This is a genomic window from Phenylobacterium sp., from assembly GCF_030646615.1.
GTDB lineage: Bacteria > Pseudomonadota > Alphaproteobacteria > Caulobacterales > Caulobacteraceae > Phenylobacterium.
On the sequence record NZ_JAUSLG010000027.1, the window covers coordinates 1 to 44,571 of the forward strand.

The window sequence follows — 44,571 nt, forward strand, 5'->3', positions numbered from 1 at the left end:
CACCGCCGCTTCGATGCAGCGGATATTGTATTCCGGGGCCAGGAAGCCGCGGAACTTGCGCGCATTGGCCTTGCGGAAAATCACGAAGATCTCCGGCTTGCCCTTGGCGGCTTCCAGCTTATCGGTCTGGACGCGGATCTAGGCCCGCGGCCGCCCCTCGGCCACCACCTTGCGGGCGAATGCGATGGCCTGATCGCGCAGCTGGCCCTCCTCGACCAGCTCGTCCACCAGGCCGAGGCTCGCAGCCTCCTTGGCCGGCACATGGCGGCCCGAGGTCATCATGGCGAGCGCGTTCTCGACCCCGACCACCCGGGGCAGGCGCTGGGTGCCGCCGGCGCCGGGCAGCAGGCCGAGATTGACCTCCGGCAGGCCCAGGCGGGCCGAGGGCGTCGCCACGCGGTAGTGCGCGCACAGCGCCACCTCCAGGCCGCCGCCGAGGGCGGTGCCATGGATCGCGGCGATCACCGGCTTGGACGCGCCCTCGATGACGTTCTGCACGTCAGCCAGCTGGGGGTCGGCCATGGCCGAACCGAACTCGGTGATGTCGGCGCCGGCGATGAAGGTGCGCCCCTCGCAGACCAGGACGATGGCCTTGGCGGCCGCGTCAGCGTCGGCCTGCTTGAAGGCCTCGAACAGCCCCTGGCGCACGGCGGCCGACAGGGCGTTCACCGGCGGCGAGTTCAGGGTGATGACGGCGACATCGCCGTCGAGGGTCATTTCGGTGACCGGATTGATCTGGCTCATGCGCGTCCTCGAATTTCGTGGGGGCCGCTTCTCGGACGGGCGACCTGGCTGATTCAAACGCGTGTTATAGGCCTGACAGGATGGGGCTGAGTCAATCGGCCTCGCCCCCGATCACGGCTCGCCAGCCTCACGCTAGGGCAGGCGGGACAAGGGAAACGCATAGGCAAAGGAGGCGCTCATGGCGCTCGATCTCTTCACCCTCCAGGGGCGCACAGCCCTCGTCACCGGCGGCTCGCGCGGCATCGGCAAGATGATCGCCGCCGGCTTCCTGGCCCAGGGGGCCAAGGTCTATATCTCGTCGCGCAAGGCCGACGCCTGCGACGCCGCCGCCGAGGAGCTGTCGCAAGGGGGCGGGACCTGCATCTCCCTGCCGCAGGACGTGTCGTCGGCGGCTGGTTGCCAGGCCCTGGCCAAGGCCATCGAGGAGCGGGAAGACAAGCTCGACATCCTGGTGAACAACGCCGGCGCCGCCTGGGGCGCGCCCTTCGAGGAGTTTCCCGAGCACGGCTGGGACAAGGTCATGGACCTGAACCTCAAGTCCCCCTTCTTCCTGACCCAGGCCCTGCATGTGGCCCTGAAGAAGGCCGGGACCCATGACCAGCCGGCCAAGGTGATCAACATCGCCTCTATCGACGGCATCCGCCTGAACCCGCAGGACACCTATTCCTATCACGCCTCCAAGTCGGGCCTGATCTACCTGACCCGCCGGCTGGCCGCCCGGCTGATCACCGACAATATCGTGGTCAGCGCCATCGCGCCCGGCGCCTTCGCCTCGGAGATGAACCGCACCGCCCGCGACCACGGCGACGCCGTGGCCAAGGCGATCCCGGCCCGCCGCATCGGCCGTGACGAAGACATGGCCGGCGCCGCCATCTATCTGGCCAGCCGGGCCGGGAACTATGTGGTCGGCGAGACCATCGCCGTGGACGGCGGCGTGGCCCTGGCCACGGTCGGCGCCATCGGCTGAGGCGGGTCGTCCCAGAACCGGCGTGACCTTCGCTTTACCTTTGCGTCAAGGTGTAGATAGAGAGGGGGCTGCGCCGGTTCCTGGGTCTCCCCACGCAGGGCCGGCGAGGATTGGAGCCGTCATCCCCATGGGCGAACGGAACGTCGCGCGCGCGACGGATCGATATGAGCGCAAGCGTGAGGACATCCTCGACGCCGCGACGGTGATCCTCAACCAGCTGGGGGTCAAAGGCCTGACCCTGAGCGTGGCGGCCGCCGCGGTGGGCCTGTCGACCACGAGCGTCACCTATTATTTCAAGCGCAAGGACGACCTGGCCGCCGCCTGCCTGATGCGTGGGGTCGACTGGCTGGCCCATCTGGCCGAGAGCGCCCAGGCGATCAGCGACCCCGCCGAGCGGTTGGCCCTGGTGTTTGATCTTCACCTGGAACGGCTGCGCCTGACGGCCACAGGCCAGGCGCCGCCCTTGCCGGTGCTGTCGGATATCCGCGCCCTCAACCAGCCCCGTCGGGGCGAGGTGTTCGCCGCCTATATGAAGGCCTTCCGCCGGATGCGGCAGATCTTCGACGCCCCGGAGCTGGCCTGGCTGACCCGGGGTCGCCGCACGGCCCGCACCCACATGCTGCTGGAGCAGATCTTCTGGTCGGCCTCCTGGTTGCCCAAGTACGATCCGGAAGACTATCCGCGCATCCGCGAGCGCATGTGCGACATCCTGCTGAACGGCCTGGCCGTCCCGGGCGCCGAGTGGGCGCCGAAGCTGCCGCCCATGTCGGAACTGGCGCCGGGCGAGGGCCTGGAGATGAGCCGCGACGCCTTCCTGCGGGCCGCCACCCGGCTGATCAACACCCATGGCTACAAGGGCGCCTCGGTGGACCGGATTTCGGCCGAGCTCAATGTGACCAAGGGCTCATTCTACCACCACAACGAGGCCAAGGATGACCTGGTGGTCACCTGCTTCGAGCGCAGCTTCGAGGTCATGCGCCGGGTCCAGCGGCTGGCCATGGCCCGGGACGGCGACCAGTGGAGCAAGCTGTCCAGCGCCGCGGCCGCCCTGGCCGAATACCAGCTCTCGGACTATGGCCCCCTGCTGCGATCCTCGGCGCTCAGCGCCCTGCCCGAACCGATCCGCAAGGAGATGGGCCAGGACTTCAACCGGGTCTCGGACCGCTTCGCCTCGATGATCTCCGATGGAATCGCCGAGGGCTCGATCCGGCCGGTGGACCCGTTCATCGCCGCCCAGATGCTGGCCGCCACCCTCAACGCCGGCGCCGAGCTCGCCTTCTGGGTGCCCGGCGTACGGCAGAAGGCGGCCCCGGCGGTGTTCGTCCGGCCCATGCTGATGGGCGTCTTCAAGCCCTGAGCGTCTGAGGGGCGCGTGCGCCTATTGCGGCCCAGGCGTCTCGATCCCATCGGCGCCGGCCTCTGCGGCGAGCTGGCGCACTGAGGCTTCGTGCTTGTCGCGGGTGATGGCGTAGAAGGCCACGAAGGCGACGGCCGCGGCGTAGAGCAAGCCCAGCAGCGGCACATAGAGCATGCCCAGATTCCTGATCACTTCATCGGGCACCTGGCCCGGCTGGGCGTTCTGCGGGAAGGCGATGGCCAGCAGGATCATGCTCGAGGCGAAGATGCCGATGCCCGAGACCGCCTTGTTGACGAAGCTGGCGGCGGCGAAGAACAGGCCTTCCGAGCGCCGGCCGGTCTTCAGTTCGGAATCCTCCACCACGTCGGCGATCATCGAGGAGATGAGGATCGAGGCGGTGATCGACAGCCCCGTCGACAGCAGGGTCTGGACGAACAGGATCGGGATGATCACCGGATTGTCGTTGTCGGGGAACACCCCCAGCAGCCGCAGGGTGATGGGCGCCGCCCCTACGAGGAAGGACAGCACCTTGGCCAGCTGGGCGGCGTTCTTCTTGCCCATGCGCAGGGATAGCGGCGCGGCCAGGCCAAAGGCGAGCGCTGCGGAGATGAAGTTGGCCACCGCAAACAGCGAGATCTCGACCGCCGAGAGCTCCCAGAAATAGGTGTTGAAATAGAGGTTCAGCGACAGGACCAGCCCGCCCGCCATGGCGTTGAACAGACCGGCCATGATCAGGACCAGGAAGGAGCGGTTGGAGAGGGTGCCCGTCATCTCCTTGATCACCTGCGCCAAGGTCAGCTTGCGCTTGGGCGGGGTGATCAGTTCAGGGATGTGTCGGTGGGTGCCCATGGCTGAGACGAGGATGGCCACAAGCATCACAAGGGCCGCGGTGGTCCCATAGGCGACATAGCCGTCCGGGTTCAGCTGGCCCACCGGATGCTCGGCGCTGGGGCGCAGGAAGACCTGGAAGGCCAGCAGCGTCATGGTCAGTCCGCCCCACCAGGCGAAGAAGTACCGGTAGCTGAGCACCTTGGTGCGCTCGTCGTAGTCGGTGGTGAGCTCGGCGGCCAGGGCGGTGGACGGGATCTCATAGAGGGTGATGAAGGTGCGGATCATCACCGCCACCGCCAGCAGATAGAAGAACATGCCGGTCTGGGACAGCTCCGGCGGGTTCCACAGCAGGCCGTAGGTGATCGCCACCGGCAGGGCGGCGGCATACATGAACGGGTGGCGGCGGCCCCATTTCGAGCGCCAGTTGTCCGACACCTGCCCGATCAGCGGATCAGAGATGGCGTCGAAGACCATGGCGATCATGATCACCAGCCCGACCAGGTGCGCCGGGAGGCCGATCACCTGGTTGTAGAAGATCAGCAGGAGATAGGAAAAACCCTGGTCCTTGACCCCGAAGGCCACGGTGCCGAAGCCGTAGAACAGCTTGGTGGGCAGGCTGAGTTTCTGGCGTGGGGGGCGCACGGCGCTGACGGTCACGGTTGATCCTTGGCCGAAGGCGGCGCCTGGCCGGCGACGCGTACTGAAGGCGGCCTGCGAACAGGCCAGGGCATCTAAGTGGCGCTTCAGCTGTCAGACAAGGGCGCGGCCCGGGAATTCGCATCCCGGGCCGGCGGGCGCCCGCCGCTCAAGGCCTCAGGCTCCGGTCACCGGGGGCGAGGTCGGGCCGATCTCCCGGGCGGCCTCGGCCTTGAGAGCGGTCTCCTCCAGCTTGCGCAGGTTCTCCTCATGGGCGGCCTTGTCGATCTTGAACATGAACAGGCAGCCGATGGCGATGGCGTAGAAGAACAGCAGGGTCGGCAGATAGATCAGCGCCATGTTGCGCAGCACCTCGTCGTCGACCTGGCCCCGGACGGCGCTCTGCGGGAAGGCGACGAAGGCCAGGACGGCGCCCGAGACGAAGACCCCGACGCCGGAGACCACCTTCTTGAACAGGTTGTCGAAGGAGAACAGCAGGCCCTCGGATCGCCGGCCGGTCTTGACCTCGGAATCCTCGACCACGTCGGCGATCATCGAGGCCAGCATGACCCCGGTCATCATGGCCATGGCGCCGTTGGCGATCACGTCGACGAACAGGATCCAGAACAGGAGGTCCGTGCCATTGGCGGGCATCCAGCCCACCAGCCGCAGGGCGATGGGTCCGAGAAGGGCGACCACGGCGCCGGCGAACATGGTGATGGCGCCGTTCCGCTTGCCCATCTTGGCCGCCACCTTGGGGGCCAGCGACACGCCCATGACGCTGGCGATCACGCCGGCCACGGTCAGCAGGGCCAGCTGGTTCTGGGAGAGCTCCCAGAAGTACAGGAAGAAGTAGAGCTCGAGCCCGCCCTTCACCCCCAGCGACATGGACATGAAGACGCCCGAGATCGTCAGGACCACGAAGGAGCGGTTGTTGAGCGTGTGGGCCACCTCGCGGGCCATGCCCTTGAAGGTGATCTTGCGGGTCGGCGGCTTGCGCAGTTCGGGGATGTATTTGTGGGTGCCGGCGGTCGAGGCCAGGATGATGACGAAGATCAGGATCGCCGCGCAGAGCGCGTAGCTGAAATAGCCCTCCTGGGCCAGGACGCCGCCGGAGCCATCGGGGTTCTCCCGGAGGAAGACCTGATAGGCCAGAAGCGTCATCCCCAGGCCGCCCGCCACGCCGAAGAAGCCGCGCAGGGCGATGAGGCTCGTCCGGTCGTCATAGCTCTTGGCCAGTTCCGGGGCCAAGGCCGAGGAGGGCAGCTCGAAGAAGGTGTCGAACAGTCGGATCACCAGCAGGCAGGTCGGCATGTAGGCGAAGATCTGCGCATGTTCCCAACCGGCCGGCGGGTTCCAGATCAGGAAGAAGGCGATCGCTACGGGCAGGGCGGCGATATACATGAAGGGGTGGCGCCGCCCCCAGCGGGAGCGGAAATTGTCCGACACCTGGCCCACGATCGGATCGACGAAAGCGTCGAAGATCAGAGCGAACATGATGGCGGTCGAAACCATCTGCGGCGGCAGGCCAATAACCTGATTGTAGAACAGCAGCAGGAAGGTCGAGAGACCCCGCTGCTTGATCGCGCTGGCCGCGCCGCCTGCGCCATAGAGGATGCGCGTGGTGAGGCTGAGGCGTCGGTCAGCGGAGGCCGCAGCCGGAGCCGGGGTCGAAGTGGCCGTCATATGTTGATCCTCAGGCCTTGGAGCCGATGGGGGCGGGGCCGCCGGGCAGGGGCTGGGCGGTGGTGTCGGTCGCCTCGTGGGCGGCCGCCGTGGCCCTTGCGCCGGCCTCGTCGAGGATCCGGAGATTGTCCTCGTGCTTGGCCTTGTCGATGTTGAAGAGCGATAGGCAGACGATCCCCATGCCGTAGAGCAGGGTGACCAGGGGCAGATAGATCAGGCCCATATTCTGCAGGATTTCCGGGGAAACCTCCCCGCGCCGCGCCCCTTCGGGGAAGCTGACCATGCTGAGCACGGAGCCGGCGATGAAGATGCCGACGCCCGAAACGATCTTCTTGAAGAGGTTGTCGGCCGACATCAGCAGGCCTTCGGAGCGACGGCCCGTCTTGACCTCGGCGTCCTCGACCACGTCGGCGACCATGGAGAACAGCATCACCCCCGTCGCCACCGCCATGCCGGAATTGAAGAAGGTCTCCAGCAGCAGGATGACGAACAGCAGGTCGGTCCCATTGGGGGGCATCAGGCCCACCAGGCGCAGGGCGATGGGGGTGATGCCGACGGCGAGCGCGCTGGCGAACATCAGGATCGCCCCGTGCTTCTTGCCCATGGCTCGGGCGATGTGGGGGGCGACGACCACGCCGCACAGGCTGCCGGCCACGCTGACCGCAGTGAGGATGGCCAGCTGGCCCTGGGTCAGCTCCCAGAAATAGAGGGCGAAATAGATCTCCAGGCCGTTCTTCGAGCCGGCGGCCACGGCGATAAACATGCCGGTCAGGGTGGCGATGACGAAGGCGCGGTTATTCAGGGTGTGGGCCACTTCCCTGGCCATCGCCTTGAAGGTGATCTTCCGGGTCGGCGGCTGGACCAGATAGGGGATGCGGCTGTGGGTGCCGGCCGTGGACGCCAGGATGACGATGAAGATCAGCACGGCCGAGACCGCCGAATAGGCCAGATAGCCGTCCCGGGCCAGGATGCCGCCGGAGCCGTCCGGGTTCTCGGCCAGGAAGTACTGGTAGGCCGCCACCGTCATGCCGAGCCCACCGACGACGGTGAAGAAGGCGCGCATGGACACCAGGCTGGTGCGCTCGTTGTAGTCGCGGGTCAGCTCAGGGGCCAGCGCCGAGGACGGCAGCTCGAAGAAGGTGTCGAACAGGCGGACGGTGAGCAGGCAGACCACCAGCCAGGCGACAATCGCCTCGTCGCCCCAGCCTGCGGGCGGGTTCCACAGGAGAAAATAGGCCACCGCGACGGGCAGGGCGGCGAAGTACATGAACGGGTGCCGGCGCCCCAGCTTGGAGCGGAAATTGTCGGAAACCTGTCCCACCACGGGATCGACGAAGGCGTCGAACATGAGCGCCAGCATCAGGACGCCCGACACAGTGGCCGGGGGCAACCCCACCACCTGATTGTAGAACAGCATCAGGAAGGTCGCGAGGCCGCGCTGTTTCACGGCATTGGCGACGGAGCCGAGAGAATAGAGCAGCTTGGTATGCAGCTTCAGAGGGGGAATCTCTGAGGGGATCGCCGTCATCAAAATCTCCGGGCGGCAAGGCGGTCAAATGCGGGCGCAGGCGCACGCCCCGACGCTGGGCGCGCCGTCGAAAGGAAATTAAAACTCTCTGACCTGGATGGGACGGGCCCAAGCTTCCCAGGCTCAACCGCAAGAAAATTGCGGGTCACTGCGCGGTCCTCCCTGCCGCGCCTCTTTGCGGGCGCGGTCGTTCTTGTCTCGCGTCTGCGCCCCGGCGCATATGGCGTCGATGGGCAGACACGATCGTTGACAAGCGTGGGCGAGGCTTATCGCAGCGTCAACGCTTATGATCTTACAAGTCTGACACAAACTAACCGTTGACCTACAACGGGTTGTAGCCAAGCCGGCAGTCGCGCCCCTGATCCACCGCCAGGGTCGCAAGGCTCGCCACAGCCGCGGCGGCGGCGCGCTCCACCCTCGTCATTCTTGCCTTCGGTACAGAGCCGGATCGGAAACGCCGCCGTCCCCCCCAACCTAGAGGGTGAGCATAACCTTCCCCAGATGGCCGCCGGCCTCGAGATAGGCGTGGGCCTCGGCCGCCTGGGCCAGGGGGAAGGTCCTGTCGATCTGCGGCGCGAGCTTGCCCGCGGCGACCCAGGGCCAGACGGTGGCCTCGACGGCGGCGGCCAGGCGGGCCTTCTCGTCGGCGCTGCGGGGGCGCAGGGTCGAGCCGGTGATCACCCCGCGCTTCAGCATCAGGGCGCCGATGTTCAGCTCCACCTTGCCGCCGGCCTGGGCGGCGATGAAGACCAGCCGGCCGCCGGTGTTCAGGGCCGCCAGGTCCTTGGCGAAATAGTCGCCGCCGACCATGTCCAGGATCACGTCGCAGCCCCCGTTGGCCAGGGCGACCTCGGCGAAGTCCTGGGCGGTGGCGTCGATGGCGATGTCCGCGCCGAGCTCCAGGGCCTGGCGGGCCTTGTCCGCGCCCCGGGCCGTGGCGATCACCCGGGCGCCGGCGGCCTTGGCCATCTGGATCGCCGTTGTCCCGATGCCGGACGTGGCGCCGTGGACCATCAGGGTCTCGCCGGCCTTCAGCGCCCCATGCTCGAACACATTGGCGAAGACCGTGAAGACGGTCTCGGGCAGGCCGGCGGCCTCCAGGGGGCTGAGGCCCGCCGGGATCGCCAGGGCATGACGGGCGTCGCAGACGGCGTATTGCGCATAGCCGCCGCCGCCGAGCAGGGCGCAGACCTTGTCGCCCACCTTCCACCGCCCGGCGGCGACCATCACCTCGCCGGCCACTTCCAGCCCCATGGTCTCGGGCGCCCCGGGCGGGGGCGCATAGAAGCCCAGGCGCTGGGCGATGTCGGGACGATTGACCCCGGCGGCCTCCACGCGGATCAGGATCTGCCCAGGGCCAGGCTCCGGCGTCGGCAGGGTGACGGGATGCAGGGCCTCAGCGGCGCCCTTGCCGCCCTTGATGGCGATGGCGGTCATCTGGGGGGGAAGAGTCTCGGCCTGCGCCATCGTTGTCGCCTCCACGTGCTTGCGCCGGAGCGGCGCAGAGGGTTGGATAAACCGCTCTGGAGCCAGGGCAAAGGGAGGCGCGCACATGGAAGAGCCTGCAGAGATCCGCCTCGGGCGGGGACAGCGACTGGCCGAGGTCGCCCGCGAGGACCTGGAGCTCTACGCCGTCGAGGAGCTGGAGGCCCGCATTGCGGCGCTGGACGCCGAAAAGGCCCGCACCCAGACCTTTATCGACAAGAAGAAGGCCGGACGCGCCGCGGCCGATGCGCTTTTCCGGCAATAGGGTCGCAGGCCCACTCTGGGGCGTGACTCCGGCCAGGGCGGCCCGCTATGGCATGGGGGTTGCAGGTCGCCAGACCACGGACGAACAGATCGTGCAAATGGCTGGCAAGGGCTTGAGGAATTGATGAGCGAACTCACTGCACTGGCGAAACCCTGGCGCGCCGACGTCATCGCCGACTTCGCCCGCTCCGAGCTTTTCGAGCGGACCTTCCAGGAAGGCATGGAGCTGGTTGAAGAGACCGCTTCCTATCTGGACGGCGGCGGTCGCCAGGAATCCAAGCGCCTGGATCGCAACGCCGCCCTGGCCTATGCGGCCGAGAGCATGCGCCTGACCACCCGCCTGATGCAGGTGGCCTCATGGCTGCTGGTCCAGCGGGCCGTGCGCGAGGGCGACATGGCGGCTGAAGCCGCCTGCGAGGACCGCTACCGCCTGGGCGCCGAAGTGGCGCGGCGTCCCTCCGACGCCAGCGTCGGTCTGCTGCCCGGCGGTCTGGTCGAACTCATGGACCGCTCCGAGCGCCTGTTCGAGCGGGTCCGGCATCTGGACAAGCGGATGTATGTGGAATCGGCGGAGGCAAACGCGCCCAATCCCGTGCTGTCCCAGTTCGACCGTCTGCGGGACGCCTTCGGCGCCGCCTGACGCCGCGGGCGCCTCGTGCGCCTCGGAATTCCAGACACAAAGAAGACGCCGCGGGCCGAGGGGCTCGCGGCGTCTTCTTTTTCAAGGCCCATAGGGTCGAAGGCCCGCCACGCGGCGGGCCAGGACGCCCTACTTGCGGGTGAAGCCGCCGAACTTGGCGTTGAACCGCGAAACCCGGCCCGCGCGGTCCAGCAGGGTGTGGGCGCCGCCCGTCCATGCCGGGTGCGTCTTGGGATCGATATCCAGGTTCAGGGTCGCGCCCTCTTTCCCGTAGGTCGATCGGGTCTGATAGGACGTGCCATCCGTCATCACCACAGTGATGAAGTGATAATCGGGGTGCGTGTCTTGTTTCATCGCGAGGACAACCGACGTAAGAGCAAGCGGGTGATGCGCCTCCAACCCAAGGGCCGGGTGCGCAAACGAGCCGCGCGTATACAGAAACGGCGGCCCTGAAGCAAGGGCGCACGGATTTCATGAGCCAACCAGCCGCCAGTCCCGCCGCCTCGGATCCCAGGCCAGACGGCCGCCCGGGCCTGGGGGCCGAGCTCGTCCAGAACCTCGACGAAGCCGCCGCCCGAAGGCCCCGCAGCCGCAATGTCGGCGCCCTGCGCCGGCTGGTCCCCTTCGCCCGTCGCCGGGGCGGCGACGCCCTGTGGGCGCTGATTTTTCTTCTCACCGCCACGGCGGCGACGCTGGGTCTGTCAGGGGCCGTGCGCCTGCTGGTGGACGCCCTGACGCAGCCCGGCATGTCGTCCGCGCAGGTGGACCTGTGGTTCGCCCTGATCGGCGCCGTGGCCGTGGCGCTCGCCCTGTCCTCGGCCCTTCGCTACTTCTTCGTCACCAAGCTCGGCGAGCGGGTGGTGGCCGACCTGCGCAAGGCGGTCTACGGCCATATCCTGACCCTGGACCCCGGCTTCTTCCTGCGCACGCGGACGGGCGAGGTGCTGTCGCGCCTGACCACCGACATCCAGATCGTCGAGAGCCTTATGGCCACCTCGGTCTCGGTGGCCCTGCGCAACCTGCTGACCCTGGTCGGGGCGCTGATCCTGCTGGTCTGGGTCAGCCCTGGCCTGACGGGCCTCGTCCTGCTGATCTTCCCCTTCGTGCTGGCGCCCCTGTTCCTGTTCGGCCGCAGGGTGCGGCGCCTGACCATCTCCACCCAGGACCAGTTCGCCAGCGCGGTCGGCCAGGCCGGCGAAACCCTCGACGCCCTGGAGACCGTTCAGGCCTTCGGCGGCGAGGCGGCGGCGGCCGGCGGCTTCGGCGCTTCGGTGGAGCAGGCCTTCTCCACCTCTCTTAAGCGGATGACCGCCCGGGCGATCATGACCGCCCTGGTCATTGCGCTCGTCTTCGGCGGGGTGGTGGCGATCTTCTGGCTGGGGGTCCATGCGGGCCTGCGGGGCGAGATGAGCTGGGGCGCGCTCTTCCAGTTCGCCTTCCTGGCGGTGATGGCGGCCGGTTCGGTCGGCGCCCTGGGCGAGACCTGGGGGGACGTGCAGAAGGCCGCCGGGGCCATGGACCGGATCGCCGAGCTGCTCGACGCCCGGCCCGGCATCGCGCCGCCGGCCAAGCCCACGGCCCTGCCCAGCCCCGCCCGGGGCGAGATCGCCTTCGAGGGCGTGACCTTCGCCTATCCCGGTCGGCCCGACCTTCCGGCGCTCAGCGACTTTTCCCTGGCCATTGCGCCCGGCGAGCGGGTGGCCCTGGTGGGGCCGTCAGGGGCGGGCAAGAGCACGGTGCTGCGGCTGCTGCTGCGCTTCTATGATCCCACCGAGGGGGCCATTCGCCTGGACGGTGTGGACCTGCGCCAGGCCGATCCTCAGGCCGTGCGCGAACGCATGGCCCTGGTGGCCCAGGACTCGCCGCTGTTCTCCGGATCGGCGGCTCAGAACATCGCCTTTGGCCGGCCAGACGCACGCCCGGAGGACATCCTCGCCGCGGCCCGCGCCGCCCAGGCCGAGGCCTTCATCACCGCCCTGCCCGAGGGCTTCGACACCGCCCTCGGCGACCGGGCGCGCAGCCTGTCGGGCGGGCAGCGCCAGCGGCTGGCCATTGCGCGGGCCCTGGTGCGCCAGGCCCCGATCCTGCTGCTGGACGAGGCCACCAGCGCCCTGGACGCCGAGAACGAGCGGCTGGTGCAGGCCGCCCTGGACGAGGCCATGACCGGCCGCACCACCCTGGTCATCGCCCACAGGCTGGCCACGGTGCTCAAGGCCGACCGCATCGTGGTGATGGACCAGGGCCGTGTGGTCGAACAGGGGCGCCATGCCGAACTCGCGGCCCGGGGCGGTCTCTATGCGAAGCTGGCGGCCCTGCAGTTTGGCCAGGCGGCCTGACTGCCTCAGCCTGAGACCATCGCCTCGCGGACCTTCACGGCCGCTTCCGGGAAATCGGTGAAGACCCCATCGGCGCCGGCGGCGAACAGGGCGCGAAACAGGGTCTCGGCGTCGCCATGGGCGGCCGGATCCTCGCCCCGGCGCAGGGTGGCCGGCAGGAAGCTGTTTTCCAGCCGCACCGTCCAGGGATGAACCTTGAAGCCTGCGCCTTGCGCGCGGGCGATCAGGCCGGTGGGGGGCAGGCTGGGCTGGTCCAGGTGCAGGACCATCTTCAGCTCCGGCCCCAGCCCGTCAGCGAACTCGGCCAACTCCGCCAGCATCGTATCAGACAGGGTCCCGGCCCCGGCCAGCATGACGCTCGGCGCGGCGCTGATCTGCCGGAAGGCGCGCAGGGGCCTGGGCTCGAAGCACTGGACGAAGACCGGGGCGTCCCGGCGATCCAGGTCATTGTCCCGCAGCTCGGCGGCCAGCCGGGCGCCCATGGCCAGGCCGCGGGCCTCGAAATAGGTCGGGTGCTTCATCTCGGGATAGACCCCGATCGTCCGGCCGGTCCGCCGGCTCTGCGCCGTGGCCAGGTCCACCACCTCCTGGAAGGTGGGGATAGGCTCGGCGCCGTCGAAGGCGGCGCTGGCCGGCCGCAGGGCCGGCAGGCGCTCCTTGGCCCGCAGGGTCTTCAGCTCGGTCAGGGTGAAGTCCTCGGTGAACCAGCCGGCGGTCTTGACCCCATCGATGCTGCGCTCGGTTCGCCGGCTGGCGAAATCGGGCCGCTCGGCCACATCGGTGGTTCCGGAGATCTCGTTCTCGTGCCGGGCCACCAGCACGCCGTCGGCCGTCATCACCAGGTCGGGCTCGATGAAGTCACAGCCCTGGTCGATGGCCCGCTGATAGGCCGTCAGCGTGTGTTCAGGCCGCTCGCCGCTGGCGCCGCGATGGGCGATGACCAGGGGGCGGGCTCGGGCCTGCTGGGCGAGGCTTGGCTGGGCGAAGGCGGCCAGGACCAGGGGGGCGGACGCCGTGAAGGCGCGACGGGTGAGGGCGCTCATGCCCCTGATCTAGCCGCCCCTTGTGACGGTTGCGTCAAGCCGATGTCCCGGGCGGGCTCAGGCGGCGGCGCGCAGGCGCTCCAACAGCATGGGATGCAGCTCGAGGTTGGCCGCGCAGACCGAGCCTGAAGCCAGCACGTCCTCGCCGCCGTCGGCGTCGCTCACCTTGCCGCCCGCCTCGGTGATCAGCAGGATGCCCGCCGCCAGGTCCCAGCGATTGAGGTCGCGTTCCCAATAGCCATCGAACCGGCCCGCCGCCACATAGGCCATGTCGAGCGCCGCGGAGCCGAAGCGGCGGACGCCGGCCACCCGCTGGCTGATCTGGTGCAGCTCTTTCAGGAACCTGGCGTGCTGGCCGTGGCCCAGGAAGGGGATGCCGGTGGCGATCACCGACTCGTCGAACCGGGTGCGGGCGGCGACCCGAAGGCGATGGTCGTTCAGGAAGCAGCCCTTGCCCTTCTCGGCCCAGAACAGCTCGTTGCTCACCGGGTTGAAGGTCAGGGCCGCGACGATGGCGCCCTGGCGCTCCAGGGCGATGTTGATGGCGAAGTGCGGGATGGCGTGCAGGAAGTTGGTGGTGCCGTCCAGGGGGTCGACGATCCAGGTGTGGGTCTTGTCCGTGCCCTCGATCATGCCCCGCTCTTCCCCCAGGAAGCCATAGCCGGGGCGGGCCGCGGTCAGGGCCTCGAAGATGGTCTGCTCGGCCTTGATGTCGGCGGCCGAGACGAAGTCGGCGGCGCTCTTCTTGGAGACTTGCAGCTCGGCCAGTTCGCCGAAGTCGCGGTTGAGCCCTCGGGCGGCCTTGCGGGCGGCGTCGGACATGACTTTCAGAAGTGCGGTTTGCGTGGCCACGGTCTGTTCCAGTGCGCGCAAGGACGGGCGGCGGTGGTCGGCGCTCGGGCGGGAAATGGGCGGCGGAACCTAGTCGCCGCGCCGCCCTATGGCAAGGCGGGGTGTCGGGCGGACGTCTAGGCTTGTGTCTGGGCTCGGGCGGCGAGCCCGCGGGCGATGGCGGCGTTCAGGTCCCGGACCGCGGCGGCGGGACCCCCGGGATGGGCCCAGACCCCGGCCGAGACCGCCAGGAAGTCTGCGCCGGCGGCCACCAGCCCCTCGGCGTTCTCGGCCGTGATCCCGCCAATGGCCACGCAGGGAATCTCCATGGACTCCTGCCAGATGGTCAGCAGGTCCGGCTCGGCCCGGGTGGGCGCCTCCTTGGTGGTCGTCGGGAAGAAGGCCCCGAAGGCCACATAGTCGGCGCCGGCCTCGGCGGCCTCCATGGCCAGGTGGCGGCTGTCATGGCAGGTCACGCCGATCATGGCGTTCTTGCCCATGATCTTGCGGGCCTCGCGGCAGGGGGGATCGTCCTGCCCCACATGCACCCCGTCGCAAGCCAAGGCGGCGGCCAGGTCGGGGCGGTCGTTGAGGATCACGGCCACGTCGCGGCTGTGGGCGATGGGCGTCAGGACATCGACCGCCGCGGCGATCACCTCGTCCGGGGCGTCCTTCAGGCGGATCTGCAGGGCGGCCACGTCGCCGGCGTCGAGGGCCTGGGCCAGGGTCCGGCCGAAGGCCGCCAGGTCGTCGAGGACCGGCGGCGTGATCAGATAGAGGCGGCAGTCGGGCGTGGAGGTCATGGGGCCGCTTCTAGCCGCCTCAAGGCGCGAAGGGGAGGGGGCTCATTCCAGGCCGAGCAGGGCGCGCAGGCTGTAGGCCACGGCGCCGGTCGCGGCCATGCCCGCCAGGGCGAGGCCGATGAACCAGGCCAGGCGGCGCGCCAGCGGCCGCGGGGGGGCGTCGGCCTCCGGCGGCCCCTCAATGATATCCGGCATCGGCGCCCACCTTGCCGCGGAAGACCCAGTAGACCCAGACCGTATAGGCCAGGATCACCGGCAGCAGGATCGCCACCCCCACCAGCATCAGGCCCAGCGCATTCTCCGCCGAGGCCGCCTGGCGGAAGGTCAGGTCGTAAGGGACGATATTGGGGAAGAAGCCGACGGCCAGGCCCAGATAGCCTGAGACGAAGACCGTCAGCGCGCCCAGGAAGGGCGCCACATGGCCGCCCTTGGACAGGCCGCGGACCACCAGAGCCAGGCCCGCAAGCCCCAGGAGCGGAATGGGGGAGAGCATCCCCAGGCGGGCGACATCAAAGGCGCCGTCCTCGAACCCCCAACGGACGGCCACCAGCGGATGGACGAACAGGGTGGCCACGCTCACCACCGCCAGCAGGGCGGCGCTGGCGATCACGGCCTTCCAGGCCCAGCGCCGGGCATCGCCGTGCAGATCATCCTCGGTGCGCCAGATGAGCCAGGTGGAGCCGAGCAGGGTGTAGCCGGCGGTCAGGCCAACGGCCACCAGCAGGGTATAGGGGGTCAGCCAGTCGAAGGGGCCGCCGCCAAAGGCCTCGCCCTCCAGGGTGACGCCCTGGATGAAGCCCCCCAGCACCAGGCCCTGGGCCAGGGCCGCCACGGTCGAGCCGCCGGCGAAGGCGGCGGTCCAGAAGGCCTTGCCCCTGACCCGTCCCCGGGCGCGGAATTCGAAGGCCACCCCGCGCAGGATCAGCGCCATCATCATCAGCAGGATGGGGATGTAGAGGGCCGGCATGATCACCGCATAGGCGAGCGGGAAGGCGGCGAAGAGCCCGCCCCCGCCCAGCACCAGCCAGGTCTCGTTGCCGTCCCAGAAGGGGGCGATGGTGTTCATCATGGTGTCCCGGTCGCGGGGCGACCGGGCGAAGGGGAACAGGATGCCGATGCCGAGGTCGAACCCGTCGAGCATCACATAGAGCAGCACCGCCAGGGCGATGATGCCGGCCCAGATGAGCGGCAGGTCGAGGTCCATCAGCGGTCCTCCCGGGGGGCGGGCTTGGCCGGGTCTTCAGGCCCGCCCGGATTTTCCGGCGCGGCCCCCAGGGCCCAGCCGGGCGGTCGATCTTCCGTTGGCGGCGCCTCGTGTGCCCCGGCCAGCGGCCCTTCGGCCAGCATCCGCAGAATATAGAGGGCGCCGACGCTGAAGACGATTCCATAGACCACCAGGAAGGCCAGCAGGGAGGCCGAGACCGAGCCGGCGCCGATGGGCGAGACGGCGTCCTCGGTGCGCAGGATTCCATAGATGACATAGGGCTGGCGGCCGACCTCGGCGACGACCCAGCCGGCGATCACGGCGACGAACCCTGCCGGACCCATGGCCACGCAGGCCCGCAGGAAGGCCGGGCTCCTCGCGATCCGACCGCGCCAGGCCAGCCAGGCGCCCCAGAAGCCCAGGGCGATCATGGCCAGACCCAGGCCCACCATCAGCCGGAACGCCCAGAACACGATGAAGACCGGCGGGCGATCCTCCGGCGCGAACGCCGTCAGGCCCTGGACTTCTGCCTCGGTCGAACCGGCGGTGATCAGGCTGCCGATCTTGGGGATGGAAAGCTCCCAGTGATTGCCTTCAATCTCCCGGTCCGGCCAGGCGGCGATATGGAAGGGCTGCTCGGTCCGCGTCTCCCAGAAGGCCTCGATGGCCGCCAGCTTGGCGGGCTGGTGCTTCAGGACGTCCTTGCCCGACAGGTCGCCGACCAGGAGCTGCAGGGGGGCGACGATGGCCAGCATGCCGATGGCCATCTTCAGGGCCATGGCCGACTCCGGCTCGGTGGCGTCCCGCAGCAGCCGGTAGGCGCTGGCCGCAGCCACCACCAGGGCGGTGGTCAGATAGGCCGCCAGCACCATGTGGGCGAGGCGCTCGGGGAAGGTGGGCGAGAAGATCACCTGCAGCCAGTCCACCGCCACCAGGCCTTCCTCGACCGTGCCGGCGAAGCCCGACGGGCTCTGCATCCAGCTGTTGGCCGAGATGATCCAGAAGGCCGAGGTGAGCGTGCCGAACGCCACCAGCACCGTGGAGGCGAAATGGAGCCCCGGCCCCACCTTCTTCCAGCCGAACAGCATCACCCCCAGGAAGCTCGCCTCCAGGAAGAAGGCGGCCAGGACCTCGAAGGCGAACAGGGGGCCGATCACCGGGCCGGCCACGGCGGAGAAGACGCTCCAATTGGTGCCGAGCTGGTAGCTCATCACGACGCCGCTGACGACGCCCATCCCGAACGAGATGGCGAACACCTTCACCCAGAAGAGATAGAGGGTCTTGAAGGTCTCATTCCGTGTCGTCAGCCAGAGCCCTTCAAGGACGGCTAGGTAACTCGCAAGTCCAATTGTGAAGCTTGGAAAGATGATGTGGAACGCGATCGTGAACGCGAACTGGATTCGCGAGAGAAGCAGCGCGTCGAAGTCCATCTGGTTTCACTCCCCAGGCGGCGGTCGCGGCGGGACTCTTGCGCCTAAGAGGGGCGCGGACCAAGCGCGTCGCCGCGCGACATACGGTCGCGCCGGACATCAGCCTTCAAGCTGCAATTGATTTGCAAGCACGTTCGCATCTGCTAGATATCGATCCGTCGCCTGGGGAGTCACACCGCTCGTGTACGTCTGTAATTGCAACGGTATTCGTGAACGCGAGGTCCGCGCGGCGGTCGCCGCCGGCGCCAGCCGTCCTGCGGAAATCTTCAAGGCTTGCGACGCCAAGCCCCAATGCGCCCGGTGCGTCTGCGACATGCGCGAGTATCTGCAGGAACAGCGCGAGGCCCTGCGCTACGCCGCCGAATAGGCAGGCAAACGCCGCGCCGCCGGCCCTTATCTTCGCCAGCGCAAATCACTTGCAAACATAGGCTTTGACACGGCGCGGTCCTCGCATGAGGTTGCGCCTAAATCTGTTTGTGACGTGAGGAAAGGAGCCCCCGATGCAGGGCGACAAGGCAATTATCCGACTGCTCAACGCAGTGCTCACCAATGAGCTGACTGCGGTGAACCAGTATTTCCTCCACGCGCGGATGTTCGAAAACTGGGGTCTGCGCCGCCTGGGCAAGATCGTCTATGAAGAGTCCATCGGCGAAATGAAGCACGCCGACAAGCTCATCAACCGCATCCTCTTCCTTGAGGGCCTGCCGAACCTGCAGGACCTGCACAAGCTGAAGGTCGGCGAGAGCGTTGGCGAATGCCTGGAGTCCGACCTGGCGGTCGAGACCGGCGGCCGGGTGACCCTGATTGAGGGCATCAAGCTCTGCGAGGGCGTCGCCGACTATGTCTCGCGCGAACTGCTGCGGGAGATCCTCAGCGATACCGAGGAGCATATCGACTATCTCGAAACCCAGCTGATGCTGATGAAGTCCCTGGGCGAGGCCAATTACATGCAGAGCGCCATGGGCGACATGGAAGGCTAGAGCGCGTTCCGCCCCCACAGACGAAAACGCCGGCCAGGGGAACCTGGCCGGCGTTTGTCGTTTCAGGCCCGAGCCTGAGATCGCCTATTCGGCGGCCTGGCGGGTGACGCCGATCTTGGGGTCCAGTTCGCCCGAGGCATAGCGCTTGGCCATGACCGAGAGCGGCAGGGGCCTGATCTTGTCGGCCCAGCCGGCGGCGCCGAATTCCTCGAAGCGCTGGCGGACGACGGCGCTCATGGCGTCCATGGCGGGCTTCAGATATTTGCGCGGGTCGAACTCGCCGGGGTTCTCGGCGAACACCTTGCGGATGGCGCCGGTCATGGCCATCCGGTTGTCGGTGTCGATATTGATCTTGCGCACGCCGTGCTTGATGCCGCGCTGGATCTCTTCCACCGGCACGCCCCAGGTCTGGGGCATCTGGCCGCCATACTGGTTGATGATGTCCTGCAGGTCCTGCGGCACCGAGGACGAGCCGTGCATCACCAGGTGGGTGTTGGGCAGGCGGCGGTGGATTTCCTCGATCACGTTCATGGCCAGGACGTCGCCGTCCGGCTGGCGAGTGAACTTGTAGGCGCCGTGGCTGGTGCCCATGGCGATGGCCAGCGCATCCACCTCGGTGGCCTTCACGAAGTCGACCGCCTGGTCGGGATCGGTCAGCAACTGGGCGTGGTCCAGCTTGCCCTCGAAGCCGTGGCCGTCTTCCTTTTCGCCTTCACCGGTTTCCAGGCTGCCCAGGATGCCGAGTTCGCCCTCGACCGAGGCGCCGACCCAGTGGGCCATGTCCACGACGTTCTTGGTGACCTTGACGTTGTAGTCGTAGTCGGCCGGCGTCTTGCCGTCGCCCTTCAGCGAGCCGTCCATCATCACCGAGGTGAAGCCGAACTGGATCGCCGTGGCGCAGGTGGCCTCGTTGTTCCCGTGGTCCTGGTGCATGCAGATCGGGATGTGCGGGTACATTTCGGCCAGCGCATCGATCAGATGCTTCAGCACGATGTCATTGGCGTAGGAGCGCGCGCCGCGGCTGGCCTGGATGATGACCGGCGCATTGACCGCGTTGGCGGCCTCCATGATCGCCAGGCCCTGTTCCATGTTGTTGATGTTGAACGCCGGCACGCCATAGCTGTGCTCGGCGGCGTGATCGAGAAGCTGTCTCAGGGTAATCCGGGCCATCGCCGTATCCGTCCGTTTCTCTGCTTGTCTCTTACTGGCTCAGAGCCGCCACACCGGGCAGGGTCTTGCCTTCCATCCATTCAAGGAACGCGCCGCCGGCGGTCGAGACGAAGGTGAAGTCTTCCGCACAACCGGCTGCGTTCAGGGCCGCCACAGTATCACCCCCGCCGGCCACAGCCACCAGTTGACCTGATTTCGCCCGTGAGGCGGCGTGTTTCGCCGCCGAAACGGTCGCCTTGTCGAAGGGCGGCACCTCGAAAACGCCCAGGGGGCCGTTCCAGATCAGGGTGGCCGAGGCGTCCATGGCCGCGATCAGCCGCGCCAGGGTCTCAGGCCCCGCATCGAGGATCTTGTCGTCCGGCCCCAGGCCTTCAAGGCTCTGGATTTTGGACGCCACGCCCGGGGCGACCTCGGTGGCGGTGACTACGTCGACGGGCAGCAGCAGTTGGCAGCCGGCCTTTTCGGCCGCGGCCATGATCTCCCGGGCGGCGTCGCCCAGGTCGTGCTCGCAAAGCGATCCGCCCACATCAATCCCCTGGGCCGCCAGGAAGGTGTTGGCCATGCCCCCGCCGATGGCCAGCGCGTTCAGCTTGCCCACCAGATTGTTCAACAGATCGAGCTTGGTCGAGACCTTGGAGCCGCCGACAATGCCCAGAACGGGCCGCTTGGGCTTGCCCAGGGCGGCGTCCAGGGCCTGAAGCTCCAGGCGCATCTGCTCGCCCGCATAGGCCGGCAGCAGCCGGGCCAGGGCCTCGGTGGAGGCGTGCGCCCGGTGGGCGACCGAGAAGGCGTCGTTCACATAGAGATCGCCATTGGCCGCCAGGGCCTTGGCGAAGTCCGGATCGTTCTTCTCCTCGCCGGGATGGAAGCGGACATTCTCCAGCAGCAGGACGTCGCCGTCCTTTAAGCCCGCCACGGCCTTGTCCGCCGCCGCGCCGATGCAGTCCTCGGCGAAGGCCACCTTGACCCCCAGCACCCGCGAGAGCGGCTCGACCACCTGGGCGAGGCTCATCTCAGGAACCCGCTTGCCCTTGGGCCGGTCGAAGTGGGCCAGCAGGATCACCCGCGCGCCGCCGGCCCGCAGCTTGTCCACGGTCGGCTTTGCAGCCGCCAGGCGGGTGTCGTCGGTGACCTGGCCGTCGGCCATGGGCACGTTGATGTCCACCCGCACCAGGGCCCGCTGGCCCTTCAGGTCGGCGTCGTCGAGGGTCTTGAAGGTCATCGGCTTCCAGCGGTCAGGGCGTGGGCGGCGGGCCGCGCCCGGGCCTGGACCCGGGCGCATCAGCCTCGAAGGCGAACGTCCGGGCAGCCGATCAGATCAGCTTGGCCATGGCGAGCGCGGTATCGCTCATCCGGGTCGAGAAGCCCCACTCGTTGTCATACCAGGACAGAACCCGGCCGAGTTGCCCCTCGATCACCTGGGTTTGCGGCAGGGCCGCGGTGGACGAGGCGGCGATATGGTTCAGGTCGATGGAGACCAGCGGGTCGTTGGAGGTGGCCAGGACCCCCTTCATGGCGCCGTCGGCGGCGGCCTGCAGGGCGGCGTTGATCTCGTCCTTGGTCACCTTGCGGCCCGGCACGAACTTCAGGTCGACCACCGAGACATTGGGGGTCGGCACGCGGATCGACGAGCCGTCCAGCTTGCCGGCCAGCTCCGGCAGCACCAGGCCCACGGCCTTGGCCGCGCCGGTGGAGGTGGGGATCATGGACATGGCCGCAGCGCGGCCGCGGTAGAGGTCCTTGTGCATGGTGTCCAGGGTCGGCTGGTCGCCCGTATAGGAGTGGATGGTGGTCATGTAGCCGCGCTCGATGCCGCACAGCTCGTGGATCACCTTGGCGATCGGGGCCAGGCAGTTGGTGGTGCACGAGGCGTTGGAGACCACCAGGTCATCCCGGGTCAGGACGTCGTGATTGACGCCGAAGACGATGGTCTTGTCGGCGTTGTCGCAAGGGGCGCTGACCAGCACGCGCTTGGCGCCGGCTTCCAGGTGGGCGGCGGCCTTCTCCTTGGAAGTGAACAGGCCGGTGCATTCCAGGGCGATGTCGACGCCCAGCTCCTTGTGCGGCAGCTCGGCCGGGTTGCGGATGGCCGTCACCTTGATCGGCCCGCGGCCCACGTCGATCGTGTCGCCGTCCACGGTGACCGTGCCGGGGAAGCGGCCATGCACGCTGTCATAGCGCAGCAGGTGGGCGTTGGTCTCCACCGGGCCCAGGTCGTTGATCGCCACCACTTCGATGTCGGTGCGGCCATGCTCGATGATCGAGCGCAGGACGAGCCTGCCGATGCGGCCGAAACCGTTGATGGCGACGCGGACGGTCATGATGGGATTCTCCTGCGAGCTCTTGGGCCGGTAGGTGGCGATTTCCGATTGATTTGCAGGGGTTTTGTGCGGGGGCGCTCGCGGGAGTCAAGGGGAAGTGAGCCCGATCTGTCCGACCAGCCGGCGAATGTGATCCGGCGCCGGTTTCAACCGACGCGAAAGCGATGGACCCGCCGCGCTCCCAGGGAAGCCTCCGTCACCTCGCGGCCTCCGGCGGCGGCGATCGCCCGAGGCCAGAAGGCCAGGGCGGGCGCCGTGGCGTCATAGACCTGGAGCTCCCAGAGTCCAGGCGTCGTCGCGAAGACGGCGCGGGCGGAGGCCAGGCCGACCCCGGCGCGCCGCCATGGCGGCAGGACGCAGAACTCCGCCACCGCGGCGTCGCAACCGAGCCCCGATGGCGAATAGCGGTTCACCAGCACGAAACCGACCCGGACCTCGTCGGCCAGGATCCAGAAGGGCCGGCGTTCAGCCTGCGTCCAATAGGCGTCGAAATGGGGATAGTCCGTGGGATCGCCGTGGCGGCGCCGGGGATCGACGATGTCGGCGTGGGCGATCAGATAGGGATCGAGCAGGCGGCGGAGCTCGGCCTTCTCCGACAGAGCGACCGGGGCCAGCCGAACCTCGACCATCGCCTAGTCTCCCGCCACCACGCGGACCTTGGCCGCAGCCTCCGCCGCTCGCGCCCGGGCGGCCTCGATGGTCGCGGCGCGGGCCAGGGCCACGCCCATGCGACGGCGCTCGAAAGCCTCGGGCTTGCCGAACAGGCGCAGGTCCGCGCCAGGCACGGCCAGGGCTTCGGCGACGCCCTCGAAGGCCACGCCCCGGGCCTCCATGCCGCCATAGATCACGGCGCTGGCGCCGGGTTCGCGCAGGGTGACGTCCACCGGCAGGCCAAGGATCGCCCGCGCATGCAGGGCGAACTCGCTCTGAACCTGGGTGGCCAGCGTCACCAGGCCGGTGTCGTGGGGCCGCGGGCTGACCTCGGAGAACCAGACCGCATCGCCCTTTACGAACAGCTCGACCCCGAACAGACCCAGGCCCCCTAGGCTTGCGGTGACGCGGCCGGCGATCTCCCGGGCGCGCTTCAGGGCCAGCGGGCTCATGGGCTGCGGCTGCCAGCTCTCCACATAGTCGCCCTGCACCTGGCGGTGGCCGATAGGCTCGCAGAAGTGGGTGGCCACCTCGCCGTCGGGGCCGCGGGCGCGCACGGTCAGCTGGGTGATCTCGAAGTCGAAATCGATGCGGCCCTCGACGATGACCCGGGCCTGCTCGACCCGGCCGCCCTCCAGGGCGTAGCGCCAGGCGGCTTCAATGCCCGCAGGCGCTTCCACATAGGACTGGCCCTTGCCCGAGGACGACATCACCGGCTTGACGAAGCAGGGATAGCCGACGGCCGCTGCGCCCGCCGCCAGCTCTGCCTCGCTGGAGGCGAAGGCGTAGGGCGATGTGGCCAGCCCCAGCTCCTCGGCGGCCAGGCGGCGGATGCCTTCGCGGTTCATGGTCAGCTGGGCGGCCCGGGCGGTGGGGATCACCACGGCCAGGCCCGCAGCCTCGATGGCCGCCAGTTCGTCGGTGGCGATGGCCTCGATCTCGGGCACGATCAGGTGGGGGCGCTCGGCTTCAACCACGGCGCGCAGGGCCGCCGCATCGGTCATGGCGATGACGTGGCTGCGATGGGCCACCTGCATGGCCGGCGCATCGGCGTAGCGGTCGACGGCGATCACCTCGCAGCCGAGCCGCTGCAACTCGATGGCCACCTCCTTGCCGAGCTCGCCCGAGCCCAGCAGCAGGACGCGCAGGGCGCCCGGCGACAGCGGCGTGCCCAGGCGCATGGGCCTAGACCTTGGCCTGGACGGCGTCGGCCAGGGCCTCGGCGGTGATGCCGAATTCCTTGTAGAGCCGCTCATAGGGGGCGCTGGCGCCGAACCCGCTCATGCCGACGAAGACGCCGTCCTCGCCGATGAACCGTTCCCAGCCCAGGCTGACGGCGGCTTCCACCGCCGCGCGAACCGGGGCCTGGCCGATCACAGAGGCGCGGTACTCGGCCGACTGGGCCGAGAACAGCTCCCAGCAGGGAACCGAGACGACGCGGGTCGGCACGCCGCGGGCCTGCAGCAGGTCGCGGGCGGCCAGCGCGATGGAGACCTCCGAACCGGTGGAGAAGATCGTCGCCTTCGCCTCGCCATCGGCGGCGCGCAGCTCATAGGCGCCCCGGGCCGACAGGTTCTCGCCCGCAGGCTCGGTCCGGGCGGCCGGGACCTTCTGACGCGACAGGGCCATGATCGAGGGCGTGGTGGGCGTCGAGAGCGCCAGCTTCCAGCACTCGGCGGCCTCCACGGCGTCGGCCGGGCGATAGACGTTCAGGTTGGGCATGGCCCGCAGGGAGGCCAGGTGCTCCACCGGCTGGTGGGTGGGGCCGTCTTCGCCGAGACCGATGGAGTCGTGGGTCATCACATGGATCACCCGCACGCCCATCAGGGCGCCCAGCCGGATGGCCGGGCGGCTGTAGTCGGAGAACACCATGAAGGTGCCGGAATAGGGGATGACGCCCCCGTGCAGGGCCATGCCGTTCATGGCTGCGGCCATGCCGTGCTCGCGGATGCCGTAATGCACATAGCGGCCGGCATAGTCAGGCGCGTCAAAGGCCGGCGTGCCCTTGACGAAGGTGTTGTTGGATCCCGTCAGGTCGGCCGAGCCGCCGACCATTTCCGGGATGGCAGGAACCAGCTGCTCGAGCGCAGCGCCAGAATGGACCCGGGTGGCGTTGGCCGGCGCGGTCCTGGCCATTTCGGCGATGTGGGCGTCCAGGCGCGCGAAGGCCTCGGGCGGCAGCTCGCCAGCCATGGCCCGCTGGAACTCCGCCTTCAGGGGCGAGGCGCCCAGCGCCTTCTCCCAGCTCTTGCGGACCTTGCCGCCCTTGCGGCCCGCCGCGCGCCAGGGCTTGTAGACCTCGTCGGGTATGACGAAGGGCTCGTGGCTCCAGCCCAGAGCCACGCGGGAATCGGCGATCTCGTCGTCGAACAGGGTGTAGCCGTGGCTGTGGGGGTCGCCTTCCTTGCGGCCCGCGCCCTTCGAGATCTTGGTCTTGCAGGCGATCATGGTCGGCCGATCCTGCCTGGTGGCCCAGCGCAGGGCCGCGGCGATCTTGCCGAAGTCGTGGCCGTCCACGGCCTTCACCGCCCAGCCGGCGGCCTTGAAGCGGGCCATCTGGTCGCCGGTCTCGGCGATGGTCGCCTCGCCGTCGATGGTGGTGTTGTTGTCGTCGAACAGGACGGTCAGCTTATGCAGCTTGAAGCGGCCGGCCATGGAGATGGCCTCCTGGCTGACGCCCTCCATCAGGCAGCCGTCCCCGGCCACCACCCAGGTGCGGTGGTCGACAAGGTCATCGCCGAACCGGCCGGCCAGGTGACGCTCGGCCATGGCCATGCCGACGGCGGTGGCCAGGCCCTGGCCCAGGGGGCCGGTGGTGGTCTCGACGCCGGGCGTGTGGCCATATTCGGGGTGGCCGGCGGTCTTGGAGCCCCACTGCCGGAAATTCTGGATCTCTTCCATGCTGACGTCTTCGAACCCGGTCAGGTGCAGGAGCGAATAGATCAGCATCGAGCCGTGGCCGGCCGAGAGCACGAAGCGGTCGCGGTCGGCCCAGTCGGGCGCCGCGGCGTCGTACTTCAGGAACTTGGACCACAGGACGGCGGCCACATCGGCCATGCCCATGGGCATCCCCTGGTGCCCCGACTTGGCGCGGTGGACGGCGTCCATGGAGAGGACACGGATGGCGTCGGCCATGGTCTGGAGCTGTGCGGGCATGGGCGTTCCGGGAAGTCTGAAGGTCATCGGGCGGGGGGCAGAGGCTGGCGGGGTCGCATGCACTGGGGCGGCGGTCAAGAAATGCGCCGCTTTCGGGCCGCGCCCGGCGCAGTCTATAGATTAACGGTCACACCTCTGGAGTCCTGAATGTTCCGTGATCCTGCAAGCGAGAGCGCCATCGACCAGGCCGCCAAGCGGCTGGAGCGCGCCATCGCCCTGCTGGAACAGCGCCTGGGCGAGCGTGGCCGCCGCGACGCCGCCGACACCGGCGGCCTGTTCGACCAGGACCGCGCCCGGCTGGCCGCCGACCTCGACCAGGCCCGCGCCCGCCAGCACGAGCTGGAGAGCGCCGGCGCCGAGGCCTCGGCCGCGCTCGGCCGCGCCATCGTCGAGATCCGCGAAGCCCTCGATGGCGAGGGGCCGGAACCGGCGGCCGAGCCGGTCCTTCCTCTGGGGGATGAGACGGCGAAGGTGGACGAAGACGAGGACGCTTCGCCGCCCTGGTCGGAATCGAGGGAGGACTGATCCATGGCCCAGGTGACCATCGAGGTGAACGGCCGCCCCTATCAGGTGGGCTGCGAGGACGGGCAGGAAGGCCATCTGATCGAACTGGCCCGCTTGTTCGACCGTCAGGTGCGGGCGGTGTCCCAGGACATGGGGCAGCTGACCGATACGCGCCTGTTCCTGATGGGCGCCCTCTTGCTGGCCGACGAGCTGTGGGATTCCCGGGGGCGCATGTCGAGCATCCAGGCCGAGCTGGCGCGGCTGCAGTCGGACCAGGCCCGCATCGAATCCAAGGCCGTGGCGGCTCTGGACGGGGCGGCCAAGCGCATCGAAAAGCTCGCCGCCGAATAGGTCGCAGGCGGCCGTCGTCTCATGCCGCTTGTGGTGGGGGCGCAGACTCCCTAATTTAGGACCCGGCGGGTCTGCTGTGGCTCACGTCGAAGGCAACCTAATTCCTCCGACCTTAATTGTCTCAAAGGGAGCTGTCCCTGTCCGGCGCCGTGGCCCCGGACACATGGCGCCCACCTGGTTATCCAGGTCTGAGGGGATTAAAATCGTCCTTCACGGTTCTCACGGCGCCGCCACATTTACCCCCTGATCGCCAGCGGTTTCTGCCAGCCTCTTCACGGTCGAAGTGTGCGCTGCCTGCTCCCCAAAGCGGACTCTGTGAATGAATGAAACGGGTGGAGCCCGGACGTGAACTTGCGCGGCGAGTGGACGGCTTAGGCTGCCGGGCGCAAGCTCCCAGACCTGGGGAATGCCGGGAGTGGGGGCCTGATATGACCATCCGGACTGCGCGATGTGCGTGTGGCGCCTGCCAAGTTGAGGTCGAAGGCGAGCCCATCAGCAGCGGAGTTTGCAGCTGCGACAATTGCAAGCGTCGCACGGGGGCTCCGTTTGGGTGGTCGGTCTATTTCCGGGACGAGCAGGTAAGGAGGGTCGAAGGTTCGCTGACCGTCCTCCAAGGCATGGGCAAGCGTTGGTTCTGCACAACCTGCGGCTCGACCCTCTACTGGAAGTCCTTCGGGGCGTGGAGACCCGGCCAGACGGGCTTCGCCGGAGGCTGCTTCGCCGATCCCACGCTGCCGTCTCCCACTATCGCGGTGCGCTGTGCACAGGGGATGCCGTGGACCTGCTACCCCGCTGGCTGCACGCTGTTCGACGACATGCCCCCGAGCCCCTCAACTCCGGCGTCGTGAACGTCCGAAAAGGTCGGGAGCTGTCGTGAGCCGGCGTTCAACAATCAGACGCTGTCCGCCGCCGACAGCCAGGCCGGTGTGGTGCTGGCCTGCCGGCGACTGTGAGCCCGGACGCGCCGTTGATCTTTCGCCCCTGGGCCCCGGACGCCCCCCAGCGCTTGATCTGATCGCGACGTCTCCGGCCGACGCGGTGCGATGGGTGTGGGGGGCGACGAAGCCTTGATAAGCAGCCCGTTAACCCAGACGCGTTAAGCTATCGAGTGGCTAGTGCTGGCCTGCTCGGAGCGAGACCATGCAGATCTCCGTGACCACGACCCCTGTCATGCCGACCCAAGCCCTGGTCGCTGCGGCGGCCTCCGCCTCCGGCGCATCCGCTCAGGACGCCGCTGCCTCGACCCGTTTTCAAGCCTCCGGAAGCGCCGTTATCGTTAGCCTGAGCGATGCGGCGAAGGCCGCGTTGGCTGCTGGTTCAACGGATCCCGCCGCCGATGTCACCGCCCCTGAGGCGAGCCCGGCCGTCGATCCGGCCCAGGCGCTGCGCGACCAGCTCAACCAGGCCATCGCGGCTCTGAACGACACCTCGGGCTCCGCCTCGGTTGACGACCAGCTTGCGGCCTACAAATTCGTCAACGACACCCTGCTGAACGGCCCCGCCAGCCAGGGCCAGGCTGACCCGAACCTGCAATACGCCGTCGATCTGGCCAATTCGGCCTTCTCCCAGCGCGCCGCTCAAGTGAACGCCTATATGCAGTCCGTAGGGGCAGGCGCCGGGAGCAGCCAGTCGCCGACCTGGTTCGCCGACGGCGCCAAGGCCTATGAGCAGAAGCTGGCCGCCTTCGACAGCCTGTCCGCCGACGACCAGAAAATCTATGTGGGCGTCGCCGCGGCATACAGCCAGGAGCGCCGGGAGGTCTTTTCCTTCGCCTGGGACCAGGGGACGATCATCACCACCCCCGAAGAGCATCGCGCCAATCTCCAGGCAAATATCGATGTGATGCGCGCCCTCCAAGTGGCGATGAACGATCCGCGCTACGCCGCCGCCACCGAATATAGCGGCGTCCTGAAGGACAGCTCCACCGGCCGGCTCGATACGCAGATCCGGCTCGCCCAGGCCGCCGGTGACCAGCAGACGGTGGATCTGCTTTCCCTTCGCGACTATCGCGGCACGGCCAGTTGGACGCAGAGGGCGGAGGCCTATTTCGCCGAGTACGGGCCAGCGCCGTCCAGCGAGTCCCAGCCGGTCGCCGCGCCGCCGGCCTTCGTGGCCCAGCCCATCTCGGCCAATGGCGCCGCCGGGGCGACGGCTCAACGGATGGTCGACGCGCTCCAGACCCTGAACGACCCGAGGGCCTCGACCGACGCCAAGTTCGCCGCGCTCGCCGACAGCAGGGGGACGGGCGTACTGTACTGGCTCTCCCTCGACAGCGGCTTCTTCAAGCAGGTCGCCGCCACCCAGCGCGCCTATTCGAACGCGATGGCGTCTGCGGCGGCTCGCGCCGCAGGGGGCGCCGGCGACGACTTCGACATGTCGGCCTTCGCCCGATACCAGGCCGGCTACCTCGACCGGTTGTCCGCCGACGACCAACGCGCTGTGGCCTTTGACTACGGCTATACCGACGTGGAGTCGTTCAGGTCCTATCTCGCCGAGATAGCCGAGCAGGGTATGGCCAATCCGGCCGCATCGGCGAAATCCGACTCCAAGACCGCGGCCGAGCGGGCATTGGACACCCTGACGGCGATCGACGACAAGATGCGCGCCGACCGTGAGGCCGCCGCCAAGGCCGCTGACAAGGCGGACCAGCAGCCCAAGGAGGCCAACGCCGTCGCCTTGATGATCCTCCAGAGGGCGGCCGACGCACGTCAGACCTGGCTGGACGACCTCGAGGGCAAGGTCGCCAAGGACACCCGAGGCGGCGGCGAAAGGCCCGTCCAACATGCAAACTAAGGCAGGCTCCACGTCCTCGGCCCAAGCATCGCGCTCGGCCAGAGGAGGAGGTTCGCCTAGTCCGACTTTCTGAGAAGCGTCCGCAGCGTTCGACTTAGCGCCGCGGGAATGACCGACGTATGCGTCTCACCCTCGAACACGTGGCTGGTCACCGTCAGGCCCGCATGGCCGCGTCCCTGAAGACGCTCCGTCAGCCGCTGGACACCCTCAAGCATCGACCACGGCGCCTCGGTCTCAAGGCCGCCCACTGACATGAAGAGTTCCGTGTCCAAGGTTGCGGACTGGAACGCGAACGCCTCCTCGATCCGAAACAACTCGCCTTCGTTCCACCACAGGGAGGGGCTGTTCGCGCCGTAGGCCGCGAAGGCGCCAGGCCTTTTCAGCATTGCATACAGGCTGAAGAGGCCGCCAAGCGAACTCCCAACGAGAATTTGTCGGGCGGGATCAACGTCGTACTCGCCGGCGATGAAGGGCCGAAGCTCCCCGGTAAGGAATTGCAGGAAGGCGTCCGCCCCGCCCCACGGACGAACGCCCTCTGGCCCGGGGCGTCCTTGGCGGGCTTCTGTGATTGTCGCGAGGAATCCGGCGTCCCTGCTGGCGGTGAAGTCTCGCATGCGGAGCAGCCCATAGGCGTCTCTGGGTCGGATCACCCCGTCCAGGCAGTAGCCGACCCCTACCAGCAAGGCTGGGGCCGCACCGTCGGCCTGCTGGAGAAAACGCGCCGCCTGAGCGGCAATGCCGAACACGGTATTTCCGTCCAACACGTACACGACAGTCAGTGGATGATCCTGCCCTAGGCCGTTAGCGGGCAAGGCCACATCGATCTGGTAGGTCTCGCCGACAGACGTGGACGTCAGCTGGTATCTCCGAGAACCAGAGATGCTTGCGCGCTCATCGACAACTGAAGCGCGCACATCCGACGACGTCATGACAAACCCCAGCTTCTCGCCAAAAGCGTGCGACGCAAGATGCCTACACACAAGAGACGCGGCACATTTCCTGGTGGGAGATTGGGCCGCGCCCAAGCGAATTGATCCTTCCCAAGGGCCTACGACCATTTCCCTTGGGGCCTCGGGTTCGGGTAAGAGCCTGGCGGTGAACCCTGTCTCTCATCAAAAGACCCTTCTGCGCCGGACGATGCGGGACCAGCGCCGGGCGCTGGCCGCCGCTGACAGCCAGGCCGCGGCCCGCGCTGCGACCCATGCGCCGCTGGCGCGGCTGGTTATCCAGGTCCGAGGGAATTAAAATCGTCCTTCACGGTTCTCACGGCGCCGCCACCTTTGCTCCTTGATCGCTCAGCGATTGCCGTGGCGCGCACATCAGTCGCATCCGCCCTGCTCTCGAAAGCGGCCTCTGTGAATGACTGCGAAGGTTGGGGCAGCGACATTGACGTAAGCGGACGATCAAACCCCGAGAATGACACCACCAAAGGGGTGTAAGGAATCCTCACGAGATTGGCCGATGGCCCTCATCGTCCGCTCGAACTGATCGATGTGCGACCTGCTGATCTCGGTTGCCCCCAGGCCCACAGCGGTACGCAGTTCGTTTATGATGTCGATGGAAATCACCATCAGCCGTTGAGCCATATCCAAGTTGATCTTCGCTTCGGCATACGCATGCTCAACTCGCATACGCGCAGATTGATGAGCATAGACGGTGTTCCTCAGTCTTTCGATTTTGTCGGCGAGGGGCTTGGCTTCGGTGAACAGCGAAGTTAGCCGGGCTGCACCTTCCTGGGTCAGCTTTTCCGAGCACTCCCGCATAAGCCTGGGGATGCCGTTGACCTTAGGCCCCTGCGCGTAGGCCGCCGCTGTCCTCACATAGAATGAATAGCGATGAGCTAAGCTGTTAGCTGCCCAAAGGTCCATCATTGTTTCGCGATAGATCTCTGTGGTGTCCCACGCATTCTTATGGATGTGGAGGGACCAGAGATCATGATGGATGGCGGCCATGATGACGTTGCGCGTCACCATCTCTATCCGTTCCTCAAGGTCGATCATCCACACAACCTAGCCCCATGCCGGATGGCGGCAAGCAGACCTTCCCAAGGCTCGTTCTAGGTGGGGGCGGACGTTGTCGAGAACGCCACGCTACACTTAAAGGTCGATATAGAACGGCCCGCCGAACCACCAATGCACCTCTGTGACGACGCCGTCGTTCAGATGAAGGGTGATTACACCGTTTCTCCACGACTTGTCGCGATACGAGACTTCGCTGCGTCCCGCCAGGACTGGAGATGGCGGGTAGCTGCCAGCACCACGAGCCTTCTCTTCTTCTGTGGCGACTCGCCACAGAACAAATGTCGGCTCGAACTGAGATCGGATGGTTTTGTCGGCTTCCCGCCAGTGCATCCCCGGATGCAAGCCGAACCTGCTGCCAGACCTCAGGTTGCCAACTTCGGTGTGCAATCCAGCTTTCGTCAGGTCACTGTGGGGCCACCACGCCACCCATGCGGCGACGGGGCCTATGATTAGAATCACCGCCGCCAGCCAACGAATCATCCGCACCCTTGCCCCACTCACCGCCGCCTTGAAAGGCAAGCACTGGGGAGCCGTGTGCTCAAGCTCAAACGTCCGCAATGGGTCGGCAGCGGTCGGGGAGCGTGCATCCCAGGCCCGGAGGTTGGGTACGGATTCGCCAACGCGCATAGGGCCGGCGTTATCCTTGGGCTAGCCCTGAGCTTCGAACGCACCGACCTAAACGGCTCGCGACCATTTCCCTTGGGGCCTCGGGTTCGGCTAAGAGCCTGGCGGTGAACCCTGTCTCTCATCAAAAGACCCTTCTGCGCCGGACGATGCGGGACCAGCGCCGGGCGCTGGCCGCCGCTGACAGCCAGGCCGCGGCCCGCGCTGCGACCCATGCGCCGCTGGCCCGCCTGGGGGCTGGCCCGGTGGCGGGATACATCGCCCAGGGCGCCGAGCTTGATCCCGGCCCGCTGATGGCCGCGCTTGCCGAAGCCGGCGTGGCGCTGGCCCTGCCGGCGGCTGTGAGCCGGGATGCGCCGCTGATCTTTCGCCCCTGGACCCCGGGCGCGGCCCTGGCGCCGGACGCCTTCGGAATACCCGCCCCGCTTGCCGACCAGCCGCAGGTGTCGCCGACGGCCCTGATCGTGCCCCTGGTGGCCTTTGACCGCCGGGGCGGGCGCCTGGGCCAGGGGGCCGGCGTCTATGACCGGGCGATCGCGGCGCTGGGCGCAGAACATCGCCCCTTCCTGCTGGGTTACGCCTATGCCGGCCAGGAGGTCGAGGACCTGCCGCTGGAGCCGCACGATCAGCGGCTGGACGCCATATTGACGGAAGCCGGGCTGATCGAAGTCCGATAGGATGACCTGATGCGTTTCGCCTTTTTCGGAGATGTCGTGGGCCGGTCCGGCCGCGAGGGTCTCGCCGACCACCTGCCCATGTTGCGTCGCCAGCTCGGTCTCGAGTTCGTGGTCATCAACGCCGAGAACGCCGCCGCCGGCTTCGGAATCACCGAGAATACGGCCCGCGAGCTGTTCAACGCCGGCGCCGACTGCCTGACCCTGGGCAACCACTCCTGGGACCAGAAGGAGGCCCTGACCTATATTGTCCGCGAGCCTCGGCTGATCCGGCCGCTGAACTATTCGGTGCTGGCCGATGCGCCGGGCCGCGGGGCCAATCTGTTCGAGACCCAGTCGGGCCGCCGCATCCTGGTGATCAACCTGCTGGGCCGGGTCCATATGGACTCCCTGGATGACCCCTTCGCCGCCGTCGACCGGGAGCTGGAGAAGGCGCCGCTGGGCATGGTGTCCGACGCCATCCTGGTGGACATGCACGCCGAGGCCACCAGCGAGAAGATGGCCATGGGCCATTTCTGCGACGGTCGGGCGAGCCTGGTGGTGGGCACCCATACCCATGTGCCCACCGCCGACTGCCAGATCCTGCCCGGCGGCACCGCCTATCAGACCGACGCCGGCGCCTGCGCCGACTATGACAGCGTGATCGGCAACCAGAAGGAAGAGCCCCTGCGGCGCTTCACTACCCGCATCTCCGGCGGCCGCTACAAGCCCGCCGAAGGCCCGGCCACGGTGTGCGGCGTGTTCGTCGAGACCGATGACGCCACGGGTCTCGCCCTCCGGGTCGAGCCCATCCGGGTCGGCGGGCGACTCAGCGAGACCATCCCCCAGGTGGACCTGGCCCGGGCCTGAGGCGCAGCCCCGCCTCAGCGGGGCGGTCGGGCGCCGGGCAGGGGCGGCAGGGTGTCCAGGGTCAGGACTCCGTCCCCATCCAGATCCAGCAGGTTGAACCGGCGGGCCGCCGCAGCGCGCCACTCGATCTTGCTGATCCGGCCCGACAGATCCCCATCGGCGCCCCGCACCGGCTGCGGCTCGTTCAGCAGGCCATAGCGGGCCGCCCCCTGGCGCTGGCCGCCGGGCTCGGGCTTGTCCCGGCCAAACCCCGGCATGGGCCGGCGCGGGCGCTCGCCGTCGCCGTCAGGGCGTCCGCCAGGTCCCCCGCCGGGTCCGCCGCCGGGTCCGCCGCCTGCGCCGGGGCGCGGGGACTCGCCCAGGCGGGTGATCTCCGGGGCGATCTGGCGCTCATAGGCCTGGTTTTCGAAGCCATCGACCACCCCATCGCCATCGGCGTCCAGCACGGCGAAGAAGCGCTCGGCGTCGGCCTCGAACTCCGGCCGGGTCAACAGGGTGTCGCCGTCGCGATCGGCGCCGGCGAACCAGGCCGCCAGGCCGTCCCCCTCCCGGAACGGCTCCCCGGAGGGACTGATGAACAGGCGCGCCGGCGGGCCTTGGCCCAGTCTCTCCGGCTCGGGTCCAGGCCCGGGCCCAAGGTCAGCGGGCGCCTGGGCCGCCGCGGAGCTCGCCCAGAGGCCGCACAGGGCCAGCATGATCAAGGGTCGTGTCATGGAAATCCTCAGTCCCGCCCGCCCAAGGCCACGCTGTCGGCTGCGTATGCGGCGAAATTGGGCCGACAGGGTGACGGGGCCGGCGCCATCGGCGAAGATGCCTCCAGATCCGGCGGCGCAGAGCCGCCGCGGCAGGGGGACCTAAATGCTGGCCAAGTTCATCGTCCGCGCCGTCTTCGCCGCCATCGGCCTGTGGCTGGCCTCGATCATGGTGGCGGGTCTCGCCTTCACCGACACCGGCAGCCTGATCCTGGCGGCCATCCTGCTGGGGCTGGTCAACGCCGTCCTGCGGCCGATCCTGTTCATCCTGACCCTGCCGCTGACCCTGATCACGCTCGGCCTGTTCCTGCTGATCCTCAACGCCGCCATGATCGGCCTGGTGGCCCTGCTGCTGGATGGCTTCATCGTCGATGGCCTGTGGCCGGGCCTGGTGGCCGCCATCGTCACCGGCCTGACCAGCTGGATCGGCCACATGATCATCCGCGACGACAAGGGCCGCTAAGCGCCCATAGAAAAAGGGCGGAGCCGTGAGGCTCCGCCCTTCTCGTCTCGAGAAAGCTTGGGAGGGCTTGGACTTAGAAGTCCATGCCGCCCATGCCGCCCATGTCGGGCATGCCGCCGCCGGTCGCGCCGCCGCCCTTTTTCGGGGCTTCAACGATGGCCGCTTCGGTGGTGATCAGCAGGCCGGCGACCGAAGCCGCGTCCTGCAGAGCCGTCCGGACGACCTTGGCCGGGTCGATGACGCCAGCCGGGACCAGGTCGACATATTCTGCGGTCGGGGCGTTGAAGCCGAAGGTGGCGGAGTCGTTTTCCAGGACCTTGGAGACGACGATCGAGCCTTCGACGCCGGCGTTTTCGGCGATCTGGCGGATCGGAGCCTGCAGGGCGCGACGCACGATGGCGACGCCGGCTTCCTGGTCGTCATTGTCGCCCTTGAAGCCGTCCAGGATCTTGGAGGCCTTCAGCAGGGCGACGCCGCCGCCCGGGACGATGCCTTCTTCGACCGCGGCGCGGGTCGCATTGAGCGCGTCGTCGACGCGGTCCTTGCGTTCCTTCACCTCGACCTCGGTGGAGCCGCCGACGCGGATGACCGCAACACCGCCGGCCAGCTTGGCCAGACGTTCCTGCAGCTTTTCCTTGTCGTAGTCCGAGGTGGTGTCCTCGATCTGGCGCTTGATCTGGCTGATGCGGCCTTCAATGCCGTCCTTCTCGCCCGAACCGTCGACGATCGTGGTGTCGTCCTTGGTGATCGTGACCTTCTTGGCCTTGCCGAGCATGTCGAGGGAGACGTTCTCGAGCTTGATGCCCAGGTCTTCGCTGATCAGCTGGCCGCCGGTCAGGATGGCGATGTCTTCCAGCATGGCCTTGCGGCGATCGCCGAAGCCCGGCGCCTTGACGGCGGCGACGCGGAGACCGCCGCGCAGCTTGTTCACGACCAGGGTGGCCAGGGCCTCGCCTTCGATGTCCTCGGCGATGATCAGCAGGGGACGACCCGACTGGACCACGGCTTCGAGCACCGGCAGCAGGGGCTGCAGGGTCGACAGCTTCTTTTCGTAGAGCAGGATGAGGGGCTCTTCGAGATCGGCCTCCATCTTGTCGGCGTTGGTGATGAAGTAGGGCGACAGGTAGCCGCGGTCGAACTGCAGGCCTTCGACGACGTCGAGTTCGGTCTCGGCGGTCTTGGCTTCTTCAACCGTGATGACGCCTTCGTTGCCGACCTTGTCCATGGCCCGGGCGATCATCTCGCCGACCTCGGTGTCGCCATTGGCCGAGATGGTGCCGACCTGGGCGATCTCGGAATTGGCCGAGACCTTCTTGGAGGTGGCCTTGATCTCTTCGATCACCTTGGCGACGGCCTTGTCGATGCCGCGCTTCAGGTCCATCGGGTTCATGCCGGCGGCCACCGACTTCAGGCCTTCGACCACGATGGCCTGGGCCAGGACGGTCGCCGTCGTGGTGCCGTCGCCGGCCTTGTCGTTGGTCTTCGAGGCGACTTCGCGGATCAGCTGGGCGCCGAGGTTCTCGAAGCGGTCAGCCAGTTCGATTTCCTTGGCCACCGACACGCCGTCCTTGGTCGAGCGCGGGGCGCCGAAGGACTTTTCGATGACCACGTTGCGGCCCTTGGGGCCCAGGGTCACCTTCACGGCGTTGGCGAGGGTGTTGACGCCGCGGAGCATGCGGTCGCGGGCGTCAGCGGAGAAATAGACGTCTTTCGCAGCCATTTCTTCTTCTTTCCTTGGAGGCGAAGGGCAGCGTCGGGATCATCCCGGATCGCGCGCCTTGGCCGTATGTCTTCACCCGCCTTGCGGCGGGCCGGATCGGCGAGGGGCCGGGGTCTTAGTCGAGGACGCCCAGGACGTCGCTTTCCTTCATGATCAGCAGGTCTTCACCTTCGAGCTTGATCTCGGTGCCGGACCATTTGCCGAACAGGATGCGATCGCCGGTCTTGACGTCCAGGGGCTGGACCTTGCCGCTCTCGTCACGGGCGCCGGGGCCCACGGCGATGATCTCGCCTTCCTGCGGCTTCTCTTTCACCGTGTCGGGGATGATGATCCCGCCCTTGGTCTTCTGTTCTTCCTCGACACGCCGGACGAGGACGCGGTCTCCCAAAGGACGAAACGCCATGTTGGTCTTGCTCCATTCGGAACTATTGCGAATTGCGATGAGGCTAGCCCCCGCGGTCGGCGCACATTAGCAGCCGCCGACCCTGAGTGCTAACGCGGCCTGGAATTAGGCAGGCCGCCCCCGAGAGTCAAGCTGGGCCATGCAGGTTCGGCGCCTGTCAGCCGCCCTCAAGACGGCCCCAGGAAATATGTCGGAAGCTTAACTGGATCGTGGCCATGGCCGTGCCTATCTGGGGGCCATGGTCAAGCTCTTCAAACTTCTCCCGGCGCTCGTGGCCCTGGCCGGCGTTCTCAGCCTGTTCGTCCTCACCCGGCCGGCCACCTTCTGAGGCGCCTAGGGCGGCGTCTCCATCCCGGCGCTTGACCTTCGGGCCGCCGCCGTCCTCCACTGCGCTGATCATGGGGAAATCATCCGCGACCGCGTCTGGGGCGACCCGGGGGCGCAGGCCCAAGGGCCAGGGCCCAGATCTGCGCGAAGCCATCCTGAACGCCGCCGAGGAACTGTTCTCCCGGCACGGCTTCTACGGGGTCACCGTGCGCCAGGTGGCCGCCGAGGCGGGCGTCGACACCGCCCTTATCCACTACTATTTCGGCGCCAAGCGCGAACTGTTCGATGCGGTCTTCGCCCGGCGGGCGGAGATTCTCAACCGCGAGCGGCTCGAGGCCATGGCCGCCTATCAGGCGGCCCATCCGCATGATCTGAAGGCCGAAGGGGTCATCGAGGCCTTCATCGGGCCGCTGCTGGACCGCTCCATGACCCAGGATCCGGGCTGGAAGAACTATTTCCGTCTGGTCGCCCTGGTGAACAACACTCCAGCCTGGGGCGGCGAGACCATGCACCGCTTCTTTGATCCTGTGGTGCACAGGCTGATCGACACCCTGAAGGCGGCCCTGCCCGAGGCCGAGATCGACGACCTCTACTGGTGCTACCAGTTTCTCACGGGGGCGATGATGCTGGCCCTGTCGGAGACCGGGCGGATCGATCAGTTGTCCGATGGTCTATGCCGCTCCTCGGACCTTCAGGCGGTGCGCGAGCGCCTGTTCGCCTACTGCGCCGCGGGCCTGGAAACCGTGGTCCGTCGCCGCGCCTGACCCGACGTCCCGGCGAGTGTTGCGAAAATTCACCAACTCGTCAAAAAACCGGCGCGCCCTCTCACCTGAGCCCTGGCGCAACGGCCCCGGTTGCAGGCACACTCGCCGCTAATTCACCAGCTGGTGAGTTTTTGCGACGCCGCACCTCACAAAGCGGCGCGTTGGGGAGGATAAAATGAATTCCATCTTCAAGGCTGCGCTCCTGGCGAGCGCGGCGATGGCGGCCATTCCAGGCGTCGCCGCCGCTCAGGCCCCCACGCCGGGGGTGGCCGTGGTCGAGGAACTGGTGGTCACCGCGCGGCGGCGTGAGGAGTCCCTCAAGGACGTGCCTGTCGCCGTCACCGCCGTCACCGGCGAGCGCCTGGAGGCCACCGGCGCGGCCGACATCACCACCCTGCAGCAATCGACTCCCAACCTCACCGTCCAGGTGGCCCGGGGCTCGAACTCGACCCTGATCTCCTTCATCCGCGGGGTCGGCCAGCAGGACCCCCTCTGGGGCTTCGAGCCGGGGGTCGGCCTCTATGTGGACGACGTCTACATCGCCCGCCCGCAGGGCGCGGTCCTCGACATCTTCGACATTGAACGGATGGAGGTCCTTCGCGGACCCCAGGGCACGCTCTATGGCCGCAACACCATCGGCGGGGCGATCAAGTATGTGACCGCCAAGATCGGCGGCGAGCCGGAGATGCGGTTCAAGGGCCAACTTGGCTCCTATAACCAGCGCGACTTCATCGGTTCGGCCAAGGGCATGGTCAGCGACAGCCTCGGCGTCGGCCTGACCTGGGCCAGCTTCGACCGGGACGGCTATGGCGACAACCTGACCACCGGGGCTGAGCACTATAACAAGGATGTGGCCGCGGCCCGGGCCACGGTGGAGTTTTCGCCCACCCCTGATCTCTTCTTCCGCCTGGCCGGCGACATCGTCACCGACCGGTCCAACCCCCGCCACGGCCACCGGGAAGTGGCCGCCTTCGACGCCTTGAACCAGCCGATCCCCGGGGGCGAGGTCCTGCCCAACGTCTATGACACCCGGGCCGGCGCCGGCGACAAGAACCGGGTGGAGAGCCGCGGCGTCTCGCTGCTGGGCGAATGGTCGGCCAGCGACTCCCTGACCTTCAAGTCGATCTCGGCCTATCGCGCCGGCGAAACCGCCGGCGAGATCGACTTCGACACCCTGCCGGCCCCCTATCTGGACATCCCGGCCCGCTACAGCGACCACCAGTTCACCCAGGAGCTGCAGCTGCTCTATTCGGGCGACCGGGTGCAGGCGGTGGGCGGCCTGTTCTACCTGAGCGCCACGGCGGCCGGCGCGTTCGACACGGTGCTGAGCCAGGCGGCCCTGACCATCGCCACGGCCGGCCATGTGGACACCGAGAGCTGGTCGGCCTTCGCCGATGTGAGCTTCGATCTCACCGAGGCCCTGACCCTGTCCCTGGGGGGCCGCTACACCCGCGATGAGAAGACCGGGGTGGTCTATCGCCAGAACTTCACGGGCATCCGTTCGCCCCTGTTCGGCAATCCGCTGGCCGTGCCGGGCCTGGTGCGGTCGGACTTCACCAGCACCGACAGCTACGAGAAGTTCACCCCCCGGGTCAGCGTCAGCTACGATCTGAATTCCGAGCTGACCGGCTACGCCTCCTACAGCCAGGGCTTCAAATCCGGCGGCTTCGACATGCGGGCCGACGCCATCCTCACCCCCACCTCCCGGGACGGCTACGCGCCGGAGACGGTGGACTCCTACGAGGCCGGCCTGAAGGGCTATTTCTTCGACCGACGCCTGAGCCTGAACACCGCGGTCTTCTACGCCCAGTATCAGGACCAGCAGGTCACCTTGCAGACTCCGGTGGGCGCCTCCATCGCCAGCCAGGTGCTCAATGTCGGCGAATCCCACATGTCGGGGGTCGAGGTGGAGGGCGTCGCCTATCTGACCCCGGATCTGAGCGCCAATTTCGCCCTGGGCTACATCAAGGCCGAGTTCGACGAGTATCGGGCGCTGAACCCGCTGACTGGCGTGGTGGAGGACTTCGCCGACAGCCGGGTGTTCCAGAACACCCCCGAATGGACCGGCGCCTTCAGCCTGACCTACCAGCGCGACCTGGGGGACAGGGGGAAGATCAGCTTTATCCCCTCGGCCGCCTACCGCTCGTCCTTCTCCATGTTCGAAATCCCGTCCCTGCTCGATCAGGGCGCCTACTGGCTCTATGACGCCAGCCTGGTGTGGACCTCGGAAAGCGAGCGCTACCGGGTGGGCCTGCACGGCAAGAACCTGGGCGACGAGACCTACCGCATCGGGGGCTACAACTTCCCCGGCGGACTCTTCGCCAACTCCGTGACGGCCTATTACGGGCCGCCGCAGACGGTGACCCTCTCCCTCGAAGCGAAGTTCTAGTAGAGCTTTAGCGGCCCGGCTTCCCTTGGGGGCCGGGCCTTCGTCTGTTTTGCGGAGCTCTGATGGACATCTCCCCCGACCCCGCCGCCCGCCCCCCTTTGGGAATCCGGCCGAGCCGCTATCCGGTCACCGTCCTTGGCGTGCTGATCGTCGCCTATACCTTCAACTTCCTCGATCGCCAGATCCTCGGAATCCTGGCCGGCCCGATCAAGGCCGACCTGGGCCTCACCGACAGCCAGCTGGGGCTGATGGGCGGGCTGGCCTTCGCCCTCTTCTATACGGGCCTGGGCATCCCGGTGGCCTGGCTCGCCGACCGCTGGAGCCGCACCTGGATCATGACCGGGGCGCTCGCCCTGTGGAGCGGCTTCACCGCCCTGTGCGGTTTCGCCACCGGTTTCTGGACCCTGTTCCTGGCCCGGATGGGGGTGGGGATCGGCGAGGCTGGCGGCGTGGCCCCGGCCTATTCCCTGATCGCCGACTACTTCCCCAAGACCCAGCGGGCCCGGGCGCTGGCGGCCTATTCCTTCGGCATCCCCATCGGTTCGGCCCTGGGCATCCTGTTCGGCGGCCTGATCGCCCACGCCATCGACTGGCGGGCGGCCTTCATCATTGTCGGGGCCCTCGGGATCGCCTTCGCCCCGATCTTCCGCCTGATCGTCAAGGAGCCCAGGCGTGGCGCCTATGACGCGCCGCCGGTCGCCCCCGTCCCGCCGCTCGCCGAACAGGCGCCGGCCGCGCCGCCCCCTGGGGCGGTGGCCCTGTTGCTGCGCAAGCCCAGCTTCTGGCTGATCTCCCTCGGGGCGGCGGCCTCTTCGGTCTGTGGCTACGGGGTGGCCTTCTGGCTGCCGTCCTTCTTCGAGCGCAGCCTGGGCATGAGCCTGGTGGACCGCTCCATCTTCCTGGGGATCATCACCCTGGTGGGCGGGGTGATCGGCGTCTGGGCCGGGGGCTGGCTGGGGGACCGCCTGGGCCCCAAGCGACCGGCCGCCTACCTGCTGGTGCCCGCCGGGGCCTTTCTGATCGCCCTGCCGTGCTTCTTCCTGGCTATCCAGTCGCAGTCCCTGGCCTTGGCCTTCGTGCTGTTCATCATCCCCCAGGGGTTGAACCTGGCCTGGCTGGGGCCGGTGATCACCGCGGTCCAGCACCTGGTCCCGGTGGCGCAGCGCTCCGTGGCCTCGGCCTGCTTCCTGTTCGTCAACAACCTGATCGGGCTCGGCCTGGGCACCTGGTATTTCGGCGCGGTCTCCGACGCCCTGACCCCGAGGTTTGGCGAGGAATCCCTGCGCTACGCCATCTATTCAGGGCTGGCCTTCTATCTGGTGGCCTCGGCCCTGTTCGTCCTCGGCGCCCGGCGGCTGAAGCACGACTGGGTGGCCTGAGTCCCCCAGTCGTCTCCACAGGCGCCGTCATCGCCTCAGCGCGAGCCCACAGGCACGCGCAGGGCGTCCTGCTCGGCGTCCAGCCTGGCCTGATGATCCCCGTACCTGGCCAGTTCCATTCGCGCGATGGTGCGGTTGTGGACCTCGTCGGGGCCGTCGGCCAGGCGCAGGGTGCGCTGTCCGGCATAGGCCTTGGCCAGGCCGAAGTCGCGGGTGACCCCGCCGCCGCCGTGGGCCTGGATGGCGTCGTCGATGATCTTAAGGGCCATGGTCGGCGCCTGGACCTTGATCATGGCGATCTCCAGGCGCGCCACCTTGTTGCCGGCCTTGTCCATCATGTCGGCCGCCTTCAGGCAGAGCAGGCGGGTCATCTCGATATCGATCCGGGCCCGGGCGACGCGCTCCTCCCAGACCGAGTGTTCGGAAATCGCCTTGCCGAAGGCGGTGCGGCTTCTCAGCCGTCGACACATCTTCTCCAGGGCCACCTCGGCCGCGCCAATGGTGCGCATGCAGTGGTGGATCCGGCCAGGCCCCAGACGCGCCTGGCTGATCTCGAAGCCACGCCCTTCGCCCAGCAGCAGGGCCTCGTCCACCGGAACGCGAACATCTTCCAGCACCACCTCGGCATGGCCGTGGGGGGCGTCGTCATAGCCGAACACCGGCAGCATCCGCACGATCTTCACGCCGGGCGCGTCGATGGGGACCAGCACCTGGCTCTGTTGCTGATGGCGCGGGGCGTCGAGGTCGGTCTTGCCCATGACCACGGCGACCTTGCAGCGGGGATCGCCCATGCCCGAGGACCACCATTTGCGGCCGTTGATCACATAGTGGTCGCCGTCGCGGACGATGCGGGTCTCGATATTGGTGGCGTCCGACGAGGCCACCTGGGGCTCGGTCATCAGGAAGGCCGAGCGGATCTCGCCGGTCATCAGCGGCGCCAGCCAGCGTTCCTTCTGGGCCAGGGTCCCGTAGCGGTTGAGGATCTCCATATTGCCGGTGTCGGGGGCCGAGCAGTTGAACACCTCGGCGGCGAACTCCACCCGTCCCATGATCTCGGCGAGGGGGGCGTATTCCAGATTGGTCAGCGGCTCGCCCTCGAAGACGAAGCTGTCCTCCACATGGGCCACGCCCGAGGACGGCGGCATGAACATGTTCCACAGCCCCGCGGCCCGGGCCTTGGCCTTCAGCGCCTCGATCACCGGCAGGACCTTCCACCGCGACCCCTCGGCCTGCTGGGCCTCATAGACCGGGACGGCGGGGAGCACGTGTTCGGCCATGAAGGCGCTCACCCGGGCGATCAGCGCCTTCTGCCGTGGCGAATATTCGAAATCCATGGTGGGCGCCTTCCGTTCAAACAAATGTTTGAACGCCTTTTAGGCCGCTCAGCCGAACAGGCGTTTGATTTTCAGCAATTCTGCGCCAATGGTGGGGGACAGAACGATCCGGGCGCGCCTTGGCCTTTAAGGGGCTGGCCCCCGGCGCCCCAGCTTCAACGCCCATGTCCCCGGGAGGACCACCATGAACATCGCTGCTGAAAAAGCCCAATCCAGCTTCGCGCTGAACCCGCAGGACGCGCTCAACGACCTCCGCATCTCCGAAAAGGCGCTGCCGCTCCTGAACCACGTGAAGAAGTTCATCGCCGAGGTGGTCCAGCCGATGAGCGTGGAATTCCACCGCCTGGGCGAGGGCAAGACCGACATCTGGTCCTATGCGCCGGGCCAGCTGGAAGTCCTCGAGGCGGCCAAGGACAAGGCCAAGGCCGAGGGCCTGTGGAACTTCTTCCTGCCCGACGCCGAGACCGGCGAGGGCCTGTCCAACCTCGACTACGCCTATATCGCCGTCGAGCTTGGCAAGAATCCGATGGCCTCGGAGACCATGAACGGCGCCGCGCCGGACACCGGCAACATGGAAGTCCTGGAGCGCGTCGGCACGCCCGAGCAGAAGGAAAAGTGGCTGAAGCCGCTGCTGGAGGGCAAGATTCGCTCGGCCTTCGCCATGACCGAGCCGGACATGGCCTCGTCGGACGCCAAGAACATCCGCATGCGCGCCACCCTGGTGGGCGACGAGTACGTCCTCAACGGCGAGAAGCACTACATCTCCGGCGCCGGCGACCCGCGCTGCAAGGTGATGATCACCATGGTGCAGACCAGCCCCGAGGGTCCGCCCCACCTGCGCCAGTCCCAGATCCTGGTCCCCATGGACACCCCAGGCGTCAAGGTGGTCGGGCCGATGAACGTCTTCGGCGATCCCGACGCGCCCCACGGCCACATGCACATCGTGTTCGACAATGTCCGCGTGCCGGCCTCGAACATGCTGCTGGGCGAGGGCCGAGGCTTCGAGATCAGCCAGCTGCGCCTGGGTCCGGGCCGGATCCACCACTGCATGCGCGCCATCGGCCAGGCCGAGAAGGCGCTCGACCTGATGGTCACCCGCGGCCTGACCCGCGAGGCCTTCGGCAAGCCGATCATCCAGCTGGGCGGCAATGTGGAAATCGT

The 44,571-nt window shown here is 67.8% G+C and carries 42 protein-coding genes, 1 other RNA gene and 1 pseudogene; 19 read left to right on the forward strand and 25 right to left on the reverse strand.

Going from position 1 to position 44,571, the window contains the following annotated elements; translation table 11 throughout:
* Positions 1 to 744, reverse strand: a pseudogene (locus Q7S93_RS04550) (enoyl-CoA hydratase-related protein); the annotation flags it as partial.
* 178 nt (positions 745 to 922) lie between these two features.
* Between Q7S93_RS04550 and Q7S93_RS04555 the strand changes: the two are divergent.
* Together Q7S93_RS04555 and Q7S93_RS04560 are read left to right on the forward strand one after the other, a co-directional pair.
* Complete coding sequence (locus Q7S93_RS04555) at positions 923 to 1,711, forward strand: SDR family oxidoreductase (protein WP_304712531.1); 789 nt, start codon at positions 923 to 925, stop codon at positions 1,709 to 1,711.
* A 127-nt stretch (positions 1,712 to 1,838) separates the two neighbouring features.
* Positions 1,839 to 3,068 carry a TetR/AcrR family transcriptional regulator gene (locus Q7S93_RS04560; protein WP_304712533.1) on the forward strand — a complete coding sequence of 410 codons (1,230 nt, stop codon included), beginning with the start codon at positions 1,839 to 1,841 and terminating at the stop codon, positions 3,066 to 3,068.
* A 21-nt stretch (positions 3,069 to 3,089) separates the two neighbouring features.
* Here Q7S93_RS04560 and Q7S93_RS04565 read toward each other — a convergent pair whose 3' ends face one another.
* The 4 genes from Q7S93_RS04565 to Q7S93_RS04580 all read right to left on the reverse strand — a co-directional run bounded on the left by Q7S93_RS04565 (position 3,090) and on the right by Q7S93_RS04580 (position 9,216).
* Complete coding sequence (locus tag Q7S93_RS04565) at positions 3,090 to 4,556, reverse strand: MFS transporter (protein ID WP_304712535.1); 1,467 nt, start codon at positions 4,554 to 4,556, stop codon at positions 3,090 to 3,092.
* A gap of 156 nt (positions 4,557 to 4,712) precedes the next feature.
* Positions 4,713 to 6,221, reverse strand: a complete 1,509-nt coding sequence (locus Q7S93_RS04570) for an MFS transporter (RefSeq protein ID WP_304712537.1) — start codon at positions 6,219 to 6,221, stop codon at positions 4,713 to 4,715.
* A gap of 10 nt (positions 6,222 to 6,231) precedes the next feature.
* Entirely contained in the window at positions 6,232 to 7,749 is a 1,518-nt protein-coding gene (locus Q7S93_RS04575; RefSeq protein ID WP_304712539.1) for an MFS transporter, read from the reverse strand.
* Positions 7,750 to 8,223: 474 nt separating this feature from the next.
* Positions 8,224 to 9,216, reverse strand: coding sequence for an NAD(P)H-quinone oxidoreductase (locus Q7S93_RS04580; protein ID WP_304712540.1), 993 nt, complete (start codon positions 9,214 to 9,216; stop codon positions 8,224 to 8,226).
* 85 nt (positions 9,217 to 9,301) lie between these two features.
* On the opposite strand from Q7S93_RS04580, the gene Q7S93_RS04585 reads away from it, so the two are divergent.
* Positions 9,302 to 9,499 carry a DUF1192 domain-containing protein gene (locus Q7S93_RS04585; protein ID WP_304712542.1) on the forward strand — a complete coding sequence of 66 codons (198 nt, stop codon included), beginning with the start codon at positions 9,302 to 9,304 and terminating at the stop codon, positions 9,497 to 9,499.
* Positions 9,500 to 9,622: 123 nt separating this feature from the next.
* Positions 9,623 to 10,138, forward strand: coding sequence for a protease adaptor protein RcdA (gene rcdA / locus Q7S93_RS04590; RefSeq protein WP_304712544.1), 516 nt, complete (start codon positions 9,623 to 9,625; stop codon positions 10,136 to 10,138).
* Between the two features lie 129 nt (positions 10,139 to 10,267).
* On the opposite strand, the gene rpmE is transcribed toward rcdA, so the two are convergent.
* Positions 10,268 to 10,492: a 50S ribosomal protein L31 gene (gene rpmE, locus Q7S93_RS04595; RefSeq protein WP_300574632.1), complete on the reverse strand. Its 225-nt coding sequence runs from the start codon at positions 10,490 to 10,492 to the stop codon at positions 10,268 to 10,270.
* Between the two features lie 119 nt (positions 10,493 to 10,611).
* Between rpmE and Q7S93_RS04600 the strand changes: the two genes are divergently transcribed.
* Positions 10,612 to 12,474: an ABC transporter transmembrane domain-containing protein gene (locus Q7S93_RS04600; protein ID WP_304712547.1), complete on the forward strand. Its 1,863-nt coding sequence runs from the start codon at positions 10,612 to 10,614 to the stop codon at positions 12,472 to 12,474.
* Between the two features lie 5 nt (positions 12,475 to 12,479).
* Here Q7S93_RS04600 and Q7S93_RS04605 read toward each other — a convergent pair whose 3' ends face one another.
* From Q7S93_RS04605 to Q7S93_RS04630, 6 genes are all read right to left on the reverse strand, one after another.
* Positions 12,480 to 13,517 (reverse strand): glycerophosphodiester phosphodiesterase family protein, encoded by a 1,038-nt coding sequence (locus Q7S93_RS04605; protein ID WP_304712548.1) that lies wholly within the window; start codon positions 13,515 to 13,517, stop codon positions 12,480 to 12,482.
* Positions 13,518 to 13,574: 57 nt separating this feature from the next.
* Entirely contained in the window at positions 13,575 to 14,369 is a 795-nt protein-coding gene (locus tag Q7S93_RS04610; RefSeq protein ID WP_304712550.1) for an inositol monophosphatase family protein, read from the reverse strand.
* A gap of 116 nt (positions 14,370 to 14,485) precedes the next feature.
* Positions 14,486 to 15,151, reverse strand: a complete 666-nt coding sequence (thiE, locus tag Q7S93_RS04615; RefSeq protein ID WP_304712552.1) for a thiamine phosphate synthase — start codon at positions 15,149 to 15,151, stop codon at positions 14,486 to 14,488.
* Positions 15,152 to 15,193: 42 nt separating this feature from the next.
* Positions 15,194 to 15,346 (reverse strand): hypothetical protein, encoded by a 153-nt coding sequence (locus tag Q7S93_RS04620; RefSeq protein WP_304712554.1) that lies wholly within the window; start codon positions 15,344 to 15,346, stop codon positions 15,194 to 15,196.
* Positions 15,330 to 16,355 carry a cytochrome d ubiquinol oxidase subunit II gene (gene cydB, locus Q7S93_RS04625; protein WP_304712556.1) on the reverse strand — a complete coding sequence of 342 codons (1,026 nt, stop codon included), beginning with the start codon at positions 16,353 to 16,355 and terminating at the stop codon, positions 15,330 to 15,332. Before cydB ends, Q7S93_RS04620 begins: the two co-directional genes overlap by 17 nt.
* Positions 16,355 to 17,785, reverse strand: coding sequence for a cytochrome ubiquinol oxidase subunit I (locus Q7S93_RS04630; protein ID WP_304712557.1), 1,431 nt, complete (start codon positions 17,783 to 17,785; stop codon positions 16,355 to 16,357). Before Q7S93_RS04630 ends, cydB begins: the two co-directional genes overlap by 1 nt.
* Before the next feature lie 181 nt (positions 17,786 to 17,966).
* Between Q7S93_RS04630 and Q7S93_RS04635 the strand changes: the two genes are divergently transcribed.
* Together Q7S93_RS04635 and bfr are read left to right on the forward strand one after the other, a co-directional pair.
* On the forward strand, positions 17,967 to 18,152 hold the full coding sequence (locus Q7S93_RS04635) for a (2Fe-2S)-binding protein (protein WP_304712559.1): 186 nt from the start codon (positions 17,967 to 17,969) through the stop codon (positions 18,150 to 18,152).
* A gap of 133 nt (positions 18,153 to 18,285) precedes the next feature.
* Positions 18,286 to 18,765 carry a bacterioferritin gene (bfr, locus tag Q7S93_RS04640; protein WP_304712561.1) on the forward strand — a complete coding sequence of 160 codons (480 nt, stop codon included), beginning with the start codon at positions 18,286 to 18,288 and terminating at the stop codon, positions 18,763 to 18,765.
* Between the two features lie 84 nt (positions 18,766 to 18,849).
* Here bfr and fba read toward each other — a convergent pair whose 3' ends face one another.
* The 6 genes from fba to tkt all read right to left on the reverse strand — a co-directional run bounded on the left by fba (position 18,850) and on the right by tkt (position 26,063).
* A complete protein-coding gene (gene fba / locus Q7S93_RS04645) occupies positions 18,850 to 19,935 on the reverse strand; it encodes a class II fructose-bisphosphate aldolase (protein WP_304712562.1) in 1,086 nt (361 codons plus the stop codon).
* Positions 19,936 to 19,966: 31 nt separating this feature from the next.
* Positions 19,967 to 21,157 carry a phosphoglycerate kinase gene (locus Q7S93_RS04650; RefSeq protein WP_304712564.1) on the reverse strand — a complete coding sequence of 397 codons (1,191 nt, stop codon included), beginning with the start codon at positions 21,155 to 21,157 and terminating at the stop codon, positions 19,967 to 19,969.
* Between the two features lie 91 nt (positions 21,158 to 21,248).
* The gene (gene gap, locus Q7S93_RS04655) at positions 21,249 to 22,256 is read right to left on the reverse strand and encodes a type I glyceraldehyde-3-phosphate dehydrogenase (RefSeq protein WP_304712566.1); all 1,008 of its coding nucleotides are present in this window, start codon (positions 22,254 to 22,256) and stop codon (positions 21,249 to 21,251) included.
* A gap of 146 nt (positions 22,257 to 22,402) precedes the next feature.
* Complete coding sequence (locus Q7S93_RS04660; protein WP_304712568.1) at positions 22,403 to 22,885, reverse strand: acetyltransferase; 483 nt, start codon at positions 22,883 to 22,885, stop codon at positions 22,403 to 22,405.
* A 3-nt stretch (positions 22,886 to 22,888) separates the two neighbouring features.
* Entirely contained in the window at positions 22,889 to 24,088 is a 1,200-nt protein-coding gene (gene purT, locus Q7S93_RS04665; protein ID WP_304712570.1) for a formate-dependent phosphoribosylglycinamide formyltransferase, read from the reverse strand.
* 4 nt (positions 24,089 to 24,092) lie between these two features.
* Positions 24,093 to 26,063, reverse strand: a complete 1,971-nt coding sequence (tkt, locus tag Q7S93_RS04670; RefSeq protein ID WP_304712572.1) for a transketolase — start codon at positions 26,061 to 26,063, stop codon at positions 24,093 to 24,095.
* 147 nt (positions 26,064 to 26,210) lie between these two features.
* On the opposite strand from tkt, the gene Q7S93_RS04675 reads away from it, so the two are divergent.
* The 5 genes from Q7S93_RS04675 (at position 26,211) to Q7S93_RS04690 (ending at position 29,711) form a co-directional block, all read left to right on the forward strand.
* Positions 26,211 to 26,588 (forward strand): DUF4164 family protein, encoded by a 378-nt coding sequence (locus tag Q7S93_RS04675; protein WP_304712574.1) that lies wholly within the window; start codon positions 26,211 to 26,213, stop codon positions 26,586 to 26,588.
* Positions 26,589 to 26,591: 3 nt separating this feature from the next.
* The gene (locus tag Q7S93_RS04680; protein ID WP_304712576.1) at positions 26,592 to 26,918 is read left to right on the forward strand and encodes a cell division protein ZapA; all 327 of its coding nucleotides are present in this window, start codon (positions 26,592 to 26,594) and stop codon (positions 26,916 to 26,918) included.
* A gap of 68 nt (positions 26,919 to 26,986) precedes the next feature.
* Positions 26,987 to 27,150: non-coding RNA, 6S RNA (gene ssrS / locus Q7S93_RS04685), on the forward strand.
* A gap of 196 nt (positions 27,151 to 27,346) precedes the next feature.
* Positions 27,347 to 27,766, forward strand: coding sequence for a GFA family protein (locus tag Q7S93_RS19020; protein WP_370652070.1), 420 nt, complete (start codon positions 27,347 to 27,349; stop codon positions 27,764 to 27,766).
* Positions 27,767 to 28,223: 457 nt separating this feature from the next.
* Positions 28,224 to 29,711, forward strand: a complete 1,488-nt coding sequence (locus tag Q7S93_RS04690; RefSeq protein ID WP_304712578.1) for a hypothetical protein — start codon at positions 28,224 to 28,226, stop codon at positions 29,709 to 29,711.
* 56 nt (positions 29,712 to 29,767) lie between these two features.
* Here the strand turns inward: Q7S93_RS04690 and Q7S93_RS04695 are convergent, their stop codons facing one another.
* From Q7S93_RS04695 to Q7S93_RS04705, 3 genes are all read right to left on the reverse strand, one after another.
* Entirely contained in the window at positions 29,768 to 30,640 is an 873-nt protein-coding gene (locus tag Q7S93_RS04695; protein ID WP_304712579.1) for an alpha/beta hydrolase, read from the reverse strand.
* Between the two features lie 474 nt (positions 30,641 to 31,114).
* Positions 31,115 to 31,711: an AbiU2 domain-containing protein gene (locus Q7S93_RS04700; protein WP_304712581.1), complete on the reverse strand. Its 597-nt coding sequence runs from the start codon at positions 31,709 to 31,711 to the stop codon at positions 31,115 to 31,117.
* A 96-nt stretch (positions 31,712 to 31,807) separates the two neighbouring features.
* The gene (locus Q7S93_RS04705) at positions 31,808 to 32,212 is read right to left on the reverse strand and encodes a hypothetical protein (protein ID WP_304712582.1); all 405 of its coding nucleotides are present in this window, start codon (positions 32,210 to 32,212) and stop codon (positions 31,808 to 31,810) included.
* A gap of 251 nt (positions 32,213 to 32,463) precedes the next feature.
* On the opposite strand from Q7S93_RS04705, the gene Q7S93_RS04710 reads away from it, so the two are divergent.
* Both Q7S93_RS04710 and Q7S93_RS04715 read left to right on the forward strand, forming a co-directional pair.
* Positions 32,464 to 33,033, forward strand: a complete 570-nt coding sequence (locus tag Q7S93_RS04710; protein WP_304712584.1) for a 5-formyltetrahydrofolate cyclo-ligase — start codon at positions 32,464 to 32,466, stop codon at positions 33,031 to 33,033.
* Positions 33,034 to 33,042: 9 nt separating this feature from the next.
* Positions 33,043 to 33,879, forward strand: coding sequence for a TIGR00282 family metallophosphoesterase (locus Q7S93_RS04715; protein WP_304712586.1), 837 nt, complete (start codon positions 33,043 to 33,045; stop codon positions 33,877 to 33,879).
* A 14-nt stretch (positions 33,880 to 33,893) separates the two neighbouring features.
* Here the strand turns inward: Q7S93_RS04715 and Q7S93_RS04720 are convergent, their stop codons facing one another.
* Positions 33,894 to 34,592 (reverse strand): hypothetical protein, encoded by a 699-nt coding sequence (locus tag Q7S93_RS04720; protein WP_304712587.1) that lies wholly within the window; start codon positions 34,590 to 34,592, stop codon positions 33,894 to 33,896.
* Positions 34,593 to 34,740: 148 nt separating this feature from the next.
* On the opposite strand from Q7S93_RS04720, the gene Q7S93_RS04725 reads away from it, so the two are divergent.
* A complete protein-coding gene (locus Q7S93_RS04725) occupies positions 34,741 to 35,094 on the forward strand; it encodes a phage holin family protein (RefSeq protein WP_304712596.1) in 354 nt (117 codons plus the stop codon).
* 73 nt (positions 35,095 to 35,167) lie between these two features.
* On the opposite strand, the gene groL is transcribed toward Q7S93_RS04725, so the two are convergent.
* Together groL and groES are read right to left on the reverse strand one after the other, a co-directional pair.
* Positions 35,168 to 36,814 (reverse strand): chaperonin GroEL, encoded by a 1,647-nt coding sequence (gene groL / locus Q7S93_RS04730; RefSeq protein WP_304712589.1) that lies wholly within the window; start codon positions 36,812 to 36,814, stop codon positions 35,168 to 35,170.
* A 115-nt stretch (positions 36,815 to 36,929) separates the two neighbouring features.
* Entirely contained in the window at positions 36,930 to 37,217 is a 288-nt protein-coding gene (groES, locus tag Q7S93_RS04735) for a co-chaperone GroES (RefSeq protein WP_293321778.1), read from the reverse strand.
* 398 nt (positions 37,218 to 37,615) lie between these two features.
* Here groES and Q7S93_RS04740 point away from each other — a divergent pair, with 398 nt between their 5' ends.
* From Q7S93_RS04740 to Q7S93_RS04750, 3 genes are all read left to right on the forward strand, one after another.
* The gene (locus tag Q7S93_RS04740) at positions 37,616 to 38,308 is read left to right on the forward strand and encodes a TetR/AcrR family transcriptional regulator (protein WP_304712591.1); all 693 of its coding nucleotides are present in this window, start codon (positions 37,616 to 37,618) and stop codon (positions 38,306 to 38,308) included.
* 175 nt (positions 38,309 to 38,483) lie between these two features.
* Entirely contained in the window at positions 38,484 to 40,697 is a 2,214-nt protein-coding gene (locus Q7S93_RS04745; RefSeq protein ID WP_304712592.1) for a TonB-dependent receptor, read from the forward strand.
* A gap of 62 nt (positions 40,698 to 40,759) precedes the next feature.
* Positions 40,760 to 42,076, forward strand: coding sequence for a spinster family MFS transporter (locus Q7S93_RS04750; RefSeq protein WP_304712593.1), 1,317 nt, complete (start codon positions 40,760 to 40,762; stop codon positions 42,074 to 42,076).
* A gap of 35 nt (positions 42,077 to 42,111) precedes the next feature.
* Here the strand turns inward: Q7S93_RS04750 and Q7S93_RS04755 are convergent, their stop codons facing one another.
* Entirely contained in the window at positions 42,112 to 43,410 is a 1,299-nt protein-coding gene (locus Q7S93_RS04755) for an acyl-CoA dehydrogenase family protein (protein WP_304712594.1), read from the reverse strand.
* 184 nt (positions 43,411 to 43,594) lie between these two features.
* Here Q7S93_RS04755 and Q7S93_RS04760 point away from each other — a divergent pair.
* The coding region (locus tag Q7S93_RS04760) for an acyl-CoA dehydrogenase family protein (RefSeq protein ID WP_304712595.1) at positions 43,595 to 44,571 on the forward strand (977 nt) is incomplete at its 3' end.

What these genes read in the sequence shown, in the direction of transcription:
- Q7S93_RS04555 (WP_304712531.1), top strand. Translation starts at nt 923, where the DNA reads ATGGCGCTCGATCTCTTCACCCTCCAGGGGCGCACAGCCCTCGTCACC.
- Q7S93_RS04560 (WP_304712533.1), top strand. Translation starts at nt 1,839, where the DNA reads ATGGGCGAACGGAACGTCGCGCGCGCGACGGATCGATATGAGCGCAAG.
- Q7S93_RS04570 (WP_304712537.1), bottom strand. Translation starts at nt 6,221, where the DNA reads ATGACGGCCACTTCGACCCCGGCTCCGGCTGCGGCCTCCGCTGACCGA.
- Q7S93_RS04575 (WP_304712539.1), bottom strand. Translation starts at nt 7,749, where the DNA reads ATGACGGCGATCCCCTCAGAGATTCCCCCTCTGAAGCTGCATACCAAG.
- Q7S93_RS04580 (WP_304712540.1), bottom strand. Translation starts at nt 9,216, where the DNA reads ATGGCGCAGGCCGAGACTCTTCCCCCCCAGATGACCGCCATCGCCATC.
- Q7S93_RS04585 (WP_304712542.1), top strand. Translation starts at nt 9,302, where the DNA reads ATGGAAGAGCCTGCAGAGATCCGCCTCGGGCGGGGACAGCGACTGGCC.
- rcdA (WP_304712544.1), top strand. Translation starts at nt 9,623, where the DNA reads ATGAGCGAACTCACTGCACTGGCGAAACCCTGGCGCGCCGACGTCATC.
- rpmE (WP_300574632.1), bottom strand. Translation starts at nt 10,492, where the DNA reads ATGAAACAAGACACGCACCCCGATTATCACTTCATCACTGTGGTGATG.
- Q7S93_RS04600 (WP_304712547.1), top strand. Translation starts at nt 10,612, where the DNA reads ATGAGCCAACCAGCCGCCAGTCCCGCCGCCTCGGATCCCAGGCCAGAC.
- Q7S93_RS04605 (WP_304712548.1), bottom strand. Translation starts at nt 13,517, where the DNA reads ATGAGCGCCCTCACCCGTCGCGCCTTCACGGCGTCCGCCCCCCTGGTC.
- thiE (WP_304712552.1), bottom strand. Translation starts at nt 15,151, where the DNA reads ATGACCTCCACGCCCGACTGCCGCCTCTATCTGATCACGCCGCCGGTC.
- Q7S93_RS04620 (WP_304712554.1), bottom strand. Translation starts at nt 15,346, where the DNA reads ATGCCGGATATCATTGAGGGGCCGCCGGAGGCCGACGCCCCCCCGCGG.
- cydB (WP_304712556.1), bottom strand. Translation starts at nt 16,355, where the DNA reads ATGGACCTCGACCTGCCGCTCATCTGGGCCGGCATCATCGCCCTGGCG.
- Q7S93_RS04630 (WP_304712557.1), bottom strand. Translation starts at nt 17,785, where the DNA reads ATGGACTTCGACGCGCTGCTTCTCTCGCGAATCCAGTTCGCGTTCACG.
- bfr (WP_304712561.1), top strand. Translation starts at nt 18,286, where the DNA reads ATGCAGGGCGACAAGGCAATTATCCGACTGCTCAACGCAGTGCTCACC.
- fba (WP_304712562.1), bottom strand. Translation starts at nt 19,935, where the DNA reads ATGGCCCGGATTACCCTGAGACAGCTTCTCGATCACGCCGCCGAGCAC.
- Q7S93_RS04650 (WP_304712564.1), bottom strand. Translation starts at nt 21,157, where the DNA reads ATGACCTTCAAGACCCTCGACGACGCCGACCTGAAGGGCCAGCGGGCC.
- gap (WP_304712566.1), bottom strand. Translation starts at nt 22,256, where the DNA reads ATGACCGTCCGCGTCGCCATCAACGGTTTCGGCCGCATCGGCAGGCTC.
- Q7S93_RS04660 (WP_304712568.1), bottom strand. Translation starts at nt 22,885, where the DNA reads ATGGTCGAGGTTCGGCTGGCCCCGGTCGCTCTGTCGGAGAAGGCCGAG.
- purT (WP_304712570.1), bottom strand. Translation starts at nt 24,088, where the DNA reads ATGCGCCTGGGCACGCCGCTGTCGCCGGGCGCCCTGCGCGTCCTGCTG.
- tkt (WP_304712572.1), bottom strand. Translation starts at nt 26,063, where the DNA reads ATGCCCGCACAGCTCCAGACCATGGCCGACGCCATCCGTGTCCTCTCC.
- Q7S93_RS04675 (WP_304712574.1), top strand. Translation starts at nt 26,211, where the DNA reads ATGTTCCGTGATCCTGCAAGCGAGAGCGCCATCGACCAGGCCGCCAAG.
- Q7S93_RS04680 (WP_304712576.1), top strand. Translation starts at nt 26,592, where the DNA reads ATGGCCCAGGTGACCATCGAGGTGAACGGCCGCCCCTATCAGGTGGGC.
- Q7S93_RS19020 (WP_370652070.1), top strand. Translation starts at nt 27,347, where the DNA reads ATGACCATCCGGACTGCGCGATGTGCGTGTGGCGCCTGCCAAGTTGAG.
- Q7S93_RS04695 (WP_304712579.1), bottom strand. Translation starts at nt 30,640, where the DNA reads ATGACGTCGTCGGATGTGCGCGCTTCAGTTGTCGATGAGCGCGCAAGC.
- Q7S93_RS04700 (WP_304712581.1), bottom strand. Translation starts at nt 31,711, where the DNA reads ATGATCGACCTTGAGGAACGGATAGAGATGGTGACGCGCAACGTCATC.
- Q7S93_RS04705 (WP_304712582.1), bottom strand. Translation starts at nt 32,212, where the DNA reads ATGATTCGTTGGCTGGCGGCGGTGATTCTAATCATAGGCCCCGTCGCC.
- Q7S93_RS04715 (WP_304712586.1), top strand. Translation starts at nt 33,043, where the DNA reads ATGCGTTTCGCCTTTTTCGGAGATGTCGTGGGCCGGTCCGGCCGCGAG.
- Q7S93_RS04720 (WP_304712587.1), bottom strand. Translation starts at nt 34,592, where the DNA reads ATGACACGACCCTTGATCATGCTGGCCCTGTGCGGCCTCTGGGCGAGC.
- groL (WP_304712589.1), bottom strand. Translation starts at nt 36,814, where the DNA reads ATGGCTGCGAAAGACGTCTATTTCTCCGCTGACGCCCGCGACCGCATG.
- groES (WP_293321778.1), bottom strand. Translation starts at nt 37,217, where the DNA reads ATGGCGTTTCGTCCTTTGGGAGACCGCGTCCTCGTCCGGCGTGTCGAG.
- Q7S93_RS04740 (WP_304712591.1), top strand. Translation starts at nt 37,616, where the DNA reads ATGGGGAAATCATCCGCGACCGCGTCTGGGGCGACCCGGGGGCGCAGG.
- Q7S93_RS04745 (WP_304712592.1), top strand. Translation starts at nt 38,484, where the DNA reads ATGAATTCCATCTTCAAGGCTGCGCTCCTGGCGAGCGCGGCGATGGCG.
- Q7S93_RS04750 (WP_304712593.1), top strand. Translation starts at nt 40,760, where the DNA reads ATGGACATCTCCCCCGACCCCGCCGCCCGCCCCCCTTTGGGAATCCGG.
- Q7S93_RS04755 (WP_304712594.1), bottom strand. Translation starts at nt 43,410, where the DNA reads ATGGATTTCGAATATTCGCCACGGCAGAAGGCGCTGATCGCCCGGGTG.